Raw genomic sequence first — 57,671 nt, 5'->3', positions numbered from 1 at the left:
TAGTTACTAACATTAATGGAGGATTTCATGAGCAAAGACTCTAAAGCTAGACACCAAAAGGGAAAACTATTGTCATTTATCCCAAATGGTGAGTACTACTTTTCCAAAGGAATTAAGGCGTACCACCGCAGGGATTTTCATAAAGCGAAAAAATACCTGATGCGTGCGATGCAGCTTGAATCGGGTGAACCGATGATTGTGGCACAGCTGGCGATTATCCATTCCGAGATGAGCGAGTATCAGGAATCGAATCAGCTGCTTCATATGATTCTTGAAGAGCTGGATGAAGATATGGTGGAATGCCATTACTTCCTCGCAAACAATTATGCTCACCTGGGTCTGTTCAAGGATGCCTATCAGCATGCAAATACGTATCTCGATTTGGATCGGGACGGAGAGTTTACGGAAGATACAGAGGATCTTTTGGATTTGCTGACGCTTGAGGCGGAAGATCTGGATGAAGAGCTGTATGAGCAGGATGATTTGATTACGAAGCAGGAACACGCGCGGGAACTGCTGGAATCCGGCCATTTTCCGAAAGCAGTTGAGATCCTGAATTCAGTTATTGATGAATATCCGCAGTACTGGTCTGCGTATAACAACCTCGCATTGGCTTATTATTACCTCGGCGAAGTTCAAAAGGCTTCCGATATATTGGAGAAGGTTCTGGAGGAAAACCCGGGCAATCTCCATGCACTATGTAATAAGCTTGTGTTTGCTTTTTATGAGCGCGACTTCAGGCAGGTTCGATTGTTAAAAGAGGCATTGAAAAAAATAAAGCCGCTTTCGATTGAACATCAGTTCAAGCTTGGTGCGACCTTTGCCTTAACAGGCGAGTACGAAGCTGCTTTTTTATGGCTGCGAAAGCTTCAGAAAAAGGGCTTTGAAGGGGACGGCCCATTCTATTATTGGCTTTCCTACTCTGCTTACTTCACTGGCCGCGAAGATTTGGCGAAGTCAGCATGGAAGAAAGCAGTTGAAATCAATCCTGATAAGGCGGGCACTGAGCCCTGGAACGATGAAAAAGTGACAAGCAGCGGGTTTGAAGATCATTATTCTTCCATCTTAAAAAAGCTGGAGAGCGACTACATGGAAGAGCGGCTATTCGGGTTGTACCTGACGTCTGTTTCCAGCAGGAAAAGTGATGTGCTGGATTCTGATGCAATTGTGCAGAACGAAAAGTTTACAGCATTGGAAAAGGAGTATCTTTCCTTTGTGCAAACAGGGCAGAAATTGCCTGCCCTGCTTCAGGCTGGCCATGAAACAGCAGAGCTATTTTATGAAAACTTTCATCCAATCGGGACAGTAGAGGCTGGCTTGTATTTAATGTGGTTCACCATCTTTGTGGAATTAACAAGCAAGCATCAGAATATAAAAAACCAAAAGGCATGGGCTGCAGCGATTGAGTATGTATGGCATAAGCTTCGAAACGAAAAGATTTCCCAATCAAAAATTGCCGGCAAATACGGCATTTCTGCCTCAACAATGGGCAAATATGTAAAATCCGTGAACGAACGCCTTCACTGAGCAGATTTTTGGACGAAACACTCCTGATTTTATAGGATAACAGTAAGAAGGTCATACTATAATATGCATATTCAAGGGCAATTATAAAAAAACTTTTCGGATATTACAGGAGAGCTGATTACTGAAGGAGTGAATCGTTGTGAGTGAAGAAAAAATCTATGATGTTATTATCGCTGGCGCAGGCCCGGCTGGTATGACAGCAGCTGTTTATACATCCCGTGCCAATCTTTCTACCCTAATGCTTGAGCGCGGTGTGCCAGGCGGACAAATGGCAAACACAGAAGAAGTTGAAAACTACCCTGGTTTTGACCATATTTTAGGGCCTGATCTATCGACAAAAATGTTTGACCATGCAAAGAAATTCGGCGCAGAATATGCGTATGGCGATATTAAAGAAGTGATTGACGGGGAAGAGTACAAGACAGTTGTGGCAGGCTCCAAACAATACAAAGCCCGTTCTGTGATTATTTCCACTGGTGCCGAGTATAAAAAGCTTGGCATTCCTGGTGAAAAAGAACTTGGCGGACGCGGCGTGTCTTATTGCGCAGTTTGTGATGGTGCATTCTTTAAAGGCAAAGAGCTAGTTGTTATCGGGGGCGGTGACTCCGCTGTTGAGGAAGGCGTCTATTTAACTCGCTTCGCATCGAAAGTCACAATTGTACACAGGCGGGATCAGCTTCGTGCGCAAGCCATCCTGCAGCAGCGTGCGTTTGATAATGATAAAATTGACTTCATTTGGAATACGACTGTGAAGGAAGTCAATGATAAGGATGGCAAAGTAGGCAGCGTTACGCTTGTGTCTGCAGAAACGGGCGAAGAAAAAGAATTTAAAGCAGACGGTGTATTCATCTACATCGGAATGGTTCCTCTATCCAAGCCGTTTGAAAGCCTTGGCATTACAAACAGCAACGGCTATATCGAAACAAATGACCGCATGGAAACAAAGGTGGAAGGCATTTTTGCTGCCGGAGACATCCGTGAAAAATCCCTGCGCCAAATCGTTACAGCTACAGGCGATGGAAGCATCGCCGCACAAAGTGCCCAGCACTATGTTGAAGAATTAATCGAAAGCCTTAAGGCGAAAAATTAAACTAAAATAGCTCGGCACATCGTCTTTCGAAAGATGTGCCGATTTTTATTTAGGAAATTTAGCCACTTGGTGCAAACTTTAACAAAAAGTCATGTTGTTTTAATTCTCCTGTAACCTTGGTGAAATAAATTTACGGTAATATAAGAATAGAAATTGACCCCCTTTTAAGATATAATCCTTTGTAAAGCACAGGCATTTGGCCTGTGCTCTTTTTTTTATTCCAGAATGTTTTTAAAGCGCTTTGAAATGACTCGGCTAAGTTTTACTGAAAATCTGTATTCATTGTGGCAGTAAGACAAAAATAGTATAATGAAAGGAATAAAGAAAAGCGTTATCGAGCTTTTTTATAAAGCGATTCCGTGCCAAGCGGAACGATTCGGAAAATAGAGGTGAGCAGTGTTGCAGCGAGTCACGAACTGTGTGTTAGTAAAAGATGATCAAGTATTGCTTCTTCAAAAGCCAAGGCGAGGCTGGTGGGTAGCGCCGGGCGGGAAAATGGAGCCGGGCGAATCGGTAAGGGACTCGTGCATCCGTGAGTTTAGGGAAGAAACAGGCATTTATCTGCGCAATCCCAACATAAAAGGTATTTTTACTTTTATCATGAAGGATGGCGATAAAGTGGTGCAGGAGTGGATGATGTTCACCTTCCTTGCCACAGCCTCAGATGGCCTAAATGTGGATGAGTCAGACGAAGGCAAGCTTCGCTGGCATTTATTTTCAGAAATCAAAAATCTGCCGATGGCTGCCGGGGACTCTCATATACTGGAGTATATGATTCATGGGCAGGGCATGATTTATGGAACGTTTACGTATACGCCAAACTTTGAACTAATCAGCTACAGGCTGGATCCAAGCTGAAACTTGATATAAACAGGGGGAAATAGAAATGAGTATGGGTGCTGTGAATGATACTCAAATGGTCATTATTACGGGAATGTCAGGGGCCGGCAAGACGGTAGCCATTCAGAGCTTTGAAGATCTTGGATTTTTCTGTGTCGATAATTTGCCGCCGACGCTGCTGCCAAAGTTTCTTGAACTGATGAGGGAATCAGGGAATAAGATGAATAAGGTAGCATTGGTAATGGATTTGCGCGGACGTGAATTTTTTGACCACTTATTTAAAGCGCTGGATGACTTATCTGAGACCTCATGGGTGACACCGCAAATCCTGTTTCTGGATTCGGATGACTCGACTTTAGTCAGAAGATATAAGGAAACAAGACGATCACATCCCCTTGCTCCATCCGGTTTGCCTCTTGAAGGAATCACACTGGAGCGGGAGCTGCTGGAAGAGTTAAAAGGCAGGGCCCAGCTCATTTATAACACTTCACAAATGAAGCCAAGGGAATTGCGTGAAAAAATTCTTACGCAATTTTCTTTAAATAAAAAGACGATCTTTACGGTAAATGTCATGTCCTTCGGCTTCAAGCACGGCATTCCGATTGATGCAGATCTTGTGTTTGATGTACGTTTCCTGCCAAATCCTCATTATGTTGATCATATGAGGCCAAAAACGGGTTTGGACGAAGAAGTATCCAACTATGTGCTGAAATGGACAGAAACAAGTAAATTCCTTGAGAAGCTCACGGAGCTGCTAAGCTTTATGCTTCCTCATTACAAAAGGGAAGGAAAGGCCCAGCTTGTTGTAGCCATCGGATGTACGGGAGGCCAGCATCGCTCGGTCGCTTTGGCTGAATATATTGCAAACTATTTAAAGAAGGATTACCATACGGCCATCACTCACCGTGACATTGAGAGGAGAAAGGAAAACATCAAATGAACAGACAGCCAAGAATTGTCATTATCGGGGGCGGAACAGGACTGCCCGTGCTTTTGCGAGGCTTAAAGCAATATCCTGTTGATATAACTGCGATCGTAACAGTAGCCGATGATGGCGGGAGTTCAGGAAGATTACGGAATGACCTTCATATCCCTCCGCCCGGGGATATCCGCAACGTACTGGCGGCTCTTTCAGATGTCGAGCCGCTAATCGAGGAAATGTTCCAGCATCGTTTTGCAACAGCCAATGAGCTATCGGGTCATTCACTCGGGAATCTGATTCTTGCAGCGATGACTTCGATTACAGGCAACTTTGTCCATGCGATACAGGAAATGAGCAAAGTTCTGAATGTACGAGGCAAAGTTTTGCCGGCAGCCAATCAAAGTGTTGTCCTGCATGCCGAAATGGAAGATGGTACGATTGTTTCGGGCGAATCGAAAATTCCCTATTCGGGCAAAAAGATCAAAAGGGTATTTTTAACACCGAAAAATATAAAAGCTCTGCCTGAAACACTGCTTGCAATCAGACAGGCTGACATGATTATCATTGGACCTGGGAGCTTATACACAAGTATACTTCCTAACTTGCTTGTACCCAAACTTGGCACTGAGGTTTGCCGCTCGAAGGGGAAAAAAGTATATATATGCAATCTCATGACACAGGCAGGGGAAACACTTGACTATACTGCCAGTGACCACGTTAAAGCATTATATGACCATATGAAATGCGCTTTTATTAACACGATTCTTGTCAATAATGAAGAAATTCCCCAGCATATCCAAGAGCGGTATAGCGAGGAAATGGCTAAGCCTGTTATTTATGACACAGGCGCACTTACTGAACTGGGCCTCGAAATTATCCACGGCGAGATTGCGAGCCATGAAAATGGTATGATCCGCCATGATACAAAAGAGGTTGCCCAAATGTTATATCATTTGCTGCTGGTTGAAACCACTAAGCGTTTTAACGCGTAATATATAGAGGTGCAAAGGCGGATTGAAGTTCCACTATATCCTGGGTTTAAGCTTTTGCAGATAGGGGGTGAAGGGATGTCTTTCGCTTCGGAAACGAAAAAGGAATTGACGAACCTGGAAATGAAAGATTGCTGCGGGAAAGCGGAATTATCCGCGCTCATCCGAATGAATGGATCACTGTCCTTTTCCAGCAGGAAATTGATCGTGGATATTCAGACAGAAAATGCGGCAATTGCAAGAAGGATTTACACACTGATTAAAAAGAACTACCAAGTTCAGGTCGAGCTGCTTGTTCGAAAGAAAATGAGATTGAAAAAGAACAATGTTTATATTGTCCGTTTAACCGAACAGGCAAGCATGATCCTGGATGACCTGAAAATTCTCAGTGAGGGCTTTGTTTTTACACACGATATTTCCAAAGAGCTGATTAGAAAGAAATGTTGTAAGCGTTCTTATCTGCGCGGCGCATTCCTTGCCGGGGGATCTGTAAACAATCCGGAGACCTCATCTTATCATCTGGAGGTTGCTTCCCTTTACAAAGAACATAATGACTCCCTATGTGAATTAATGAAAATGTTCGGGCTGAACAGCAAAACGCTCGAACGGAAAAAGGGGTACATCACCTATTTGAAAGAAGCTGAAAAAATTACTGAATTTCTGAACATTATTGGTGCCCACTCCGCATTGCTCCGGTTTGAAGATATCAGGATTGTCCGTGATATGAGGAATTCGGTGAACCGTCTCGTGAATTGTGAAACAGCGAACTTAAACAAAACAATTGGCGCGGCTTTGCGCCAGGTCGAAAACATTCGCTACATCGATCAGACAGTCGGCCTTCAGATCCTGCCTGAGAAGTTAAGGGAAATAGCAGAATTGCGTGTGGCCTATCAGGATGTCACGCTGAAAGAGCTTGGGGAAATGGTCTCAGGCGGCAATATAAGCAAATCGGGGATTAATCACCGATTAAGAAAAATAGATGAAATTGCTGATAAACTTCGTACAGGAGAAAAAATTGGCCATCATTAATAGAGGATCAGCAGGGAGGAGATAGACATGGCGGAAAAACAGGTTGAAGTGAAATTAAAAACAGGATTGCAGGCACGTCCGGCGGCATTATTTGTTCAGGAGGCAAATCGGTTTTCTTCTGATATCTTTCTTGAGAGGGACGGAAAGAAAGTAAATGCGAAAAGCATCATGGGGCTCATGAGCCTTGCTGTCAGCTCCGGGTCTGTTGTTATCCTTAGAGCAGAAGGAAACGATGAAGAAGAAGCCATTGAAGAGCTTGCAAAGTACATTCAGAATGAAAACTAAAAACAACTCGCATCGAGAAGATGCGAGTTGTTTTATTATCTTTATTTCTTTTTCTCATCTAAAGAGTTGCGGGTAATGATTTGGTCAACCAACCCATATTCAAGCGCTCTATCAGCTGTCATGAAGTTGTCGCGCTCTGTATCTCTAGCGATGATTTCAAGCGGCTGTCCAGTACGGTCGGCGAGGATTTGGTTTAGCTTTTCGCGAAGGAAAAGAATGCGCTTTGCAGCGATTTCAATTTCAGTCGCCTGGCCCTGAGCTCCGCCAAGCGGCTGGTGAATCATGACTTCACTGTTAGGGAGGGCAAAACGTTTGCCTTTTTCACCTGCAGCAAGCAGGAATGCACCCATGGAAGCGGCCATACCGATACAGATGGTTTGTACCTTTGGCTTGATGAATTGCATTGTATCATAAATAGCCATACCAGCTGTAATGCTGCCGCCAGGGCTATTTATGTAAATAGAAATGTCTTTCTCAGGGTTTTCTGCTTCAAGGAATAACAATTGGGCCACAATGGAGTTCGACACATTGTCATCGATTGCGCTTCCCAGCATAATGATGCGGTCTTTTAAAAGGCGGGAGTAAATATCATAAGCGCGCTCCCCTCGGTTTGTTTGTTCAATAACTGTAGGGATTAAATTCATTTTCCAATTCCTCCTTTAAAATAAGGGATCAACATACAAGATAAATAAGTATGTTCTTCCAAGTGAAGAAAATTTTAATACTTCAGTATGTAATAATATGATACACTCATGGTCAATTAAGGTCAAACAAATCGCATAGAAAGAAAGGCTGATTCGTTCGACACCATTTTCTATGAATGACAGAAAGAATAAATTTACTGAACTTCGAGACCTGTCTAGCGCAAGCATCCCCCCTAAAAGATCATAAGCCGCCCCTCCCAGAAAGGTAAAGAACACCTTACCGGAAGGATCGTCTTATGCTTGAGGCCCACAGGACAAGGAAGGCTTCGACAGCATAAGCACCGCGGGGCCAAAAGCGGCAGTTTTTTTAGGAGGATGTGCGTCATGCAGACATCGCCACAGTACGTGGCGCTTTTAGTCTGCGTACCTTTTTGACCAAGGCACTTGCGCTTTTCTTTTTGCCCTATCCCATTCCATGATACCCATTGTACTAATTTTTAAACAAAAGGATGCTTGCAAAGTTAAGAAACATATCATATAATTAGTAATCGTAACGGCTGAGCGCTTGGTCAGCAAGCTGCTGCTACTATATGCCCTCGTGGTGCAACGGATAGCACGTAAGATTCCGGTTCTTGAGATGTGGGTTCGATTCCTGCCGAGGGCGCTGCCAAAACTCCTTGTCTGATTTGGACAGGGAGTTTTTTTCTCTGTCCATTTTTTCCATTCAAACAAAAAAATTATCACACATAAATGGTTATCCACACATAAACCGGTTCGATCCGCACATAAATTTTCCTTTCCGCCTTCTAATACTGATAAAATAAAGAAAACCCGTTCAAAAATCATAAAACGATGTAAAATCGCTAAAATCCGCAGTTTTTACTAACAATAAAGAATATTTTTCCCTCCTGCCTGCATATGGTGAAGTATTCAGAATAATTGAGCGGGGCTGGTGCCAGCGAGTTTTATTTGCAGCGCTGGCAAGATATTTCCATACAATATTTTCCGCGAATATTGTAAAATGGGGACAGGGGGAATATACGATGAATATGAAAGCTGGGTTATGGCAGCAGCAGACAATGAAATTAGCAATGACACAAGAGCTGACACAGGCGATTGCCCTTTTGCAATACAGCACACAGGAGCTCTCATCTTTCCTCGAAAATAAAGCACTTGAAAATCCCCTCCTAAAAATAGAATCAGGTCATGTCCAGTCGATGGATCCCCGTTATGATCGTGTGAAACCGACTAGAATAAAGGCTGAAAAAGATAAAGTGAATTGGATTGAGCAAATTGGCAGCGGCAAGACGATGCTGCTGGATGAATATTTGAAGTCGCAGCTGAGCCTGAAATTGACGAATACAGAGAAAAAGGCCATCGAGCGCCTTATTGAGAGTTTAGATGAAAACGGTTACTTTCGCGCAGACTTAAACATGATTGCATCAGCTTTCAGAATATCTGCTGAAGAAGCAGAGCGGCTGCTGAAGATGCTTCAGGGACTTGAACCTGCCGGTGTAGGGGCAAGGAATCTGAAGGAGTGCCTGTCTTTGCAGCTGAAGCGATTGCCTGAAAGGAATGAGCTGGCAGAAGTTATTGTAGATGATTACTTCACTCTTTTTGCGGAAAAAAAGTGGAAGGAAATTTCCAAGCGCTTGAGTGTTGAGCTGAAGGAGATCCAGGAGGTTTTTGACCTCGTCCAGACGATGAATCCAAGACCTGCGTCTTCTTTTCACAGTGAAAAATCAGCCTATATTACACCGGATGTTATTATTAAATGGGATGGGGACACGTTTTCAGTCAGCATTTTTGATGAAGCACTCCCCAAAATCAGTTTTAATGACGATTACTATAAAAGGTTTTCTGCTGCTGGGGACAGAATCGTGAGCCGTTTCCTGCAGGAGAAGCAGCAGGATTACCACTGGATCTTGAGGAGCATCGAGCAAAGAAAAGAGACACTTACCAATGTGACGCTTAAAATCGTTGAGAAGCAGCAGGACTTTTTTATAAAAGGGCCAGCTCATCTTAAGCCAATGACAATGAAGGAAATCTCGGATGAGATAGATATTCATGAATCGACTGTCAGCCGTGCCGTCCGGGAAAAATATGCGCAAACGCCGTATGGGACATATGAGCTGAGATCATTTTTCTCGAGCACAATTAAAACAACCTCAGATGAAAATACTTCATCCCAGCAGGTAAAAACAATTATTAGTAAAAGGATTGAAGAGGAAAATAAGAAAAAGCCTTTATCCGATCAGGAGCTCGTGAAGCTGCTGAACGAGAAGGAAGGAATGGTTGTCAGCAGAAGAACCATAGCGAAATATAGGGATCAGCTTGGCATCCCTTCATCTTCGAAACGGAAAAGGTATGATTGATAAAGGAGATTTGCTATTTGAAACTGCCAGAGTTAGTGTTTTATACGCGAAGCAGGTGCCCGTTGTGCGATAAAGCAAAAGATGTTCTGATGGAAGTGAAGAAGGAACACGGCTTCACCCTGGTTGAACGAGATATTGATGAGACTGATGAGCTGACGGAGAAGTACGGCTTAATGATCCCGGTCGTTGAAATTGACGGGAAAGAAGTGCAATTTGGGCATATTGATTCAACTATAATAGCTGAAGCGCTTACAGAAAAAAAATGAGGTTTTTCAGTTGAATTCACCAATCACTCCTGTTAAAATTGATTTTGAAGCAAGGGTGATTTTTTTTACGGTAAGCGGGACATAATATGTCTATGTGGGACAAAAAATGACCACTTATGATGAAGGAGCCATCCGATGTACTCACTAATTGATATACAAAAAAGATTATTACCCGATCTGCTTGAGGTTATGCAAAAGCGATATCATACCCTTCATTACATAGGGATGATGGAGCCGGTTGGAAGAAGAAGCCTCGCAGTAAGTTTAGGCCTGACGGAAAGAGTATTGAGAAGCGAAGTTGAATTTTTGAAAGGTCAAAATCTGATTCGCATATCCAGTACAGGGATGAGCCTTACTGCTGATGGGAAAGAATTGCTAGAGAGCCTCGAAGGAATAATGAGGGAGATAACGGGTATAGCCTTAATGGAACAAGCCTTATCTAAAAAACTTGGCATCCGCCAGGCAATCATTGTTTCCGGCAACAGCGATGAGTCTCCGTGGGTAAAGCAGGAGCTTGGAAGATCTACCGCTTTGTGTATGAAATCCAGGCTTCAAGGAAAAAATATCATCGCAGTTACTGGCGGTTCCACCATGGCTGCCGTCGCAGAAATGCTGACTCCAGACCATGCTGACCGGGATTGGCTATTTGTCCCTGCGAGAGGCGGAATTGGCGAAGAAGTAAAGAACCAGGCCAATACCATATGCGCAAAAATGGCCGATCATACAGATTCCACTCACAGGGTTCTTTATGTTCCAGACCAAGTGAGCAAGGAAATGTACGATAGCATCATCAAAGAACCAAACATCAAAGAAGTCATCACCCAAATCAAATCTGCAAGCATGGTTTTACATGGGATTGGAGAAGCTATAACAATGGCGGAACGCCGTAAAACAAGCGAAGAAGATTTGGAAAAAATAAAACACGCAGAAGCAGTGGGCGAAGCATTTGGCTATTACTTTAACGAAGGCGGCGAGGTTGTACATAAGGTTCAAACCATCGGCCTTCAGCTGGATGACTTATCCCATATTGAACATGTCATTGCTGTTGCAGGCGGCGCCTCAAAGGCAAAAGCCATCGCAGCGTTCATGAACCGTGCACCGTCATCAACTATTCTGGTAACAGACGAAGGTGCCGCAAAACAGTTGTTAAAAGGGTAAACCCTTTTCAAATATAAAATTCACCATTCCAAGGAGGAAGTAATCATGACAGTTAAAGTTGGTATTAACGGATTTGGAAGAATCGGACGTGTTGTTTTCCGTGCAGCTCTTAAAAACCCAAATGTAGAGGTTGTAGCAGTAAATGACCTTACAGATGCAAACATGCTTGCGCATCTTTTGAAATATGACTCTGTACATGGAAAATTAGAAGAAGAAGTAAAGGTTGACGGCGAATACCTAGTAGTTGGCGGCCAAAAAGTAAAAGTTCTTGCTGAGCGCGATCCAGCACAATTAGGATGGGGAGATCTTGGCGTAGAAGTAGTAGTTGAATCTACTGGCCGTTTTACAAAGCGTGCTGACGCTGCAAAACACCTTGAAGCTGGTGCTAAAAAGGTTATCATCTCTGCTCCTGCAACGGATGAAGATATCACACTTGTACTTGGTGTTAACGAAGAAAAGTATGACAAAGATAATCATCAAGTCATTTCAATGGCTTCTTGTACAACAAACTGCCTAGCGCCATTTGCTAAAGTGCTTAACGACAAGTTCGGCCTTAAGCGCGGTATGATGACAACCATCCACTCATATACAAATGACCAGCAAATTCTTGATCTGCCGCACAAAGACTACCGCCGTGCACGTGCTGCTGCAGAAAACATTATCCCTACAACTACTGGGGCTGCAAAAGCTGTAGCATTAGTTTTACCTGAACTAAAAGGCAAATTAAATGGCGGAGCAGTTCGTGTTCCTACTCCAAATGTTTCTTTAGTAGACCTTGTTGCTGAACTTGACAAGGAAGTAACTGCTGAAGAAGTTAACAGTGCACTTAAAGCAGCTTCTGAAGGAGAACTTAAAGGCATCCTTGAATTCAGCGAAGAACCATTAGTATCTGGCGACTACAACGGAAACCCGGCATCTTCCACAATCGATGCACTTTCAACAATGGTTATGGAAGGCAATATGGTAAAAGTAATCTCTTGGTATGACAACGAAAGTGGTTACTCTAACCGCATCGTAGACCTTGTTGATTACATCGCTCAAAAAGGACTTTAAAGGAAACTTCCATTAATGGGGAATTAGTTCGTCCCCCTTTGATGGCTAGTTGAACTTACCGGGCATTTACAGGCAGTTAACTCCTCGTTTTACTCCAGGTGCTACTGCCCGTTAATCGCGGCAATAGTCATTTCTTTACCAAATAAATTAGATTTGCGAAATATTCACAAGATCAGTTTATCTTTTGAAAAATGGCCGCATCTTGTTGGATATTAAAATCGCGAACGTCTATAATGGATAAGGGTAAAAGGGGAGCAGGGAAACATTCCCTCTCCCTTTTGTTTTAAAGCAAAAAGTAAAAAAAATTAGTTGGAAAACTGCTTTGCGGTTCCGCTTTGGTCAAGGCGCTGCGTTCTTCTAAGTGATGCATTACTGCTTAGATCGATGTCTAGCTCCGAGCGCCATCGGCTCCAGATCTTAAGCCAACGCTTCTGAAGGCAAAAAACGCCTTCGCCAGCGCTTGTCTTAAGCTTGAGGCGCATGGATGCGGGTCATGCATACGCTGCCACAGGACGTGGCGGTTTTAGTCTGCTTACCTCATAAGCGGGCGCTCTGCGCTTTTCTGATAAGGAGGTCCTTTTGCTATGAACAAAAAAAGCGTAAAAGATGTGGAGTTAAAAGGCAAGCGAGTTTTCTGCCGCGTTGATTTTAACGTACCTATGAAAGATGGGCAGGTATCAGACGAAACTCGTATCCGTGCAGCTATTCCAACAATTGAGTATTTGACGAACCAGGGGGCTAAAGTGATTTTAGCCAGCCATTTGGGACGTCCAAAAGGCTCAGTCGTTGAAGAATTGCGCTTAACACCTGTAGCAACCCGTTTATCTGAAATTCTTGGCAAAGAAGTGAAGAAAGCGGATGAAGCATACGGCGATTCAGTAAAAGCGATGGTTGAGACACTAGGTGAAGGCGAAATCCTTCTTCTGGAAAATGTGCGTTTTTATCCTGGTGAGGAGAAGAATGATACTGAACTAGCCAAGGCATTTGCTGAACTGGCTGACGTATATGTAAACGATGCATTTGGAGCTGCACACCGTGCCCATGCTTCAACTGAAGGAATTGCACACCATTTGCCTGCGGTATCAGGCCTATTAATGGAAAAAGAGCTGGATATCCTTGGCAAGGCTCTTTCAAATCCGGATCGTCCTTTTACAGCCATAATCGGCGGTGCAAAGGTTAAAGATAAGATTGGCGTAATTGAAAACCTTCTTGAAAAGGTAGACAACCTGATCATTGGCGGGGGACTTGCTTACACATTCGTAAAAGCACAGGGCCATGAAGTAGGTAAATCCCTATTAGAAGAAGATAAAATTGACCTGGCAAAATCATTTATGGAAAAAGCAAAAGAAAAAGGCGTAAACTTCTACATGCCTGTTGATGCTGTCATTGCAGATGAATTCTCTCGGGATGCAAATACAAAAAAAGTAGCAATCGAAGAGATCCCAGCTGATTGGGAAGCGCTGGATATTGGTCCTAAGACGGCTGAAATCTATAGTGATGTCATCCAAAATTCGAAGCTAGTTATCTGGAACGGCCCAATGGGGGTTTTTGAATATGAAAAATTCGCAGGCGGAACAAGAGCAGTGGCTGAGGCTCTAGCAGAAGCGAACGATACATATTCAGTCATTGGCGGCGGCGATTCAGCAGCTGCGGTTGAAAAGTTCCACCTGGCTGACCGCATGAGCCATATCTCAACAGGAGGCGGCGCTTCCCTTGAGTTTATAGAAGGAAAAGCTCTTCCTGGAGTTGTAGCTTTAAACGATAAATAAGATTTTATGGCAGGGGTCCTAATTAGCCCTGCCTGTTGACGATAAAAAAGCAGGAAGGATGTGCAGCATGCGTAAACCAATTATCGCAGGAAACTGGAAAATGCATAAAACACTTCCGGAAGCTAAGGCATTTTTAGAAGAAATCAATGGCTTAGCACCGGGGAAAGAGCAGGTAGATACGGTTGTATGTGCCCCTGCATTATTCTTGGAGCGTCTTGTTGACAGCGCGAAAGGTTCAGCTGTTGAAATCGGCGCACAAAATATGCACTTTGAAGAAAGCGGTGCTTTTACAGGCGAAATCAGCCCTGTTGCCCTTGAAGATCTTGGGGTAAAATACGTAATCCTGGGCCATTCAGAGCGTCGCGAAATGTTCAATGAAACAGACGAAGCAGTTAACAAAAAGACATTGGCTGCTTTTAAATACAATTTAACTCCGATCGTTTGTGTCGGTGAATCGCTAGAACAGCGTGAAAACGGCGAAACAATGGACCTTGTAGGTTCTCAGGTTGAAAAAGCCCTTAGTGGCTTAACAGAAGAGCAAGTCAAACAGACTGTGATTGCGTATGAGCCAATCTGGGCAATCGGAACAGGCAAATCTTCTACATCTGCAGATGCCAATGAAGTATGTTCACATATCCGCTCTGTGGTTGCGAAGCAATTTTCGCAAGCTGCTGCAGATGCAGTCCGCATACAGTACGGCGGCAGTGTAAAGCCTGCCAACATTAAAGAATATATGGGGCAGCCTGATATTGATGGGGCTCTTGTAGGCGGCGCAAGCCTTGAGCCTAAAGACTTCCTTCAATTATTGGAGGCAGGCAAGAATGAGTAAGTCTCCAGTTGCATTAATCATCTTAGATGGTTTCGCATTGCGGGGCGAGCGGATGGGTAATGCCGTCGCCCAGGCAAAGAAGCCAAACTTCGAACGTTTTTGGAACACCTACCCGAATGCAACCTTAACAGCGAGCGGAGAAGCAGTAGGCCTTCCTGTAGGGCAAATGGGGAACTCTGAAGTAGGCCACTTGAACATCGGCGCAGGCCGGATTGTTTATCAGAGCTTGACAAGAGTGAACGTGGCCATCCGCGAAGGACAGTTTGAGAAAAACGAAACGTTCCGTTCTGCGATTGACCATGTGAAAAAGAATGGAACCGATCTTCATTTGATGGGACTTCTATCAGATGGCGGCGTGCACAGTCATATCCAGCATTTATATGCGCTTCTTCGTATGGCCGCTGAAGAAGGTGTGAAGAATGTCTATGTCCATGGTTTCCTTGATGGACGTGATGTTGGCCCACAAACAGCAGCAGGCTACATTAAAGAAGCACAGGAAAAAATGAAGGAATACGGAGTCGGAGAATTTGCGACCATCTCCGGACGATATTATTCCATGGACCGTGACAAACGCTGGGAGCGTGTGGAAAAGTCTTACCGCTCCATGGTGTATGGCGATGGCCCTTCATACAGCGATCCCTTGGATTTAGTTGAAGATAACTATAAGAATGGTATCTTTGATGAGTTCGTCATTCCATCTGTCATAACAGCAGAAGATGGTAAACCGGTTGCAACGATTAAGAACAATGATGCAGTCATTTTCTATAACTTTCGTCCGGACCGGGCAATCCAGATCTCAAACACGTTTACGAATAAAGACTTCCGTTCCTTTGAAAGAGGGCCAGGGCATCCTGAGAATTTATTCTTTGTGTGCTTAACCCATTTCAGTGAAACGGTAGATGGATATGTAGCGTTCAAACCCACCAACCTGGATAATACACTTGGTGAGGTTTTAGCGCAAAATGGAAAAACACAGCTCCGCATTGCCGAAACGGAAAAGTATCCTCATGTGACTTTCTTTATGAGCGGCGGACGTGAAGATAAATTCCCTGGCGAGGAGCGAATTCTGATCAACTCACCGAAAGTGGCTACCTATGACCTTAAACCGGAAATGAGTGCTTATGAAGTAACGGACGCACTGCTGAAGGAAATAGAAGCCGACAAATTTGATGCGATCATCCTTAACTTTGCAAACCCTGATATGGTCGGTCACTCAGGTATGCTTGAGCCAACCATTAAAGCGGTAGAAACAGTTGATGAATGCCTTGGCAAAATTGTCGACTTGCTTATTCAAAAAGGCGGAAAGGCAATCATTACAGCCGACCATGGTAATGCCGATGAAGTTGTCACTTTAGAAGGCAGCCCAATGACCGCTCATACAACAAACCCGGTGCCAGTCATCGTCACGCAGGACGGCGCAGAACTCCGCACAGATGGAATCTTAGGAGACCTTGCCCCAACCGTGCTCGACCTGCTTGGTCTGGAAAAGCCGGTTGAGATGACTGGAACGACTTTAGTGAAAAAATAATCGGTACCAAAATGTTAGACTAGGACAATTTTTGATAGAAAAAGGAGAGAATTGATATGCCATTTATCCAACACGTTTATGCTCGAGAAGTTTTAGATTCCCGCGGTAATCCAACAGTTGAAGTTGAAGTTTTAACAGAATCAGGCTTTTTCGGCCGTGCGATTGTTCCATCTGGAGCATCCACTGGTGAGCACGAAGCAGTAGAACTTCGTGACGGCGACAAGTCCCGCTACCTTGGAAAAGGTGTTCAAAAAGCGGTAGATAACGTAAATAATCTAATTGCTGACGCTGTAATCGGCTTGGATGTAACAGACCAGGTTGGCATCGACCGTACAATGATTGAATTAGACGGAACTGAAAACAAAGGCAAGCTAGGTGCGAACGCAATCCTTGGCGTTTCTATGGCTTGTGCACATGCAGCTGCTGAGTCTGTCGGACTTCCTTTATACCGCTACCTTGGCGGCTTCAACGCGAAGCAGCTTCCAACCCCAATGATGAACATCATCAACGGCGGATCTCATGCTGACAACAACGTAGACTTCCAGGAATTCATGATCATGCCTGTTGGAGCTCCTACTTTCAAAGAAGCAATCCGCATGGGTGCAGAAGTATTCCATTCATTGAAAAAAGTATTATCTGGCAAAGGCTTGAACACAGCGGTAGGGGATGAAGGAGGTTTCGCTCCAAACCTTGGCTCAAACCGTGAAGCACTTGAAGTAATCATCGAAGCGATCTCTAACGCTGGCTACGAAGCTGGCAAAGACATCTACCTTGCAATGGACGTTGCTTCTTCGGAGTTCTACAACAAAGAAACAGGCAAATATGACCTTGCAGGCGAAGGCCGCAATGGCTTAACTTCTGAAGATATGGTTAACTTCTACGAAGAGCTTGTTAACGAATTCCCGATCATCTCCATTGAAGATGGTCTTGATGAAAACGACTGGGAAGGCCACAAGCTAATAACTGACCGCATCGGCGGCAAAGTTCAGCTAGTTGGTGACGATCTATTCGTAACAAACACGAAGAAGTTAGCTCAAGGTATCGAGCAAGGCGTTGGAAACTCAATCTTAATCAAAGTAAACCAAATCGGTACATTAACGGAAACATTCGAAGCGATCGAAATGGCGAAGCGCGCAGGCTACACTGCCGTTGTTTCCCACCGTTCTGGTGAAACAGAAGATGCGACAATCGCTGACATCGCCGTTGCAACAAACGCTGGTCAGATCAAAACGGGTTCTATGTCCCGTACAGATCGTATTGCGAAATACAATCAACTTCTTCGCATCGAAGACGAGTTAGGCGATTTAGCCGTATACGATGGATTAAAATCTTTCTACAACTTGAGCAAGTAAGATTGCTGGAGCAGCCGTCCCGGGTGGGGCGGCTTTATTTTTTTATTATGCTGCTTATCTAGATGTTGTCCGCCAACTAAAGTTCTGACTTGGCCGGAAAATGGGGCATTTTGGCCGGTATTTATCTGACTTTGGCCGGTAAATTTGGAAAAATGGCCGGTAAATATTCATTTTTGGCCGGTAAAATTATATTTCTCAAAAAAATCGGCGGATAAATGATAAGTTCGATCTTTAAATAAACCTGAACAGGGAAGTTCCATTCCAGTCAGCAGCTTTTTTGCAATATTTGAAGAAGGTAAATGAGTAAATTCCCGAAATTGGTGATTCGTAATAGAGGAACTAATTAAATGGAGGTAATCTTGGAGGGCTCTTACATGTGCTTTTTTATCTGTAGTACTGCATGAAACACATTTCCAGGTGCCCCGCACTCGTTTCATAGGTAACCTGCTGCAGGCAGGACATGGTATTCCGGTAATAATCTCTTTCTCATGAATATCATAGTATTTTAGAACATTGTAATTCGCGGGAATATGCTTATTTACAATGGTCTTGCTTAACTTTCGGATTTCTTTGTGACTTAATGTTTCTTCAGGATATTTCTCCTTTAATCTTTCTATTCTTTCTATTAAATGGCTCGCATGCAGCACCTTATTTAAAGCTTCTCTATGATAGGAGGCGGTCTTAATTACCGTTGAAGGATTGCTGATAACGATTAAATACTCTACTGGAATACTGATTTTCACAGCATGAAGCCATTTAATTAACTCTCTTTGCTGCCTCTTAGCTTGTATCAGTGGATCAAGAAACCCTCTTTCATTTTCCTGTCTAGTTTGGATCAGCTGATTAAAGGTGGGGTCAAAATAGATGGTGCCCGAAATATTTTTTATTTCGAGAATGAGGATAAAATTTGAAGAGATGAGCATTGTATCAATTTGAAAGAATTCAGCTCCATTGGAGAGACGAATATCATGAACAATCGTGATCTCCTTTGAATCCTTTATAAAATAATCCACTGCTTCTTCACCGCGAAAACCCGCCTTTCTCTTGGCCAAATCATTTTCAATCAACGTCTTTTTCGAATGAGTTCCTGGCAGTCTTCTTAACAGCACCTCCATACTTTGTATAAAATCAGATGACTTTCGTTTTTTTAATATCACAGGCATCATTCCTTTCACAAAATTAATTCTCGCCACAGCTTTAAAAATCCTTCCAGCAGCCAGAGGCTTCTAAAATCTTATTGTTTATACCGCTAATATGTGATAAATTAAGAATAATGTGATTGTACGTTTTTTAGGAGGTGGCTTCATGCATACATTATTAATTACTCTTTTAGTGATTGTTTCAATTGCACTTATCGTGGTTGTACTCCTTCAATCTGGTAAAAGCGCAGGTCTTTCCGGTGCGATTTCCGGGGGAGCTGAGCAGCTTTTCGGAAAGCAAAAAGCGCGCGGGCTTGACTTAGTTCTTCATCGCATTACGATTGTTCTATCCGTTTTATTCTTTGTCCTTACAGTTCTAGTATCTTATTTTGCAGTATAGATGATCGCAGCGCCTGGCCTTTCATAAGGTCAGGCTTTTCTTATAATATCAGAATTTATATCCTTTTGAACTTTGAGAACTGTCCAGCTCCAGGCGCTTGCGCTTTTCTTATTTTGTAACGAGTTCACAGAAGGCAGTTTTAAGGGAACTGACCCTCCTCGGACGTACAAAACGCATGCCGGGCCTGTCTAATATACAATTACTGGCTGGAGTCCCGCTATACTCGCTTCAATAACCAGCTTCCCAAAGCTTATTAGTGGATTGTTGCCCCTTTGTTTGCTAAAAATAAGGAATGCAGATTCAATCAAACGTTTGATTAAATAATTAGTAGGAATCATAAAGGTAAAAGGAGTTTTAAATATGAGAGTTGTTGCACCAAAACCATTCACGTTTGGAGATGGAAAACGAGCCGTCCTGCTGCTGCATGGCTTTACAGGAAATACGGCAGATGTGAGGATGATGGCAAGGTTCCTTGAGACAAAGGGCTATACTTGCCATGCTCCGCAATATAAAGGCCATGGAGTTCCGCCGGAAGAGCTTGTCCACACTGGCCCAGAAGACTGGTGGAAGGATGTTATGGAGGGGTATGAGTTCCTGAAAAATAGAGGTCATAAGGAGATAGCTGTTGCAGGTCTTTCCCTTGGCGGCGTATTTTCCCTTAAATTGGGTTACACTGTACCTGTAAAGGGGATTGTCCCAATGTGCGCACCTATGTACATAAAAAGCGAAGAGATCATGTATAAAGGGATTCTGAACTATGCAAGAGAATATAAAAGACTGGAAGGGAAATCCGAAGAGCAAATTGAGCGGGAAATGGAAGAATTCCAAAAAACGCCGATGCAAACGCTGAAAGCCCTTCAGGAGCTTATAGCGGATGTCCGCTACCATGTCGATATGATCTACTCCCCAACATTTGTCGTCCAGGCACGCCATGACCATATGATCAACACAGACAGCGCTAATATTATCTTTAAGGAAGTCGAAGATGATTTAAAGCAGCTGAAGTGGTATGAAGAGTCCGGGCATGTCATTACGCTGGATAAAGAGCGGGACCAGCTGCACGAAGATGTTTATGCGTTTTTAGAAAAGCTTGATTGGGAAGAATAAAAGAAAGACACATTCTCCTAAGGAGGGATAAATGAAATGGAAAATAATATTCAACAGCTGATCGACAAGCTGCTTCATTATATGAAAGACGAGGCTTATAAGCCATTGACTGTGCAGGAGCTTGAAGCTGCGTTCGGAATTGAGGATTCAACCGGCTTCAAGGATTTCGTTAAGGCGCTTGTTGTGATGGAGGAAAAGGGTCTTGTCGTCAGAACGAGGAGCAACCGCTATGGCTTGCCTGAAAAAATGAACCTTATCCGCGGCAAGCTTTCCGGGCATGCGAAGGGATTTGCCTTTGTGATTCCGGAAGAGCAGGGGATGGATGATATTTTTATCCCGCCGAATGAAACCAATAATGCCTTAAACGGTGATATCGTACTTGCACGTGTTACAACAGAGAGCTCTGGACAGAGGCGGGAAGGGACAATTGTCCGTATTTTGGAGCGCGGAGTAACACAGATAGTCGGAACCTATACGGAAAGCAAGCATTTTGGTTTTGTGATTCCGGATGATAAAAAGTTTGCAAGCGATATTTTTATCCCCAAGTCAGCATCAAAGGGTGCTGTGGAAGGACATAAGGTAGTCGTCAAATTAACAACTTATCCAGAAGGCAGAAAGAGTGCAGAAGGAGAAGTTATCGACATCCTTGGCCATAAAAATGATCCGGGTGTGGATATCCTGTCTGTTATTCACAAGCATGGGCTTCCGCTGGAATTTCCGGAAGAGGTGCTTAAACAGGCCGAAGAGACACCGGATACGATTGAACCAAGCGAACTAGAAAACCGCCGTGACTTAAGAAATGAAGTGATCGTTACGATTGACGGTGCAGATGCAAAGGACCTTGATGATGCGATAATGGTTAAAAAGCTTGATAACGGCCATTACAAGTTAGGCGTTCATATTGCCGACGTCACCTATTATGTCCGCGAAGATTCTCCGATTGACCGGGAAGCAGAGGAGCGCGCAACCAGCGTGTATTTAGTCGATCGGGTGATTCCGATGATCCCGCACCGTCTTTCAAACGGCATTTGCTCCCTGAATCCCAAAGTGGACCGTCTAACATTATCATGTGAAATGGAAATCACACAGGATGGGGAAGTTGTGAATCACGAGATATTCCAGAGTGTGATCAAAACGACTGAACGCATGACTTATTCAGATGTGAATAAGATTTTGGAGGATCGGGACGAGGAATGTATCAGCAGGTATGAATCTCTTGTTCCCATGTTTGAAATGATGAGGGAGCTTTCTCTTATTTTACGTAAAAAGAGAATGCATCGCGGAGCCATTGATTTCGACTTCAAAGAAGCGAAAGTCATTGTGGATGAAGAAGGCAATCCGACAGATGTTGCGCTTCGTGAACGCTCGATTGCAGAGCGCTTAATCGAAGAGTTCATGCTGGCTGCCAATGAAACGGTTGCGGAGCATTTCCACTGGATGGAGGTGCCGTTCATTTACCGCATCCACGAAGATCCAAAAGAAGATAAACTAAGAAGATTTTTTGAGTTTATTACAAACTTCGGCTATATCGTAAAAGGAACAGCCAATTCCGTTCACCCTCGTGCTCTCCAGGAAATTATTGAAGAGGTTCAGGGCAAGCCGGAAGAAATGGTTATATCCACAGTCATGCTTCGCTCCATGCAGCAGGCGAAATACTATGAAGAGAGCCTTGGCCACTTCGGGTTATCAACAGAGTTTTACACCCATTTCACATCGCCGATTCGCCGTTACCCGGATTTAATTGTCCACCGATTAATCCGAACCTACTTGATTGAAGGCAAGCTGGATCAGTCAACAAGGGAAAAATGGAACGCTTCTCTCCCGGATATTGCTGAGCATTCTTCCAATATGGAACGGCGGGCAGTTGAAGCGGAACGCGAAACAGATGAATTGAAGAAAGCGGAATATATGGCTGATAAAATTGGCCAGGAATACGATGGTATGATCAGTTCGGTAACGAACTTTGGTATGTTCATCGAGCTTCCAAACACGATTGAAGGCCTGATCCATGTTAGCTACATGACGGATGACTACTACCGTTACGACGAGCGCCAGATGGCTATGATTGGCGAACGTACCGGCAATGTGTTCCGGATTGGGGACGAAATTACGGTACGTGTTGTTCATGTAAATAAGGAAGAACGGTCCATCGACTTTGAAATCGTTGGCATGAAGGGAACTCGCAGACGGGAGCCTAGAGAAACACCGAAAGTTTTCAAAACAGGCAGTACTGAGAAAAAGCCGCGCAAAGGCAAGTCTGACCAAGGAAGAGGAAACGGTTCGGGCAGCTCAAGAAAGAAAAAAGAGAAAAAACACTACGAAAATGCACCGAAAGCAAAGCGGAAGAAAAAGAAGGGATAACGGAATGAGGGAGGGCTTTAAATAGCTCTCTTTTTCCCTTTCCGACAGGACTTTTCGTTGAGAGAGCACTGGGAATTTGCTATAATAGAAGGACCGCTAAAGAACGGATGCTGCATTTTTCCTGCCGTTAAAGACAGAAACAGGAAAGAGGAGCAAAGGGGGATTCAACATGCCAAAAGGAACTGGCAAAATGGTTGCGCAAAATAAAAAAGCCTATCATGACTATGCAATAGAAGAAACATACGAAGCCGGCATTGTTCTCCAGGGCACGGAAATTAAATCAATTCGTGCGGGCAAGGTGAACCTGAAGGACTCATATGCCAGAATTCAAAACAATGAAATCTATCTTTTCGGCATGCATGTCAGTCCATATGAACAGGGGAACCGATATAACCATGTTCCGCTAAGGACAAGAAAACTGCTTCTTCATAGAAAAGAAATTAACAAGCTGATCGGTGATTCAAAAGAAGCTGGCTATTCGCTTGTACCATTAAAAATGTATCTGAAAAACGGCTATGCAAAAGTTTTATTAGGCCTTGCAAAGGGTAAAAAGAAATATGACAAGCGTGAGGATCTGAAGAAGAAAGAAGCCAAGCGTGAAGTAGAGCGTGCTTTCCGGGAAAGGCAGAAAATGTAAGTCCGAAACCAAAACCTTACAATTGAAAAACAAGCTCAATGTGTTATAATAGTAATTGTCACAGCGAGTGACACAATCTTTAGCTCATCTATTTCGAGCTTTTCCGAACGTCAGCGTGCAGAATGAGATTCGGCGCGACACCTCTTGCAAGCTGTCCAGCAGGCACCATCGGCGGCAAGCATTTCTATCATGGGGACGCTACGGATTCGACAGGGATAGTTCGAGCTTAGGTTGCGAGTCGAGGGGATCGGCCTCGTTAAAACGTCAAAGCCTATAACTGGCAAAACTCAAAACAACTTCGCTTTAGCTGCCTAATAGGCCTTTAGCGGTTCGCCCCTCCATCGCCCATGTGGTAGGGTAGCGGACTCACTCTTAGTGGGCTACGCCGGATTCCACCGCCTGAGGATGAAGGAAGAGAACAACCAGGCTAGCTGGCCGGACGCCCGTCGATAGGCATAAGGATCAGCGAAGCGCGAATATATCGACTACACTCGTAGAAGCTTAAGTGCCGATATTTCTGGACGAGGGTTCGATTCCCTCCGTCTCCACCAAATACATATTTGGTGGTTTTTTATTTTTAATAACATAACTGTAAATTACTAAGACGTGACATCATCTTAAGGTGTCACGTCTTTTCTTTATTTTTTAGAAAGGATTTTTAATTTGTTCAACATTCACAAACTTTTCCCATTAAAAAGAAATAATATAATGGTACTAAACCAGGATTTCCTCAAAGAAGGGACAAAAACCATGTGTTCAATTTCGCAAAAGGAACAATCGCCGGCCTCATCTCAGGAGTTTTCCTCGGCCTCTTTCTTAAATTCATCGAGTCTGTTACAAGTGTTAAAGTATATATGCTGCTTCTTAATGTTGATTACATTCCCATCTTAAATAACTACCGCTTCCCGGAAATCGTGGAATTCATGTTGCATTTAATCATCTCAATGATTTTAGCAGTGCTTCTGTTATATTTAATTGCACACGATCAATGGGCTAAAAATCAGGTCGTAATCCGTACTATTTCCATATCAATTCTGATAGGAATCCTGCTATATCCGACAACTGCCTTCTCCGAACGCACGCCGGCACTAAACTCCATGCCAGCAATTGTTTTTTGGCTGATCGGACATTTGCTGTACGGCTGGGTTCTATCTCTCTTTTTCAAAGAAAAAAGACCGTCAAGCTAGACGGTCTTTAGATGACTTTATTTCAAAAACAACCCATTCCACTGTTCCGCTTTAGCCAAAGCAAGGATATCTTCCTTGACCTCTCCCGGCTTTACACCACTTCCAATGATGTAATCGGCAAATTTCATCCCGACAAAATCAAAGATATATTGAAATTGCTGAACAAGCGGTAGGCCTTTCACTTTTGCACTGCTGCCGCCAGAGATCACGACGTACGCTTTTTTTCTGGCTAGTTCTTCTTTTAGATGAAAGCGCTCGTCCCTTAAATATTGTGACCATCGATCAAAGAAGTCCTTCATCGGACCGCTCATGCCATACCAATATAAAGGGGTGGCAAAGAGGAAGACATCATGTGACAGCATGTGCTGCACTAATTGTTCATAATCGTCATCAACAGGTGAAAAGCCTCCTTCTGCATGTCTCTGATCGACAATGTGTTCGATCCGGAGGTCTGACAGTTTTACAAGAGTATGCTCGGTGCCTTTTACAATCTTTTTCGCCAAGTATTCTGAGTTGCCGTTTTCTCTTGTACTTCCAAGCAGGGCCAATACCTTCATTCTTAATCTCTCCTTCATTATTATGTTTGTTAATGAATTTTACAGAAAGTCCTCTAAGAAAGCAAAAAAGACATCTTTACAATTGTGTTATTGGATTTTTACACTCTATTAATCTAGTGTTTACACACTCTCTTTATACTTTTATCTGTAAGTAAAAAACAGGGAGGGTAAATGAATGACATTTAAGAAATTGACGAAAAAGGCACTTCCAGTCCTGGCTGCTTCTGCAGTGGCGTTTGGGGGGCTGATGGGAACGGTTCAGCAAACAGAAGCAAAAGGAAAGGAAGACCCTAGAAAAATCAAAAATGTTATTTTCCTTATCGGCGATGGAATGGGCGTATCCTATACGTCTGCATACCGGTATTTAAAGGATGACCCTGGCACAAAATTTGTTGAGCGTACGGAACTGGATAAGTATCTGGTCGGCCAGCAAATGACTTACCCAGAAGACCCGGAACAAAATGTAACAGACTCGGCATCTGCAGCAACAGCAATGTCAGCGGGTATTAAAACGTATAATAATGCGATTGCCGTAGATAACGACGGCTCCGAAGTGAAAACGGTTTTGGAAGCAGCAAAAGAGAAAGGAAAAGCAACAGGGCTTGTGGCAACTTCTGAGATTACGCATGCGACACCTGCATCATTCGGTTCACATGACGAAAGCCGTAAAAATATGAATGCCATTGCGGATGATTACTATGATGAGCTCATCAATGGCGAGCACAAAGTAGATGTCCTGCTTGGCGGCGGAACTGACCTGTTTGTCCGCAAAGACAGAAACATCGCAGAAGAATTCAAAAATGATGGCTACAGTTATGTAACAGACCGCGAACAATTACTTGAAGATAAAAACGCGCAAGTGCTTGGTTTATTTGCAGAGCGAGGCCTGCCAAAAATGATTGACCGCACAGAAGACATTCCGTCACTCGAAGATATGACAACTGCGGCAATCGAGCGTTTGAACAAAGACAAAGACGGTTTCTTCTTAATGGTAGAAGGAAGCCAAATTGACTGGGCTGGACATGACAATGATATCGTTGCAGCCATGAGCGATATGGAAGACTTTGAAAAAGCATTCAAAGCCGCAATCGAGTTTGCGAAAAAGGACAAACATACCCTTGTGGTAGCAACGGCTGACCACTCCACTGGCGGCTACTCAATCGGTTCAGACGGCATCTACAACTGGTTCAGCGAGCCAATCAAAGCAGCGAAGCGCACACCAGATTTCATGGCTCAGGAAATTGCAAATGGAGCTGGTGTGGAAGAAACGCTGAAGCAATACATGGATCTTGAATTAACAGAACAAGAAATCCAATCGGTAAAAAAAGCGGCTGAAACGAAAAAGGCAGCAGATATTGATAACGCGATTGAACAAATCTTTAATGAGCGTTCCCATACTGGCTGGACAACAGGCGGCCACACAGGTGAAGACGTATCGGTATATGCATTTGGCCCATCCAGCGACCGCTTTGCAGGACAAATCGAAAATACAGACCATGCTAAACTGATCTTTGAACTATTGAAGACGGATGTAAGGGTTGAAGATAAATAATTTTTCGATCTCCCGCTGCTTTCATGGAGCAGCGGGACCTTTTTTTACAACCATTGAAAGGGGATCATCATGGAAAAACTAATCGCAATGATTGCTCTTTTATCAATCGTACTATTTGGCTGCTCAAGCGTGCCGGAACAGTCTTCTGGTGTCAGTGCTAAAGCTATGGAAGAAAATGAAGCTGTGAAACATTATGCACCAAACCCACAGGTTCCGGACGACCGGCAGCTGCAGAAAGCTGGACAATCTCTTACCGATGAAAAGGGAGAAATCACATTAAAAAAGGTAGCCAATGTGAATGGAACTTATAAAATTGGCCCAATTGAAATGAGAATTGCTGAAGCCAAAGTGATGCATTTAAAACCCGACTACAGCTTAGTGGACTATTTCCACACCCTGACGCATGACGAAGAATTCGACTTGGTCAAAGTCTTTGTTGAAATAAAGAACACCTCTGATCAAAAAGTCAACTTTGCCCCAGCGGCCATCCTAGAGACAAGTAAGGGTGAGCAAATCACCTGGGAAAAAGATATTTACCTTGATGGACTAAATGAAGAAATCGGGCCTAACGAAACCAAGGCCGGCAATATTGGCTTTATCATAGAAAAATGGGATCTGAAGCATTTTGAAATCACCACCAGCGATGTGTTTAGGGCTGATGGAAAAAAGATTGAGGATGCGGAGAATATTGAAATTAGATTTTAAAGGGAGAGGCTCCAGACTGATGGAGTCTTTCTGCCGTTTCGCTCATAACTCCTGGATTTCGCCGATTAAATTGTAATTTCGCCCATAAAATAAAAAAATCGCTCATAAATCTGAAATTTCGCCCAAGAGGCAGGAAATAGACTTCTTCAAGCAGAATTTTAAGCTGAAATATAAAGAAAGGAGTTTAACTATGATTGTTAAATCAAAAACGAAGCCGCTCATACTTCGGCAAATGGAGGCTCTTTTGAACAGAATTCCGGATAACCATTCAAAAAGGAAATTAATCGAAGAGGATTTTGCTAAACAAATGGCAGGCTATAAAGGTGAAAAGTCACTTGAGTATCATTTAAGCTACCTCCCGGAAAAAGAATCCTACGTATTCCATGATTTAAGGCTTTTTAACAAACAGCATTTCTTTCAAATTGATGTCCTCATTCTCACACCATTTTTCCTATCCATCCTTGAGGTAAAAAACATTTCAGGTTCACTTTACTTTAACTCGGCATACACCCAGCTGGTTCGTAGAATTGAAGATAAAGAGGAAGGTTTTCCAGATCCCGTGGCACAGGTGAAAAGACAAGCCTTTCACTTAAAATGCTGGCTGGAGGAGCAAAACATTCCTATGCCGCCGATCGAGCCCCTGGCCGTTATAGGCAATGAAAGGTCCGTCATCAAATTCGACCCCCGTGATAAAATGAATCTCCACTTGGTTATTCCCCCTGCAGAAATTCCCTCTAAAATCAATTACTTTAGAAATAGATACAAGACTGAAGCTCATACCAACAGGCAGTTAAAGAAGCTCATTTCTAAACTGACAATCAGCCATACTCCCCTTTTATCAAAGATTCTGCAGCGATATCAAATTAGTCCCGCTGAGTTAAAACAAGGAGTCCAATGCCATAAATGCACCTCCTTTCCGATGATAAGATTGCATGGGAGATGGAGTTGTCCAGCGTGCAATCAACTCTCCAAAGATGCACATATTCAATCCCTTCAGGAATACTCTTTTCTAATTAGCCAATCGATCTCAAATGCTCAAGCAAAGAAATTTTTACAAGTAGAATCAAGAGATTCAGTTAAAAGACTTCTGCAATCAATATCCTTGAAGACCATAGGAACAAAACGGGGAACTAAATACCTCCTGGATTTTTTCGCTGACAATCCTGACTCCCTCTAGTAAAGTTAACTACATTAATAGTCAGGCTATGGAAAGATACAGGAAAACTTGAATTTGCTGTCAGGCAATTTTGAACAAGCAAATACTGCGCTGTTTGATTATGTTGAGGGCCAAAATCCTAATCTGGCTCAAGGCCAACAATATCTTGAGAAAAAAAGGTAGGGTAGAAGGCCTTCAGCAGCAGCTGCTACAAATTTCTGCAGCAATTAATCAAGCAAATAATGGGTTGACTAAACTGCAAGGAGGAGGAACATTCGCCGCGATGATGTCATCCGGAATGCTTTCACTAGTGCAGATTGCTTCGATTGTTCTTGTCGGACTCATGCTATATGCACTGGTCATGCTGCCGCTATTCATCCCGGTCATGGTCAAAAACTTCGGCCAGGCAAACTGATGGCCATTTAAGAGAAGTGCAAATTAATTTTATTGGGGGCTGTCTTTAAGGCGTCTCTTTTTTGCATAAAAATTTTTTTGACTTTTACAATCAAAGCCAATCAAAACATTTGCTAATTTCATAGCAAAAAATTATTGACGAAACAAATAGGGGTATGTAGAATAAAGTAAATGATAATAATTATCATTTTCAAATACATAAATAGAGGTGGAAAGAAACATGAACTTATCAAAATTACTCAAGCCTTTTATTACAACGGCTGCTTTAACACTAACACTTGCTGGATGTGGGGGAGAAAACACTTCTGAGGGTGAAAAAGACACCGCTTCAAAAAAGGAAGAGCAGGTTGTAAATGTCTACACTGCCAGACACTATGAAGCAGATGAACAGGTATATAAAGACTTCTCAGAGGAAACAGGCATTAAAGTTAATGTCGTTAAAGGTGAAGCAGAAGAGCTGATTGAGCGTTTAAAGCGTGAAGGGGAAAGTACAGAAGCGGATTTATTTATTACTGTTGATGGCGGTGTCCTTGCTCATGCAAAAGATAATGATATCCTTCAGCCGGTCGAATCCGATGTAATCAGCGAAAATGTACCTGAGAGCATGCGTGACAAAGAAAATAAATGGATTGGAATGTCGACAAGAGCGCGTGTAATTGTGTATGCGAAGGATAGAGTCACACCAGATCTATTATCAACATATGAAGATTTAACAAGCGAAAAGTGGAAGGGCAAAGTGCTTGCCCGTTCTTCAACTAGCCTTTACAACCAATCACTGCTTGCTTCTTTCATTGAATTAAATGGGGAAGAAGCTGCCGAAGAATGGTCTGCAGGCATTGTGAAAAACTTTGCCCGCCAGCCTGATGGCGGTGATCGCGACCAGGCAAAAGCAATTGCAGCCGGTACGGGTGATATAGGAATTATGAATTCGTATTATGTAGGGCTTCTTGCTAACTCATCTGACCCAGAAGAAGTGAAGGTAGCAGAAGGTCTAGGGGTATTCTTCCCTAACCAGGAAACGAACGGCACACATGTCAACATCAGCGGAATAGGTTTAACGAAGCACAGCAAGAACCCTGAAAATGCTACGAAACTGATTGAATATATGACTGGCAAAGAGGCACAGGAATATTTATCAGCAAACAACTACGAGTTCCCTGTTAACCCTGAAGCGGAAAAGCCGGAAATCCTTAAATCATGGGGCGACTTTAACATGCAGGAGCTTGACTTTGACACTTTAGGAAAACATAATCAAAAGGCGATTGAAATCTTTAATAAAACAGGCTGGAAGTAATAATGAATACTGAATCTGTTAAACAATTCTTTCGAAAAGATTTTAACGGATGGTGGCTGGTAAGCTTGATGGGGGCGGCAATGATTTTGCTGCCCATCTTGTTTATCTTTTTTTCTATTTTCCAGGAACCTAATGAAAACTGGTTCCAAATTAGGGAATATTTATTAAAGAATTATGCTGCCAATACGATTATCCTGGTTGTGCTTACAGGTGTTCTTACGGCTGCTTCGGGGGTAAGCCTTGCCTGGCTCATTGCTGCATATGATTTTCCAATGAGGCGTTTTTTTAGCTGGGGGCTTATTCTGCCTCTAGCCATTCCTCCTTATATCGCAGCCTACACCTATAGAACGATGTTAAGCTATACAGGAGTCGTCCAGGTGACATTAAGGAACCAATTCGATTATCTGATTAATCCTGAATGGCTATCCATATCCTCTCTCAGAGGTGCAGTATTTATATTTACTCTATTTCTGTTTCCGTATGTATATATTATTTGCAGGGCTTTTCTTGAAAATCAAAGCTCTTCGTTCCTTGAAAACGCAAGGCTTCTTGGGAGAAAACCTTTTTCCATTTTTGTAAGAATCATATTGCCTCTTTCAAGACCGGCAATAGTGGCTGGTGCTGTGCTTGTCATTTATGAAGTTTTAAGTGATTATGGTGTCACAAGCTACTTTGGGATCCATACGATTACGACGGCCATATTCCAGACATGGTTTGGAATGTATGATGCCGATTCAGCCATGAGGCTGGCAGCATGGCTAATGGTAATCATTGTTGGATTATTCTTTATTGAAAAATTGCTCAGACAGGGAAGACGGTATAATATCAGCAGCAAAGCAAGGCCTTTGGTACGCCAAAAGCTAAAGGGATTTCCGGCTGCGGCTGCTGTTATTTATTGCTCTGTGATCTTCCTGCTTGGGTTTTTTATACCGGTGGTTCAGCTGCTGGCATGGTCCCGGCTGACTTTCACCAAGGTTTGGAATGACACTTTCTTTACACTATTAAACCAGACTGTTTTTGTTGGAATGCTTTCTACGGCACTTATTCTTTTGTTTGCCGTTATAATCGCAAATGTAACACGGTCGCATTCTTCCGGAGCCTACATTTTATCCAAGCTTGCGACAACAGGCTACTCGATTCCAGGGGCGATCATTGCCATTGGAGTCCTCGCGCTATTTATAGAACTTGATTCTTTGCTTGCACCGTTTTACTCTTATATGGGATGGGGAAAAGCTCCTCTTATCTTAAGTTTATCACTCGCCATGCTGGTGATTGGCTACACCATACGATTTATGGCAACAGGTTTTAATGCTGTAGAAATCGGATTTGAGAAAATAGGGACCAAATATACAGAAGCATCAAGAATGTTGGGATTTGGCGTAACGAAGACCTTTTTCAAGATTGATTTACCTTTGATTAAAGGGGCTTTATTCAGCGGATTTATTTTGACATTTGTTGAGATTATTAAGGAGCTGCCTTTAGCTTTGCTGCTTAGGCCCTTTAACTTTGATACTCTTGCCACGAAGACCTACCAATACGCAAAAGATGAGATGATTTTTGAAGCGTCCATCCCTTCACTTATGATTATTATCATAAGTGTCTTATCTGTTGCGGTGTTCCAAATGATTGATAAGAAGGTGAAGAAATGAAGATCATTTCGATTCATAATCTGACATTTTCGTTTCCTAAGACCAGTATTCCCGTGATTGAGGATTTTTCCTTTTCAATGGGCGAGGGTGAAATTGTTGGCATACTCGGACAGAGCGGCAGCGGAAAGAGTACGCTCCTTCGATTGATTTCCGGACTTGAAATCCCGAAGGCGGGAAGTATCAAAATCGCCGGTTCAGAAGTAGCCGGCAAAAAGACTTTTGTACAGCCGGAAGATCGCGGAGTGGGTATGGTATTTCAGGATTACGCCCTTTTCCCCCATATGTCAGTGAAAGAGAATCTTTTATTTGGTTTGTCCCGATTGCTCCGAAAAGAAAGAAATCCGCGTGTCCAGGAGATGCTTGAACTCGTGCAGATGACCGATTTTGAGAAACGGTATCCACATCAGCTAAGCGGCGGGCAGCAGCAGCGGATTGCTCTGGCGAGGGCTCTTGCGCCCAAACCGAAATTGCTGCTGATGGATGAGCCATTCAGCAATTTGGATGCCAATTTAAAAGGTTCAATCAGGAATGAGCTTCGGGAAATATTGAAAAGGGCGAATATGACTTGCATGATGGTGACGCATGATAAAGAAGATGTTGAGGCCATTTGTGATAGAAGCATTGTATTTGGAAAGCATGGGGAAAAGCAATCTGAAGTGCTTGACAATGAAAGTAGCCTCACTTATGTAAGATAAATGTTTTTAACTAGACTTGCCATCAGGAGAGTCATTTTTCTTTTGAACGGCCATGCATAAGGAAAGCGGAAGCGCCTTGCCCACGAAGGAACGCAGACTAAGAACACCACGTCCTGTGGAGGCGGCTGCATGACCCGCATCCTCTCAAAAGCTGCCGCTTTAAGTCGTGCGATGCTGATGCTGACGAAGCCTTCCTTGTCTTTGACCTTGCGCTGGACAGTTATCGACGTTCAAAATTTTATATTTTCTAACTCAATAAAAAAGCAGACCGTAAATCGATCTGCTTCTCCCATACCTTATGGATTTGTCGACCACATACCGGCTGTTTTAACAAACACGCGCGGATTCAATTTCAGCTGCGCAACAATGAATTCGGCCAGGTCTTCCGGCTGCATAACCTTTTCAGGGTTGCCGTCTGTCAGATTTGTTTCAATCGCAAGATCAGTGGCAACTGTGCTTGGAGTCAGTGCGCTAACACGGATGTTATGCTTGCGAACCTCTAGCATAAGCGACTCTGTCAAGCCTAATACAGCAAATTTGGATGCGCTGTATGCGCTTGTAACAGGTGCGCCTTTTTGGCCGGCTGTGGATGCAATGTTGATAATGTCTCCGGATTTCTGCTCGATCATTTCAGGCAGAACAGCTCGTGTGACATGATATACACCCATTAAGTTCACTTGGATGATGCTTTCCCATTCCTCAGGAGAGAGTTCGAGAAAGCCGCCAAATTTGGCAATGCCGGCATTGTTAATCAGGATATCCACAGTGCCAAGGTCTGATTTAATATGCTCGACAGCATGCGTCACGGCTTCAAGGTCGGCAACATCTGCCGCTGCAGCAGAAACATTTACATCGTACTGGCTAAGTTCATCTGCCGCTTTCTCAAGATTTTCAATGGTGCGGCCCAACAGCCCGATGTTGACGCCTTCCTTTGCAAGTGCGATCGCAGTTGCGCGCCCAATGCCTCTGCCTGCGCCTGTAATAAGGGCAGTTTTGCCTTTTAATGTATACATTTTGGTTTTCCTCCTCTAAAAAAAATCAATCATATACTACCAAAAAGATTGTAAATTTCCTAATAAACCGCCTTCGAATATCTCATATTTGTAGACAAGTCCCCCATAAGGTAAGTTCGTGTTCATATTAAAGGAGGGTTCCCATGAGACTAAGTGTGCTGGACCAATCAGTGACATGTCACCCGATCAGAGGGGAAGGTTCCGTTCAGTTATACACAACTAACCGTTTGACTTTTTCCATTACTCAGAAGTAATCCACAATTTTTGGGTGTTTTTAATCAATTCATCCACATAAGGTGGATAACCTAACTATATTCATGAGTTATCCATATGGCAAAATTAATTGCATCTAAAAAGTTATCCCCATGCCAGTGAATCAAATATTAATCCACATACGTAATAGCCTGCTTTCCCATCTGCTCCCTGCCTGCTATAAATTCATCCTTCGGGTATTGGGTATTTTTCTCTTTTAGCGGGTCATTTGCGTAAATGTTGTTCTTATCATAGCCTGTGACTAAAACGGCGTGCATCCGGTAGGTGACTTTTACGGGGCCATCTTTTGTTTCCCAAGTTTCCCATTCGGATTCAGGCAGGACGTCGTAGGTGCTGGTAATAACCACCCATACAGGGCTGCCTTCATCGAGCTGGTCAATTACCTTATTAAAATCGCTGCTGTTAAATCCTTAATTTGTCCTGGCAGATATTTTTCCGCGAGTTCTGCAACCGGCTCATGATAGGCACCAAAACCCGGTTCATCTAATGTCCGCATATTTCCTACAAATCCTTCATGGATGTTGCCTTTGTAGCCACCTCTTTCAAAAGGGACCTGTTTGATTTTTTCGGCAAGCTCCATTTTATCCGTATCTTCTTCCGCATGATTCAACAGCATCGCCAGGCTTGTTACTTTACAGCCTCTTTCAAGCTCTGGCTTCTGCAAATAATGCGGAGCCTCAATAAGTACTTTCCCGTCTTTTTGTTCAGCAGATTCAGTCTGATGATTCTGGCTTGTGTTCCAGGAAGGAGCTGAACAGCCTGTCAGCAAGACAGCGCTCAGCAGAATTGCTTTCCTCAACATTCACACTCCTTTAAATATTTCATTTAACAAAATATTAGGTATAAGACTATTACCCCATGAAATTCGGTGCTAATCCTTACCAGCCACACAAAAAAAGTCCGTTTTCCCGGACTTTTTAAATCTTACTTAATATCAGCTTTCCCACTCGACACAGAGACACTCACAGCATATTTACCTGAACCATGCTTGCCGGAAATATCGTTTTTATTGCGAGTTTCATCATCCAAGTCAAAGCTTGAGCTTATATGCCCGCTGCTCGCTTTTCCTTTCAGGGTAAAATCGGCATCATCAGGCAAATCGAGGCGAACAAAGCCTGAACTAGCTTGTACATTTACCGAATCAGTTAATTGATCCATCATAATATCGAGGTGTCCTGAGGAAACTTCAGCATCCAGTTTGCCCTGGTAGTTTCGAATCTTAACTCTGCCTGAGCTCATATCGATTTCTCCGGTGCCGGCAGCTATGTGATCGGCATCCATCATACCTGATGACCCTTCATGCTCAAATTCATCTGCTTTCATATTGGAAAGGCTGACTTTTCCTGAGCTCATATCCACCTTCAGTTTTTCAAGCTGGAAAGGATTGCTTTTGGATTCGCCGTTAAAATTCAAACGGCCGGAGCCAATATTAATGGACATGGACTTGCTGTAGGCTTCCGGAATGTAGATCTTCAAATTGCTTTTGTTTTTAAAAAATTGGAAGCCGTCAAGCCACTTCCGCTTGAATTCCACATGCACTTCATCTCCGGACTTGTTGACCGTAACTTTGCCTTTGCCATCAAGCTCTGCTCTGACATCATTGCGCTTTTCCGGAATAATGATCGTGTCTGAGCCGGAGACATCGATGCTGATCAAGTCGGTTTGATTGTTTATGGACGCTTGTGTACTGCCGCCGCCAAATGTCATCCAGCTATTAACGCCTGTAAATAAAATATATGATCCTACCAAGATAATAAAGATCGCAAAAATCCGCTTCACCATAATCCCTGCTTTCATTCTTAAGTTTTCTTACCTTTATTTTATGAAAAAGTGGAGCTATGCACATTGAGCCGCAGATTTAATTTCCACTAAGACTTAAGGTGTACAGACTTGCAGGAAAAAAGATTCTCTTTTTACGGGCTGTATTTTATCATAAAAGGAAAAAACAGGAGATCACATGAGAAAAAAAGGAATTCCGCAGCAAGGGTTTTGCTGGATTCATGGTGAAGGTGCTGGGGCCACCGCGCGGGCTGAAGGGTATACAATAATTGTCCTTGAAACGGACGCAGCTTGGGAGAGTGCAGTGCAGTCGGACTCTATAAAAACACAGGCTATAAAAAGTGTTGTCAGGAAGAAGGAATGCTCCATCTCTTTAAGCTGATTTAGAGGACTTGCTCAAAAGCAGGTCCTTTTTTTCAGGTCTTATGAAGTGCAATGTTACATAATATATTTTATAATAAACTTATGTTACATTACAGGGTGATTAAATGAAAACGGTTGAAGCGATAAAAGATATTCATAAGCTTGATTCAATGAAAAGATATCTGCAGCAAAGATCTGCCCGTGACTATTGTTTGTTTATCTTAGGCATAAATACCGGTGTCCGCATCCATGATCTTTTGAACCTCTATGTATCGGATGTGTTCGAAGACGGTCAAGTTCTCCCCTTTCTCAATTCTTCTCAATACAGCAACCCGCCTGTTTATTTAAACCCGAGTGTCCGTCAATCCATACAAAGTTGGATGGAGGAAGGTTCTCTTACATCTGAAGATCACTTATTTAAATCCAGAAAGGCCAATGCACCGATTACCCGGCAGCAGGCCTACCGAATCTTAAATGAAGCCGCAAAAGAAGCGAAGATCGAAGGCCCTGTCGGCACTCATACGCTTCGGAAGACATTTGCCCTGCACGCCTATCGTAAGGGGATTGCGATCTCTTTGATCCAAAAAAGGCTGCAGCAATCCTCTCCAGCGGAAACACTGGCTTACCTCTCTATTTCTGACCGATATTCCATCCCTGTTGTTCTGGATGTAAATCTATAGAAAGAAGGTGATGAAATTGGCTGAATTTATCTGGCAAACAGATGCACTTATTTTATTGGCAGCAACACTCTTTCTCATCGGTGTCCTCACAACAAAGTTCTCCGCACACCTCGGTGTGCCTGCCCTTGTTCTCTTTATTGCAGTCGGAATGGCATTGGGTCATTTCATTTACTTTGATAACGCGAGACTTGCGCAGATGATTGGTGTGCTTGCTTTTATCATCATTTTGTTTGAGGGCGGACTGCAGACCAAATGGAAAACGGTAAAAACTGTAGCAGGTCCCTCCTTATCATTGGCAACCATCGGCGTTCTGATCACTACTGGCGTTGTGGCTGTCGCTGCGAAGTTCATCCTTGGGGTGGATTGGCAGGTTGCCATTCTATTTGGCGCAATCGTCGGCTCGACAGATGCTGCAGCGGTATTTGCTGTGCTTAAAGGGCAAAATATCAAGCCGAGGATCGCTGCTACGCTTGAGGCCGAGTCAGGTTCGAATGATCCAATGGCGGTGTTTTTGACAGTTGCAATGATAAATCTGATTACAATCCCGGAATCCAACATCTTTAACCTCATCGGTTCATTCTTTATCCAGATGAGTGTAGGGTTATTGCTCGGGCTGATATTTGGTAAATTTGCTGTCTTTGCCTTAAACCGGATCAACTTAGACTCGAGTGGGCTTTATCCTGTATTCGCAACCGGTTTTGCCCTGCTGACGTATGGCATTACTGCTTTTTTCAGTGGAAGCGGGCTTCTTGCTGTCTATATTGCCGGCATTATCATCGGAAATGCCGATATAGCTTACCGCCATTCAGTCTTTCGTTTTACAGAAGGCTTTGCCTGGATGATGCAAATCTCGATGTTCGTTATTTTGGGGCTGCTTGTTTTCCCGGGAGAGCTATTTCATGTAGATATATTATTGAAGGGCCTTGCCATTTCTGCTCTTTTGATCCTTGTAGCCAGACCTGCAGCAGTATTTCTGTCTACGCTGAAAATGGGGTACACCTATAAAGAATTGACTTTTCTATCATGGGCCGGACTAAAAGGAGCAGTGCCGATCGTGCTGGCTACGTTCCCGCTTTTATCCGGAGTAGAAGGCAGCTATGAAATATTCAATGTGATCTTTTTCGTCGTCCTGACCAGCACCCTTGTCCAGGGATCCACCATCACTTTATTAGCCGAAAAACTTGGTTTAACCGGACCTGAAAAGGCAACGCCCATGCATTCTCTGGAACTTGTTTCCCTCGGAAAAGCGGATGCCGAAATGATTCAATATGAAATTGAACGTGATGCTGTTATTATCGGGCAAAAGCTAGTGGATATCCCGTTTCCTGAAGGCGCACTCGTCAATGCCATCATCCGGAAAGAAGAGCTTATAACCCCAACAGGAAATACCGCGATTGAACAAGGAGACATTCTTTATATCCTTACGAAAAGAAAACAAAAAAGAGAGCTTAAGCAGCTGCTGAAAAAGAAAAAGCTGACGGAAGAACTGGCAGAAGCAGAGGCATAGCATACTTTTGAAAATGGATCTGTCCTTAAAGACAGGTCTATTTTTATTTTTATAATGAATGAGACGGTAACCATTAAAGGGCAGAAAATGACCATAAAGAATATAACAGTCTACCCGCTCGGGGTTGCCGTCCAGGTTGCCTATGATCCGAATAACAGCAAGAAAATCTTTGAGTATCAGGAAGGCTTTCAAAAGTGAATTGGGAAGATGATCTGCTGATGTATACTCTTGATACAAACGAAGAATTCAATTACTTTATTTTTAATAGTGTGAAGGATGCTAATGGAAAAGATATATATGAAGGTATCTCCTCATCGTACCGGGAAGATGGGAATAAACAAAAAATCGGCATCTCCATTCCAGCAAAAGAGCAGGCCGGTTATGAAAATCCAATAAATTGGAATTATCCTTCTTTTCTTCCTGGATTGAGGGAGATGTGAAAGTGAAGATTAAGTAGTTCTTAAACCAGTTTGGGCAGTCGGTCCATGCTGGTTTTTTTACCCGAAAAGCAATTTCGCTGATAAATTTGGATTTTCGCTCATAAAAGAGAGGGTTCGCCGATAAAACGAAAAAATCGCCGATAATAATAATTTTTCATTAGTAACCTCTCCATAATGTCCAAAGTATTGGACACCGCAGCAAACAAAATGATACGATAAAATCCTATTCAGCCCACAAAGGTGATGGAATGAAGAATAAAATGAAAGAATTCCGGAAAAGGCTGGGGATTACACAGGAAATGCTTGCAAAAGAGTGCAATGTGGTCAGGCAAACGATCAATTGCATTGAAAATGATAAGTATGATCCAACCTTAGAGCTCGCTTTTAAAATTTCCAAAACATTAAATGCAAAGGTAGATGAGTTATTTATTTATGAGTAAATTTGATGCAACTTCAATCATTACGATGAAAGATATCGTGCGGGAAGGCGATCCGATTTTGCGCGAAGTGACAAAGGAAGTGCCGGTGCCTTTGACAGAAGAGGACCGTGGAACGCTGTTTGCAATGATGCAGTACCTGAAAAACAGCCAGGACCCGGCGATGGCAAAAAAGGTTGGATTGCGTCCTGGGGTGGGGTTATCAGCCAATCAAATCGGCCTCAATAAGCGCATGTTTGCTGCTTATTTTGCCGATGAGAAAGGAGAGCCGCAAGAGCATTATATGATCAACCCGAAAATAATCAGCCATTCAGTCGGCGTCATTTTTCTGCCGGATGGAGAAGGGTGCCTATCTGTGGATCGTGACGTGAAAGGCTATGTACCGCGTTATGAGCGCATTAAGGTGAAAGCCTATAATCTTGATGGCGAGCAAATGACTCTCCGGTTCAAGGGTGTTCCTTCCATCATTATGCAGCATGAGATCGACCATCTGAACGGAATTATGTTTTACGATCGAATTGATAAAAACGACCCGTTCAAAGTGCCGGAAAACTCAGTAATGGAGAACTTTTAGCATAGAATCCGGTTCTATGCTTTTTTGTTTTGCTATAGACAACTGTGGTAAATATTCTATAGCTATTTATCGCACACTATAACGAAAAGAAAAGGAGGATGAGGAAATGGATGAAAAAACCGCCGAAACAAATAGGAAGCTAAATGAAAAGCTGGAAGATCAGACTGTCCACTCCCAAGTGAACATCAACACGGAAACAGAAGATGCGAATCTGAAGCTGCAGGAAGCGATGAATAACGGGGAAGAGCAGCAGAACATGGCCCCAACGTACTTGTATAACAATACACCCGCTATTAAAATTTCAGGGGATAATGAATAGGAAAACCGGCTCCTTAATAAAAGCCGGTTTTTTCTTTAATCCAGATCCGTTTTACTTTTTTGATCTTTATTTCTTTTATTGCCTTTGCTGTTATCTCCGCTGACCGGTGATTGGTTTCCTCTTGGGGAATTCTGATTTTTGCTGCCTTTGTTGAATTTCTTCGTCATGTCGATTCTCCTTTCTTAAAAATGCTCCCTTATTTTCTCTAAATCATCCATCTTTTATCCGGACTGCTTTTCATGATTCCTTTTTGAAACGCATATACATCTAAGAGGATGATTATGGAGGGATCTGATGAATGAAATAGGTTTGACGCCCTGGGAGGAGCACGCCTTTTGGCTGGAGACTCTAGAGGATCATTCAATCTTTGTAAAAAGCTAAGTTTCTATGCTCCCGAGCTGGCTGAAGAATCTTAAAAATGTTCGCTTAAAAGTCTTCTTATTAAATGAGGAGCTACCTAAACCTTCCTGGAAAAGGAAGGTTTTTTATTTTTTCTGCAATAAAACATAAGTAGTAAAGTATGTACTTTAGGAAAGAATAGTAAAGGAAAAAACTGAATAAAACGCTGATTAAGCCAATGAGAATTAGGAGGTATTACAGATGAGAAAGTTTTTTATTTTCTTTGTCATTTTATTTAGTTTTGTCTTATTCATAACAGGTTGCGGAACAAATAAAGCCAATCCAGAAACTCAGAAGCAAAATACTTCAGAGGAAAAAGGAGAAGTACGGGATTTATGGGCAAAAGTCCAGGATGAAGGAAAGTTGTTAATTGGTACAGAAGGAACTTATCCTCCATTTACATTCCATGATGATAAAGGAGAACTCACCGGTTTTGATGTGGAGATCTCTAAGGAAGTTGCCAAAAGGCTTGAAATTGAGCCTGTTTTTTTCGAGACTCAATGGGATGCGATGTTTGCCGGATTGGATTCAAAGCGATTTGATATGGTTGCAAACCAGGTAGGCATTCGGCCTGATCGCCAGGAAAAGTATGATTTTTCGGATCCGTATATTTCTTCTTCTGCAGTACTCATCACGCACGAATCCAATAATACGGTTTCAAGTTTTGATGACATAGAGGGATTAAAAGCTGCACAGTCCATGACAAGCAATTATGCGGATTTGGCCAAGTCGAATGGGGCGGAAATTGTAGGGATAGAAGGATTCAATCAAGCAATTGAGCTAATCAACTCAAAACGTGCCGATGTTACTATCAATGATAATTTATCCTTTTTAGATTTCAAGAAGAAAAAACCTGATGCACCCGTTAAAATTGTTGCAGAATCTGAAGATGCCTCACAAAGCGGCCTCATGTTCCGCAAGGGAAGTGACACATTGATGGATGAAGTCAATATAGCCTTAAACAGCATGATGGAAGATGGGACCTTTTTAAAAATCTCGGAAAAATGGTTTGGTGAAGATGTACTTAAATAGTCTTTTTACAGACCCAGAACGAGTATCCAGGCTTATAGAAATTGGCAGGAGCTCTTTCCAGCCGCTGCTTGAAGGGGCTATTATTTATACCATTCCATTGACGCTCATTTCTTTTGTTTGCGGACTGGCATTGGCAATTTTGGCGGCTCTTGCACGTATTTCAAGCAATAAACTGGAACAAATAATAGCTGGAATTTATGTATCTGCAATAAGGGGGACTCCACTTCTTGTTCAGCTTTTTATCATTTTTTACGGTCTGCCCACAATCGGTATCATTATCGATCCCTTCCCATCGGCTATTATAGGATTTTCATTAAATGTAGGAGCCTATGCTTCTGAAATAATACGGGCAGCTATATTATCGATCCCTAAAGGGCAATGGGAGGCTGGGTACTCAATAGGCATGTCGTATCGTCAAACACTTAAAAGAATTATTCTTCCGCAGGCATCCAGAGTCTCAATCCCTCCTCTTTCAAATACATTTATCAGCCTTGTGAAGGATACATCTCTTGCCTCTATGATCCTGGTTACAGAGATGTTCAGAAGAGCGCAGGAAATAGCAGCAACCAATTATGAATTTTTGCTTCTCTATATGCAGGCTGCTCTCATTTATTGGATAATTTGCTTTTTGCTCTCCATCGTGCAGGGAAGGATTGAAAATCGGCTTGACCGATATGTTTCTTCATGAAAAGGTTAAACAAGGAGCATTTTCAATGATTAAGATAAAGGATTTGCATAAGCAGTTTGATCAGCTAAAGGTATTAAAAGGCATTAATCTCTACGTGGCTAAAGGAAAAGTAATCGTGGTGATTGGCCCATCGGGATCTGGAAAAACAACTTTATTGCGCTGCTTGAATGTGCTGGAAGAGCCTACATCGGGGCAAATTGTGATTGATGATCAAGTTCTTGACTTCTCACAGCAGGTGCCAAAAAGAAAGATCCCTTCTTTCCGCCGCCTTACAGGGATGGTTTTTCAGAATTACAATCTCTTTCCCCATATGACTGCCCTGGAAAATGTAATGGAAGGACCGGTGACTGTAAAAGGTGAAAAAAAAGAGACTGTTCGAAAAAAAGCCGAAATCCTTTTAGGAAAAGTAGGATTAGGGGACAAGATCAACTACTATCCCTTTCAGCTCTCGGGCGGCCAGCAGCAGCGGGTAGGGATTGCGCGCGCTCTGGCAATGGAGCCGAAGGTCATGCTATTTGATGAACCTACTTCGGCATTAGATCCAGAGCTTGTTGGAGAAGTACTGAAAGTAATGAAGGACCTTGCCAATGAAGGAATGACAATGGTCATTGTTACCCATGAAATGAGATTTGCCAGAGAAGCAGCAGATGAAGTCATTTTCATAGATGGCGGTGTAATTGTGGAACGCGGCAAGCCTGAACAGATATTCTCTGCTCCAAAAGAGGCACGCACCCAACAATTTTTAAGTCTAATTCAATAAAATAAAAGCTGTTTTTGTATAGTTTGCTGTTTTTCAACTGCTAAGTCCCGTTAGCCACTAGTTAATTGGAGCGTTGGAGCATTTGATCCTCGAGAGATAATAATCGCATGTTCATCGTGCGGTGCTTATTTGAAGAGGATCTCATCTCTCCCCGCAAGGTTCGCTGAGCGAAAATCAACAGGCAAAATGTAAAAGGAAAAACAACAATTTCTTAGAAATAATAAAAGAACTCCGCCGAATTGTCGGTGGAGCTTGTATTGCTTAGAGGAACGAGTGAAATTTTTTGCGAAAAAAAGGCTTCCAATCTGGAAGCGAAAAAAAGGGGGATTACACTTGTAGGATTAGTATGGCCAGGGCTGGTCTCCTTTATTCACATTTTCAAAAAAATTCAATAACCTCATTAAAAATGATGCGGGAACGGCATTGCTTATGGGAGAAACACATGAAATATCACTGTTTCACCCAGGTTTATTCTACGTGATGGGTGCTATACTGAATATATGATCAGGTGAGAGAGGTGTGGAGATGAGGGAGAATATTTTAATATGTGTCAGCAATCCCAACCATGCGGAAAGACTTGCACAAAGAGGCAAAATCCTGAAGGAGGCTTTCAACGGGGAGGGATATATTCTTTCGGTGGAAAATCGGAAGCATGAAGATCTTGAATTTAATGATCTGCAAACAAAGTTCCTGTTCGAAAGTCTGGCAGAGAAATATGGACTAAAGATGCTCTCAAGGCACTCCGATGGCAAAAAAATAGCCAAGGTCATCTCTGAAGTGGCAGAGGAATATAAAATCACCCAGATTGTCCTTGGGCAGGCTGTCCAGACAAGGCTGGAACGGATGGTGAAACATTCGCTGACCAATGATCTATTTGAGGACCTTGAAGGTGTGGACGTGCATGTCGTGGAAGTTTCAAGAAGGGTATATGATGCATCTGAAGAATGGGATAAAGGTTTCCCAGCCCAGCTTGTCAAGAAGGGGCCGGAGTATCATTTAACGATTGGGGAAAAGCAGGAGAAGGGAATTGACGGCATCTTTTTCAAAGAATTATCATCCGATTTCTCGAACGGCTTTTTTGTGATCCAGCGGGGCCAAAACCATGAAGTAGTCCGAGTTCATCATGGAGTCGTGGACAGTGACATTTTACAAAAGGAATAATCGCAAAAAAGCCGGCTGTCTTAAAGGCAGCCGGCTTCTTTATGTGTGACTCTCCTAGATCAGGTCATTTACATGATAAACTTTACCGTTCTCGATTTCCTTCTCCAGCAGCAGGTCAATCAGTGCATCTGCAACGGTGTCTGTATCTCGAAGCATGCCCTTTTCCTTAAATGCCTGGAATTTTTTAAGGTCATGAAAATCTTCTTTTGCAGATGAACGGATTGTTCCCTGCATATCTGTGTCCATGACTCCGGGACTGTAAGCGATGATTTTATGCCTCGTCCCTGCCGTTTGCTGCTCAAGTGCAGCGGTTTCTGTGAACATATTGACACCGGCTTTTGTACTGCAATAAGCGCTCCACCCCTGTATGGGTCTTTCCGCAGCACCTGATGTAATGTTGACGATTGTCATATCACTTAATGCTTCACTCAGCAGAATGTTCGAGATGATAAAAGGTGCAATCAAATTAACATGAACATTTTGGATTAACGCCTTATGATCCAGGCTGCCGGCTGTTCCAATCGGACTGATGACACTTGCATTATTAAAAACATAGAGTGCTTCTGTCTTCTTTTCCTGCAATAATGCTGTAATCTCTTTAAAGGCAGATTCAATTTCATCAGACGATGCCAGATTGCAGAAATAGTGACCATAAAAGACTTCATGTTCTGCGGCAAGTTCTGTCAGCTCAGGATTTTCTGTTCGCGAAACAGAGATGATGCCAGTTCCTTCTTTAATCATACGCTTCGCAATGGAAGCGCCCAGCCCTTTTGAGGCACCTGTGACAATGGCCAGCTTCAATCGTATCACTCCTCTTTGCTCATAGAATGTTCATTTTGTTTATGAACTTAGCCCGTCAATTTTTACTGCGGGCTCATGCTTTCCGCGGGGAGGAACAGAGCTCCTCGACCTTTACGAAAACTGCCTTTCTGTTATCTTTATTAAAACAGAAAAGAATAAATTTTTCCTCTATCAGCTATTTCGGCTGTAACGTTTCATTTCATCTTCAACCAGGTTGATGACCGAAACAATAACTCCCGAGAACAGACTGGCCACCGTAATGGTGCTGAAATCAAACAGAAGGTACATGAAATAGAGTGCTTAAAAATGTAAACAAAAGACAATAATGGCTTGCACTAATTCGCTTTTGCATTGACCGGTTCTGCCTTCCAGTAATATTCACTGAACACTTCTGCAAATGCTTTAACTGAATTGTCCAGCTCAGCCTGGTTATTTTCCACTCCGCCAAATTCAAGCAAAAGCGCCCTGCTGGAAAGATCCTGGTTGTAGATACCATTTCCCTCGCTCTTTCCCTTCACAAAAACCCCTCTGCTGATTCCCTTATACTTTGCTTCAAGAACTTTATGAAGATCAGTAGCTACTTTAAGATTCTGTTCATAGTTTTTATGCTCTTTCCCTACGATAAAAAACAGGCGGGCATATTGCTTTTCGCCGATTAATACGGTTGTTTTCTCCCTCGGCAGTGAATCTCTGTGAATATCAATCAAGAATTTGACATCTTTATTCTCAGCCATGGCGGTTTGCACGGTCTCTCTTGAAAGAGAATAGGAGTTTTCCCAATTCCAGCCTTTCTTTTTTAATTCAGCCGCCGTATTGGTTTTATCATGCTCGGCCCCTATGCCTTTTTTCGCAAGCTCTTCACTCAGTTTGCTGCCGACAGTGATGATATTTACCTGCTTATTTGGGCTTACAGCTTCATCTGTGCCTTTTACGTCCTTTAAAAGGGGAGCAAACGACTCCCAGCTATGAGAGTGATAGATAAAAACCCCCTTTTTCGCTGGAATAACCGGCGGCGTGGCGCTGTCTTCATTCTCTTCGGCATCCATGGCAAGTTCTTTTTCTTTTAGCAGGACTTCAAGAGGGGGGGCCGACTCGACTGGAAGATTGGTAAAATCGGTTCCCTCACCGGCAACGGCTATGCCAGTGTCGAAGGTTGAAAAGCCGGGAAGTTCACGCCCAAGGAATGTTCTGATATCCTGAGGCTGTGTATTTGTGGCCAGCTTAAATAGCGTCCCGGAAAGGGAATAGCTTTCAGCAGGTGCAGCGCTTAAGAAATAATGATTTTCTGCCTTTAGGAAATGAATGAACAGCTGATCAGCCTTAATATCCTTAAGCAGCATGTTTACATGGGATGATGAAAAAGTCGAAGGATAAATTGTGACAATCCCGGCGAGAACCAAAACCGCAATCATGCTGAAAAGCCAGCTGTTTATGCAAAAGAATATAGAATGCACTCTTATATTTGAATTCATATGGATCCCTCCATCTCTTTAAATATATGACGGATAAGCTAATTTAGAAAAGGGTCTTTAATTTTTTTAAAAGATTTCATCGTTTTATCACAAATGTCTTTTATATTTAAGTTATCAAAAGTAAAAATAGAAAAGAGGGACTTTAAATTGAAAAAGGCATTATTTATTATAATAGCAAGCTTCCTGGTTCTTAGCGGGTGCAGTCAGTCTGAACAGGGAGAGTCCAAGGAAGCTGAAGAAGTGCCGCAAATTATTGATGCAGTATTGATGGTGCCTGAAACGCTGGATACAGGAAAGGAAGCTTCCCTTGCTGTTACCATAAAACAAGGCAGCGAAGCCGTAACGGATGCGGATGAAGTGAAATTTGAGATTTGGAAGGAAGGAAAAAAAGAAGATAGTGAAATGGTGGAAGCGAAGCATGATTCAGAGGGAATTTATACTGCAAATTATACATTTCCCGAAGAAGGCATTTACTCTATTCAATCCCATGTTACCGCAAGAAGCCAGCATACAATGCCAAAGGTTTCGGTTCAAGTTGGCGATGTGAAAACAGAGGACGCTGGACATGAGCACGAACATGAGAAAAATGGGCATGAAGAAGGCCAATCCCACAGCCATGGAGGAGATGTATCCATCCTTCTTCAGGCACCAGATCACGTTCATGCAAAAGAACAAACAGGCTTATCTGTTGCGCTTGAAAAAAACGGCAAGCCGCTGACAGAAGCAAAAGTGAAGCTGGAAATTTCGCTAAATGGAGGAACGCCACAATGGGTGAACCTTTCTGAAACTGAAGCAGGCACATACACGGCTGACCATACTTTTTCTGATGCCGGCACATACATCATCACTACGCATGTGGAAAAAGGCGATGACATCCACGAGCATACTGAAACTGAATTAACGGTTGATTAAAGTGCCGGGTACCTATACCAGTTGATCCAATTGGTATAGGTACCTGCTTTGTGTTTTCATGATAAAATAGGGAGAGAGATTATAGAAAAGCAGGTGTAAGAGATGTCAGATACTCATTTGCATTTTAATACCGGGATTGGAGTCCAGAAGCCCAATAGCATTCGAAATAAGGACATCAGCTGCCCTTTTTGTGCGAGGGAGGAGCTGAGGGATATTATTGCGGTTGAAGATTCGATTATGTTACTGAAGAATAAGTATCCTGTTTTGGAAAATGCCTATCAAACGGTGCTGATTGAAACGGATGAATGTGACAGCGAGCTGTCCGTCTATCCGGAGGATCATTTGATCAGGCTTCTTTCATTTGGGTTAAAACATTGGCTTCAAATGGAAGAAAGCGGGAAATATGAATCGGTTCTTTTTTTCAAGAATCACGGGCCTTTATCAGGAGGAAGCATTGCACACCCCCATATGCAGATCGTTGGGCTGAAAAAGATCGATTATAAGGAAAAAATCCTGGCTAGGGATTTCGAAGGGCTCCTCATTCATGAGGAAAGCGATACGGTTTTCACTTTGTCTACTTCACCGAGAATTGGATTTTATGAATTCAATGTCAAGCTTTCTAACCATGAAGTTATCCCGTACTTTGCCAAATGCATCCAGGCGGCTGCCCATTATATTTTGAATGCTTTCTCTTTCCCATGCAATAGCTATAATTTGTTCTTCTATAAGCTGGACAAGGATATTTACGCGAAAATTGTTCCCCGTTATGTAACCACCCCGATTTTTATCGGCTATAGCATTCCACAAGTGCCTAATAATCTTGAATGGATGAGAGAGGATATGAAAGTGCGTTATTTCAGCAGGGATAGAAAATATAAGTCGTAATACAACGAAAGGAATAGGCGGAATAGGCACCAAGGCAGAATGTTCTCTTATTATACTAGGCCAATATAATCATTTGCGCTTTGAAACAAACTTGAAATAATACCCATTCGCTTTTAGAAGTTGTGATTTATCTCTATAAAAAATATAATGAAGTATTGTAGCGAGGAATATTGGGAGGCCTTCATAGGACAATGCCTTGCCATTATTTGAAGCTTCGCCTTATTCCGTTATGCCTGACAGAAGTAACGAAAGGCAAATGGTTTTTGTTTTTAAAGGAGAATGATCATGACCTCGAATCGGTATACACCTCCTAAGCTTGATTGGGGCTTAGTGTTAATATTGATGCTTTTGTTCTTAGTGAGTGCGATTTCAATTTATAGCGCCCAGACAACGGGACAATATACGGAGAATTTCCTGCTGAAGCAGATTGTCTGGTATTGCGTTGGAACAGTCATCATCGCAGCTGTTATTACATTGGACTCTGATCAATTAAAGAAGATTTCCTGGTATGTCTACAGCCTAGGCATCTTACTTCTGGGATTTTTGATCGTTGCGCCAAGCAGCATTGCTCCTGTCATCAATGGAGCTAAAGCATGGTATAAGGTGCCTGGAATGGGTTCCCTGCAGCCAGCCGAACTTGTTAAAGTTTTTATTATCCTTGTTCTGGCCAAAACAATTGATGAGCATCATCAAAAAAACGTCATTAAAACCGTGCAGACCGATTTATGGCTGCTTATAAAGCTGGTTGGGTTAACCATCGTCCCGCTCCTGCTTGTCATGCAGCAGCCGGATTTGGGGACAAGCCTTGTTTTCCTGGCGATTATGCTTGGCATGATCTTTATATCCGGAATCAGCTGGAAGCTGCTGGCTCCTATTTTTGGGATAGGGGCAGCATTCGCCGGCACGATCCTTTATTTCGTTCTTTGGCATCCTGATATTCTTGAGAAATATTTAGGGGTTAAGGAATATCAATTTGCGCGTATTTACTCATGGATTGATCCTTATAATTACCAAAGCTCTACAGGATTCCAGCTCACACGCTCTCTCCTTGCCATTGGCTCAGGGGAAACGAGCGGAAAAGGGTATGGGACGAGGGAAGTCTATCTGCCGGAAAGCCATACAGACTTTATCTTTAGTATCGTAGGGGAAGAATTTGGGTTTGTAGGGGCAAGCATTGTTGTCAGCCTTTTCTTTTTGCTGATTTACCATATTACCAAAATTGGAATGGAAACCAAAAATAACTTTTATACTTATATTTGTGTGGGAGTCATCAGCATGGTTACCTTCCATGTCTTTCAGAATATCGGCATGACGATCGGTCTTTTGCCGATTACCGGGATTCCCCTTCCATTCATCAGTTATGGAGGGAGTTCATTGATGGGGAATATGCTGGCGATGGGGCTCATCTTTTCAATCCGGTACCACTATAAAAAATATATGTTCTCGACAAGTGATTAAACAGAAAGAGCGGATACCCAATGGCCCGCTCTTTACTCTATTCAATAACGCCTGTTTCTTCAATAAGAACATCGCTCGTAACGTTAAAGTCCATATTTTTATAATCATCTTCCCACTTTTTAAAATCAAAGTTCCTCGTTTGGGTCTTTTTCATACGCCCTAGTCCAATTGGATCTATTTCTAGTTTTTGGAATTTTTTTAGGAGTTTTAAGGTTTCCCTTTCAATTTCTTTTTCCAGGCCTTTCTCAATCTTTTTTATGACTTCTTGGGTTAATGTTTTTCCGGTATATTCCCGAATCACACCCCTGATTGTTATTTTAATGTTTGTTTTCTTATCCAGAATTGAGATCTTACGCTTAGATCTAATACTTTTTACAGCAGCAAGATCACCACCTGGCAATTTAACCTCAAAGTTTCCTTCACTGTACTTATCAACCAGCAATTTAAAAAAAAACATTTTTTCGACAGGAAGAACATCGACTTCTTTATCTCCTTGAAATAGGCTTATCCCAGATACCTCCACTTTATCATTGCTAATTTTTTTGATCTGCGGGAAAAAAGGGTCTTCTCCTTTTTGATAAAAGTCTCTCATTGTAAGGTGAAGATTTGTATAAGGAATGTCATGATGTTCTATATTATGCTCGATAAGGTTATAGATATAGGTTGAATTGCCCCTTGAACCATAGTTGCCTTCTAATACCTCTTCAGCTTTTTCTTCCGCAGTTAATATAAACAATCTGGCTCCGATGCTCGCATCTCTTTGGAATGAATCGACCAGATCATAAATTCCTTTTTCCGAAATATCAGGACCGAAAATAGCGAGCTTTAATCCTCCAGTGACAACAGGCTCAGACGTTTGCTTGGAAACATCCAAAATGAGATCTTTGCGCAACAAGCCATTGCCGCTATAAGTACGATTTATCACACTTTTGTCAGTCTGGAATTCCTGAAAGAGTATCGTGCCTCGATAGGTATCTTCCGACCCCTCTAATAAGTCATAGCCTACAGCCACTTCAATATTAATATCATCAATGATTTCTTTATCGACGCATCCCGTGAGAAGGACCGCAAGAAAAAATATGGCCAGCTTTTTCATTGCTTTTTCACCTTCCTTTTCTGCATAAACTTCTTGGCGATCTTAACGGCTGCAAACAGCAGGGGGATATAAATAAAGGTAAAAGCAAAACCCATTTTTCCAATATAGTCATTCAGCGTGTTTATTTTCTCGCGCGTATTCAGGAAATTAATTAAAATCAGAACGGCTCCTACGATAAAAAACACGCCGATTTTTTGCCTGATATTAAATATTCTTTTGATCAGACGGGAAGCAATCCAAATGGAAATGCACACGTTTGGCAGAATAATCAAGTTCCAGTTAGCGATCCCAATATATTCGAATCGTTCCACAAAGGGCATCTCTACTATTTTCCACATCGTTAAAGTTGCCCAAATTTGCTTCTGGAGCTGGTCCTCCGCAAAATACGAAAAAGTAATGATTGCTAATACCGTATAGATGAGAGTAGTCGTCAATACAGCTAAATGGGCCCATTTTTGCGATTTCTTTGGCTCTTTAATAAAAGGATAACAGAATAGTATGATCTCAAATCCAATAAACGTAAGTGATGTGTGATAAGAAGCTGTCAGCAGCTCTTTAATGGTATGGTCCCAAATAGGCAAAAGATTAGATAAATTGGAGAATTTGACGGCCCATCCAAATGTAAAAAGTAAATAAGCAGGGAGGACTACCCCGAAGAAAGCCGTTCCAACCACGGTCCGAAATCCGCCAAAAATGATATATACACAGAGAAGCAAAAATCCAAAGGTGAACCAGAATGTACTTAGCTCCGGAAACATCCACACCTGGATCACTTCAATAAATGTCCGGATGACTGTTAAGCTATATAAGATAAAATAGCCGATGAAAATAACACTGAGCGCTTTGCCAAAGAAACTCCCGGCAAGATATTTATGGGCTGTAACAATGTCTCCATTAACGGTTTCGCCAATTTTATACATCATCCACACGATGACATGGATGCCTACCCCGATAAATAGAATGGATATCCAGGCATCATAGCCAGCATCCATCGCGATAATGCGCTGATAACCCAAAACCCCGATTCCGATTTGCATGGACATGATCAAATAAAACACTAAAAAAGGGGAAATTTTTAATCTGTCGGGCACTGTCTGCTCCTTCATCTGGTTCACCTCCGTTCCACGCTTGTTAACTGATGATGATTCATCTGGAACTGCACTTTCGTGTTATTCATCAATATCCTGTTTCTCTTCAGCTTTTTTCTTGCTGAAGCGGAAAGGGTTTTTGGTTCTTAAGTAAAGAGGCCTCTTGGATTGCTTTTCAAATGGGAGCCTGATCAGCGCATCCTTCATATCTGTCACCCGAGGCGGATAGAGCGGCTCAAGAAAAGGCCTTCCAAGTGACGTAAGCCGGATTAAATGGGTCAGCAGGATACAGAAACAAAACACGATTCCAAGCAGACCCCAAAGCTCCGCAAAAAATAGGAAAGGGAACCGAAGCAAACGGATTGTGTTGCCCATTCTGTATACCGGCGTTGTGAAGGAGGCAAGAGCGGCAAGGGCCACGATAATCAGGAGGACGTTACTTGTGAGTCCGGCTTCTACCGAAGCCGTCCCGATCACAATCCCGCCCACGATGCCGATTGTCTGGCCAACCTTTGTAGGCAGCCGGGCTCCTGCCTCGCGCAGCAGTTCAATCGTCAGTTCCAAAAACAGTGCTTCAAGAATAGGAGGGAGGGGAATTTCCCTCCTTGACGTAATTAAAGTGTTCATCAAATCTTTTGGAATCAGCTCATAATGATAAGACAAAGTTGCTACATAAATAGGTGTGACAAGAATCGAAAAGGCAACCGCAAATAAACGGATCAACCGGAAAAAAGACGATAATAGCCAATTTAAAAAATAATCTTCAAAAGAACTAAAAAACTCAACAAGAGTAGTTGGTGTAATCAAGACATGCGGCGACCCATCGACTACTATCGCAATTTTCCCCTCAGCCAAAATTCCGGCCACCCGATCTGGCCTTTCAGTATCAAGAAGCTGCGGAAAAGGAGAGTTGGAGTTATCCGAAATTAGCTGCACAATATAGGAACTGTCGGTTATCGCGTCAAATTTTACATTCGTTAACCGCTGCCTGACAGTATTTACGTTATCTTCGTTTGTGATGTTTTCCATATACATCATGGCTATGCTGGTTTTAGATAAGCTGCCAAGAGTGAACTCTTCGATGATTAGCTCTTTTACCGGAAGACGCTTACGGATTAAATTCAAATTTTGCCCGAGAGACTCTACAAATGCTTCCTTTGGTCCAATAACGGAAAATTCAACTTCAGGCTGACTGATTCCCCTGACAATTTCTTTTTGTGCCGCTATAAAGCCAAAATGCTTCATCTCTGTTTCAACGGTAAGCATCACATAGCCGTTCATTAACTTCTGTTCAATCAAAGACGGATCATCGCAAATTTGGACATCGGCAACCGGCACCAGCTGTTTAATGTCTTCAATTTCCCGAAACTCATCTTCCAGCAAATTTGGGAGGATGCCGTCCTGAATAATATTCTCATCTACTAAAGTAGCCATGAACGTAAGACAAAAACGGATGTTCGTTTTTTGGTTATAGTAAAAGATTTTCTTAAAGTCTTTGGATTTTATAAAGGATTGCTCCCATTCTTTATGTTTAACATCTTCTTTAATACGCTTGTTTTTCAACCATCTTTTCATAGGAAAATCACCATCATTTTCGGCATTAAACTTATTGTTGCCGGTTTTGGAAATCTTATGAATGGAAGGCAATAAAAAAGAGGCCCATTTGGCTGAATGAATAAGAAAAAGGGAAGAGAGCATTCAATTAGGGAGGAAAATTTTTATATCCATGAAAAAAGAGCCTGCAGATGCAGGCTCTTTTATTTTATATATGAGCTCTCATAAAAGAGGGGGTATTATGGGAGCGCAATCACTATCGTTATTTAACCAGATGCTTCTCGATGTCATCCAGCAGCAGGTTTGCAGCAATGACGCCGCCTGCTGTATTCCAGATGGTGTCGCTTACTTTGTAAACTTTGCCTTCCTGGGCAACTTTCAGATTTTTGAATAACGGATCTTCAATCCATTCTTTTTCAAGCTGGCTTGCTTTGTCATCGCCTGTTTCATACGTGAAGTAAAATAGGACATCTCCATCCATGGCAGGAATGCGTTCTTTGGTAGCATTCTTTTCGGCAAAATCATCTACATTCTGGCTTTCAGGACGGGCAAGGCCGATTTGGTCAAGAATGACACCAGAGAAGGAATCTTTATGATAGATGCGGACATCGCCTGCCATAAAACGGACAATTGAAACTTCCTGGTTTAATTTATCGCCAAGGCTTGTTTTAATTTCTTCAATGCGGCTGTCATAATCCGCAATGACTTTGTTGCCTGCTTCTTCTTTATTGATTGCCTTTGCATAAAGCTCGAAGTTTTCCTTCCAATTACCGCGCAATGTTTCGGCAAAAATGGTAGGGGCTATCGAGTTTAATTGATCGTAGATTTTTTCCTGGCGCATTTTGTTTCCGATAATGAGATCCGGCTGAAGCGCAGCGATGGCTTCAACATTCACTTCACTTTCTGTTCCTACAACCTGAACATCCTTCATCTGATCAGCGATATGCTCGTACCAAGGATCGCCTGTCCAAGACTGAACAGCTCCGACTGGGGTTACACCCATTGAAAGAAGAGCTTCTGTTCCTTCATTTGTAAGAATCACGACTTTTTCAGGTGTTTTTTCAAGTGTAGTTGTCCCCATTGCGTGCTCCACTGTATAGCTTGTATCTTCTGTTTTGTTTCCTTCGTTTTCTTTTTCAGCTGTCTGATCTTCTTCATTGTTATTCCCGCAGGCTGCAAGGAAGAGAATTGCTAAAACTGAAAACATTGCAAGTAATGATTTTAATCTCATAAGTGCTTCCTCCATTATGTATTGTTAATGATAATCATTTTCATTTGACATCTTTATCTTAATTTGAATTCAAAAGGATGTCAATAGACAAATGAAAATCATTTTCAATTATTTAAATTAACACTTTGGAAGACTAAAATGATCCAAAATCAGGTCACTAATCTGAACATGTTTAATTACCAATGAAAATGATTTTCAAACTCATTGACAGCATTTGAGCTGTACAATAGACTAAAATTGTAAAAGAAAGATCTTATTAAATATAGAAGCAAGAAAGGTTTACATTATGTTATTAAAAACGAACTCCATGAGGTGGGCAGGGCTTGTTTTGGCTATGCTGCTGCTATTAGTATTAATGTCTTTCAGCATTGTATACGGATATACGGACACAACGTGGAAGATAGCAATTGATGCGTTTACAGAATTTGATGGATCCAATGAACATATTATTATACAATCTGTCCGCCTTCCAAGGGCATTGATTGCTGCAGCAGTTGGGGCAAGCCTGGCAATAGCGGGAGTGTTGCTTCAGACTTTGACTAAGAATCCGCTTGCTGCACCTGAAATATTTGGAATTAACGCCGGGGCAGGCTTCGCAGTGGTTATAGCGGTATCACTGTTTTCGATAAGCAGTCTGCAGTTTTTCACATGGCTTTCTTTTTTAGGAGCGGCTCTTTCCTTTATCTTTGTCTACATTATCGGCTCGATCGGCAGAGAAGGACTGACTCCTATGAAGCTCACACTTGCCGGTGCAGCGATGAGCGCCATGTTTGCATCTATGACACAAGGATTCTTAGTGTTAAATGAAACAGACCTTGAGCAAGTCCTTTTCTGGCTTGCAGGCTCTGTATCGGGCCGGAAGCTTGAAACATTAATCACTGTGCTTCCGTATTTCACTGCCGGCTGGATTTTTTCCATGATAATTGCCGGTAAAATGAATGTCCTTTCTATGGGTGAAGATGTTGCAAAGGGATTAGGATTAAAAACGGGAATGATCAAACTTGGTGCAGGCATCATTGTTGTTCTTCTATCTGGGGGGGCAGTAGCTGTTGCAGGGCCGATCGGTTTCCTTGGGATCGTCATCCCTCACCTTACCCGTGCGATTGTAGGCATAGACCACCGCTGGGTCATCCCTTTTTCTGGCCTGTTTGGCGGGATGCTCCTGCTATCAGCAGATATCGCAGCAAGATATATCATCATGCCTCAGGAAGTTCCTGTTGGGGTTATGACGGCTGTTATTGGAACTCCTTTCTTTGTGTACATTGCCAGAAGGGGGTTCAATCAATCATGAAAAAATATGATAATCTCCGCCTACTTGGCGGCAAAGTTTCATTTTTAATCGACCGGAGGGCACTTGCCATATTCCTTCTACTTACGGCTGCTGCGGCTGGCGTTTTTGTAATCAGTACTGGAACAGGTGATATGAAAATCAGCCCCCTTAAAGTTGTGCAAGTCTTTTTTGGCGGAGGCTCGGATATGGAGCGGCTGATTATTCAGTCCTTCAGGCTTCCAAGAATTATCATCGCCCTTTTGGTGGGAATATCACTTGCTGTTGCGGGCGGCATCCTTCAGGGGATGATCAGGAATCCGCTGGCTTCACCGGACATTATTGGGATAACAGGCGGTGCCTCTGTAGCAGTTGTCGGTTTTTTAGCCTTTTTTAGTGATGAAAATAACGCATTAACCGTAAGTATTAATTGGATGCCGCTTGCAGCATTTGGCGGTGCTGCAATTGTCGCTTTTCTAGTCTATTTCTTAGCCTATAAAAATGGAGTATCACCGATTCGCCTTGTTTTGATCGGAATTGGGATTGCGAGCTTAATGAAGGCACTGACTACTTTAATGATGGTTTTTGGCCCGATTTATCAGGCAAGCCAGGCGAATATCTGGATCACAGGAACTGTATACGGCTCTAACTGGGGAAATGTCGCGATCTTAGTGCCATGGACGCTTATCCTTCTGATCCTGGCCTTTGTTTTAGCCAGAAATGTAAATGTTCAGGAACTCGGGGATGACGTTGCTACAGGCGTCGGCAGTACTGTCCAAAAACACCGATTTCTGCTGCTGATGGTAAGCACAGGATTGATAGGGGGAGCTGTTGCATTCGCAGGCGGAATCGGTTTCGTTGGCTTAATGGCACCGCACATGGCCCGAAGGCTCGTTGGTTCAGCTTTCGGTGCTTTGCTGCCTGCTTCCGCTTTAATCGGAGGTATCCTCGTAATGGCAGCCGATCTAATCGGAAGAACGTTATTTTCCCCGCTGGAAATCCCGGCAGGCGTTTTTACAGCCAGCATTGGTGCACCGTATTTTATTTATTTGCTTTTTAAAACAAGGAACTCATAAGCTTGAAACTCGTACGGAACAAGTAACTGGATAGTCTATAGATATAAATATTTTTTAAAAGGAGAGGGCGCACATGACAACAGGGCAAGCGATCGCAACAAAGGATTTAACACTGTCATATGGAGATACCATTATCATTAATGAGCTGAACTTGGAAATCCCTAAAGGCGAAATTACGGTTTTTATAGGTGGAAATGGCTGCGGTAAATCTACTTTGCTCAGGTCCATTGCCCGGCTCTTAAAGCCAAAGTCAGGTGCTGTATTATTGGAAGGGGAGGCCATTGCCCGGCTTTCCACAAAAGATGTCGCCCGAAAAATGGCTATTTTGCCGCAATCTCCTTCTGCTCCTGAAGGCCTGACAGTGCTCCAGCTTGTAAAACAAGGGCGGTATCCTTACCAGACCTGGCTGAAGCAATGGTCAACAGAAGATGAACTGAAAGTCAAAAGTGCCCTGAGAGCTACTGGCATGGAAGAATTAAAGGACCGTACTGTAGATTCCTTATCTGGAGGCCAGCGCCAAAGAGCATGGATTGCCATGACATTGGCCCAGGATACGGACACCATTTTACTCGATGAGCCGACGACTTATTTGGATATGACCCATCAAATTGAAATTCTCGATTTGCTGTTTGAACTAAACGAGAAAGAGCAGCGTACAATTGTGATGGTGCTTCACGACCTTAATCTAGCCTGCAGGTATGCACATAATATTGTCGCGATAATGGACCAAAGAGTCTTCGCCCAGGGCAAGCCCGAACATGTCATTAATTGCGGATTAGTGAAAAATGTATTTGGCATGGAGTGTGAAGTTACCATCGACCCATTATTCGGCACCCCGCTTTGCATTCCTTACGGCAAAGGCAGATGCATCCTAAAAGGGGAGGGAATTTTGGGATG

The 57,671-nt window shown here is 42.8% G+C and carries 60 protein-coding genes, 1 tRNA gene and 1 other RNA gene (2 of these 62 only partly in view); 48 read left to right on the top strand and 14 right to left on the bottom strand.

Features of this window, described 5'->3' with window-relative positions; translation table 11 throughout:
* Positions 1–27 precede the first annotated feature (27 nt).
* The 7 genes from NCCP133_RS09900 to NCCP133_RS09870 all read left to right on the top strand — a co-directional run bounded on the left by NCCP133_RS09900 (position 28) and on the right by NCCP133_RS09870 (position 6,682).
* Complete coding sequence (locus tag NCCP133_RS09900; RefSeq protein WP_264804768.1) at positions 28–1,527, top strand: tetratricopeptide repeat protein; 1,500 nt, start codon at positions 28–30, stop codon at positions 1,525–1,527.
* Between the two features lie 139 nt (positions 1,528–1,666).
* Positions 1,667–2,617: a thioredoxin-disulfide reductase gene (gene trxB, locus NCCP133_RS09895; protein WP_264804767.1), complete on the top strand. Its 951-nt coding sequence runs from the start codon at positions 1,667–1,669 to the stop codon at positions 2,615–2,617.
* A gap of 399 nt (positions 2,618–3,016) precedes the next feature.
* Positions 3,017–3,475: an NUDIX hydrolase gene (locus NCCP133_RS09890; protein ID WP_264804816.1), complete on the top strand. Its 459-nt coding sequence runs from the start codon at positions 3,017–3,019 to the stop codon at positions 3,473–3,475.
* Positions 3,476–3,503: 28 nt separating this feature from the next.
* Positions 3,504–4,397, top strand: coding sequence for an RNase adapter RapZ (gene rapZ / locus NCCP133_RS09885; protein WP_264804766.1), 894 nt, complete (start codon positions 3,504–3,506; stop codon positions 4,395–4,397).
* Positions 4,394–5,371 (top strand): gluconeogenesis factor YvcK family protein, encoded by a 978-nt coding sequence (locus NCCP133_RS09880; RefSeq protein ID WP_264804765.1) that lies wholly within the window; start codon positions 4,394–4,396, stop codon positions 5,369–5,371. The genes rapZ and NCCP133_RS09880 overlap by 4 nt, the downstream gene beginning before the upstream one ends.
* A 75-nt stretch (positions 5,372–5,446) precedes the next feature.
* Positions 5,447–6,397, top strand: a complete 951-nt coding sequence (gene whiA, locus NCCP133_RS09875) for a DNA-binding protein WhiA (protein WP_264804764.1) — start codon at positions 5,447–5,449, stop codon at positions 6,395–6,397.
* A 27-nt stretch (positions 6,398–6,424) separates the two neighbouring features.
* Entirely contained in the window at positions 6,425–6,682 is a 258-nt protein-coding gene (locus NCCP133_RS09870; protein WP_264804763.1) for an HPr family phosphocarrier protein, read from the top strand.
* 41 nt (positions 6,683–6,723) lie between these two features.
* Here NCCP133_RS09870 and clpP read toward each other — a convergent pair whose 3' ends face one another.
* Entirely contained in the window at positions 6,724–7,326 is a 603-nt protein-coding gene (clpP, locus tag NCCP133_RS09865) for an ATP-dependent Clp endopeptidase proteolytic subunit ClpP (protein ID WP_264804762.1), read from the bottom strand.
* Between the two features lie 592 nt (positions 7,327–7,918).
* Between clpP and NCCP133_RS09860 the strand changes: the two genes are divergently transcribed.
* From NCCP133_RS09860 to eno, 9 genes are all read left to right on the top strand, one after another.
* Positions 7,919–7,990: transfer RNA gene (locus NCCP133_RS09860), tRNA-Arg, on the top strand.
* 379 nt (positions 7,991–8,369) lie between these two features.
* Entirely contained in the window at positions 8,370–9,701 is a 1,332-nt protein-coding gene (rpoN, locus tag NCCP133_RS09855) for an RNA polymerase factor sigma-54 (protein WP_264804761.1), read from the top strand.
* 17 nt (positions 9,702–9,718) lie between these two features.
* Positions 9,719–9,967, top strand: coding sequence for a glutaredoxin family protein (locus tag NCCP133_RS09850; RefSeq protein ID WP_442874254.1), 249 nt, complete (start codon positions 9,719–9,721; stop codon positions 9,965–9,967).
* A gap of 135 nt (positions 9,968–10,102) precedes the next feature.
* Complete coding sequence (locus tag NCCP133_RS09845) at positions 10,103–11,125, top strand: sugar-binding transcriptional regulator (RefSeq protein ID WP_264804760.1); 1,023 nt, start codon at positions 10,103–10,105, stop codon at positions 11,123–11,125.
* A 45-nt stretch (positions 11,126–11,170) separates the two neighbouring features.
* The gene (gap, locus tag NCCP133_RS09840; protein WP_264804759.1) at positions 11,171–12,178 is read left to right on the top strand and encodes a type I glyceraldehyde-3-phosphate dehydrogenase; all 1,008 of its coding nucleotides are present in this window, start codon (positions 11,171–11,173) and stop codon (positions 12,176–12,178) included.
* A 584-nt stretch (positions 12,179–12,762) separates the two neighbouring features.
* A complete protein-coding gene (locus NCCP133_RS09835) occupies positions 12,763–13,947 on the top strand; it encodes a phosphoglycerate kinase (RefSeq protein ID WP_264804758.1) in 1,185 nt (394 codons plus the stop codon).
* A 67-nt stretch (positions 13,948–14,014) separates the two neighbouring features.
* Positions 14,015–14,776, top strand: a complete 762-nt coding sequence (tpiA, locus tag NCCP133_RS09830) for a triose-phosphate isomerase (RefSeq protein WP_264804757.1) — start codon at positions 14,015–14,017, stop codon at positions 14,774–14,776.
* Positions 14,769–16,304: a 2,3-bisphosphoglycerate-independent phosphoglycerate mutase gene (gene gpmI, locus NCCP133_RS09825; protein WP_264804756.1), complete on the top strand. Its 1,536-nt coding sequence runs from the start codon at positions 14,769–14,771 to the stop codon at positions 16,302–16,304. The genes tpiA and gpmI overlap by 8 nt, the downstream gene beginning before the upstream one ends.
* A gap of 56 nt (positions 16,305–16,360) precedes the next feature.
* Complete coding sequence (gene eno, locus NCCP133_RS09820) at positions 16,361–17,656, top strand: phosphopyruvate hydratase (RefSeq protein WP_264804755.1); 1,296 nt, start codon at positions 16,361–16,363, stop codon at positions 17,654–17,656.
* A 167-nt stretch (positions 17,657–17,823) separates the two neighbouring features.
* Here the strand turns inward: eno and NCCP133_RS09815 are convergent, their stop codons facing one another.
* Positions 17,824–18,849 carry a nuclease-related domain-containing protein gene (locus NCCP133_RS09815; RefSeq protein WP_264804754.1) on the bottom strand — a complete coding sequence of 342 codons (1,026 nt, stop codon included), beginning with the start codon at positions 18,847–18,849 and terminating at the stop codon, positions 17,824–17,826.
* Positions 18,850–18,961: 112 nt separating this feature from the next.
* Here NCCP133_RS09815 and secG point away from each other — a divergent pair, with 112 nt between their 5' ends.
* The 6 genes from secG to NCCP133_RS09785 all read left to right on the top strand — a co-directional run bounded on the left by secG (position 18,962) and on the right by NCCP133_RS09785 (position 24,487).
* Positions 18,962–19,195 carry a preprotein translocase subunit SecG gene (secG, locus tag NCCP133_RS09810; RefSeq protein ID WP_264804753.1) on the top strand — a complete coding sequence of 78 codons (234 nt, stop codon included), beginning with the start codon at positions 18,962–18,964 and terminating at the stop codon, positions 19,193–19,195.
* Positions 19,196–19,555: 360 nt separating this feature from the next.
* Positions 19,556–20,302, top strand: coding sequence for an alpha/beta hydrolase (locus NCCP133_RS09805; protein ID WP_264804752.1), 747 nt, complete (start codon positions 19,556–19,558; stop codon positions 20,300–20,302).
* 36 nt (positions 20,303–20,338) lie between these two features.
* Positions 20,339–22,663, top strand: coding sequence for a ribonuclease R (gene rnr, locus NCCP133_RS09800; protein ID WP_264804751.1), 2,325 nt, complete (start codon positions 20,339–20,341; stop codon positions 22,661–22,663).
* A gap of 169 nt (positions 22,664–22,832) precedes the next feature.
* On the top strand, positions 22,833–23,300 hold the full coding sequence (gene smpB / locus NCCP133_RS09795; RefSeq protein ID WP_264804750.1) for an SsrA-binding protein SmpB: 468 nt from the start codon (positions 22,833–22,835) through the stop codon (positions 23,298–23,300).
* 191 nt (positions 23,301–23,491) lie between these two features.
* Positions 23,492–23,851: a transfer-messenger RNA gene (gene ssrA, locus NCCP133_RS09790) on the top strand.
* 201 nt (positions 23,852–24,052) lie between these two features.
* Positions 24,053–24,487, top strand: coding sequence for a hypothetical protein (locus tag NCCP133_RS09785; RefSeq protein WP_264804749.1), 435 nt, complete (start codon positions 24,053–24,055; stop codon positions 24,485–24,487).
* Between the two features lie 17 nt (positions 24,488–24,504).
* Here the strand turns inward: NCCP133_RS09785 and NCCP133_RS09780 are convergent, their stop codons facing one another.
* The gene (locus NCCP133_RS09780) at positions 24,505–25,044 is read right to left on the bottom strand and encodes a flavodoxin family protein (protein ID WP_264804748.1); all 540 of its coding nucleotides are present in this window, start codon (positions 25,042–25,044) and stop codon (positions 24,505–24,507) included.
* A 175-nt stretch (positions 25,045–25,219) separates the two neighbouring features.
* On the opposite strand from NCCP133_RS09780, the gene NCCP133_RS09775 reads away from it, so the two are divergent.
* The 7 genes from NCCP133_RS09775 to NCCP133_RS09745 all read left to right on the top strand — a co-directional run bounded on the left by NCCP133_RS09775 (position 25,220) and on the right by NCCP133_RS09745 (position 32,509).
* Positions 25,220–26,596, top strand: coding sequence for an alkaline phosphatase (locus tag NCCP133_RS09775; protein ID WP_264804747.1), 1,377 nt, complete (start codon positions 25,220–25,222; stop codon positions 26,594–26,596).
* Positions 26,597–26,665: 69 nt separating this feature from the next.
* Positions 26,666–27,301, top strand: a complete 636-nt coding sequence (locus NCCP133_RS09770) for a DUF4352 domain-containing protein (protein ID WP_264804746.1) — start codon at positions 26,666–26,668, stop codon at positions 27,299–27,301.
* A 190-nt stretch (positions 27,302–27,491) separates the two neighbouring features.
* Positions 27,492–28,478, top strand: coding sequence for a nuclease-related domain-containing protein (locus NCCP133_RS09765; RefSeq protein ID WP_264804745.1), 987 nt, complete (start codon positions 27,492–27,494; stop codon positions 28,476–28,478).
* 145 nt (positions 28,479–28,623) lie between these two features.
* Entirely contained in the window at positions 28,624–28,872 is a 249-nt protein-coding gene (locus tag NCCP133_RS09760) for a hypothetical protein (protein ID WP_264804818.1), read from the top strand.
* A gap of 219 nt (positions 28,873–29,091) precedes the next feature.
* Positions 29,092–30,165 carry a Fe(3+) ABC transporter substrate-binding protein gene (locus NCCP133_RS09755; RefSeq protein WP_264804744.1) on the top strand — a complete coding sequence of 358 codons (1,074 nt, stop codon included), beginning with the start codon at positions 29,092–29,094 and terminating at the stop codon, positions 30,163–30,165.
* 2 nt (positions 30,166–30,167) lie between these two features.
* On the top strand, positions 30,168–31,814 hold the full coding sequence (locus tag NCCP133_RS09750; RefSeq protein WP_264804743.1) for an ABC transporter permease: 1,647 nt from the start codon (positions 30,168–30,170) through the stop codon (positions 31,812–31,814).
* Entirely contained in the window at positions 31,811–32,509 is a 699-nt protein-coding gene (locus tag NCCP133_RS09745; protein WP_264804742.1) for an ABC transporter ATP-binding protein, read from the top strand. Before NCCP133_RS09750 ends, NCCP133_RS09745 begins: the two co-directional genes overlap by 4 nt.
* A 296-nt stretch (positions 32,510–32,805) precedes the next feature.
* On the opposite strand, the gene NCCP133_RS09740 is transcribed toward NCCP133_RS09745, so the two are convergent.
* The 4 genes from NCCP133_RS09740 to liaG all read right to left on the bottom strand — a co-directional run bounded on the left by NCCP133_RS09740 (position 32,806) and on the right by liaG (position 35,577).
* The gene (locus NCCP133_RS09740) at positions 32,806–33,522 is read right to left on the bottom strand and encodes a 3-ketoacyl-ACP reductase (protein ID WP_264804741.1); all 717 of its coding nucleotides are present in this window, start codon (positions 33,520–33,522) and stop codon (positions 32,806–32,808) included.
* A 383-nt stretch (positions 33,523–33,905) separates the two neighbouring features.
* Complete coding sequence (locus tag NCCP133_RS09735) at positions 33,906–34,142, bottom strand: C39 family peptidase (protein ID WP_264804740.1); 237 nt, start codon at positions 34,140–34,142, stop codon at positions 33,906–33,908.
* 32 nt (positions 34,143–34,174) lie between these two features.
* Positions 34,175–34,597 (bottom strand): C39 family peptidase, encoded by a 423-nt coding sequence (locus NCCP133_RS09730; protein ID WP_264804739.1) that lies wholly within the window; start codon positions 34,595–34,597, stop codon positions 34,175–34,177.
* Positions 34,598–34,719: 122 nt separating this feature from the next.
* Positions 34,720–35,577: a LiaG family protein gene (liaG, locus tag NCCP133_RS09725; protein WP_264804738.1), complete on the bottom strand. Its 858-nt coding sequence runs from the start codon at positions 35,575–35,577 to the stop codon at positions 34,720–34,722.
* 175 nt (positions 35,578–35,752) lie between these two features.
* Between liaG and NCCP133_RS09720 the strand changes: the two genes are divergently transcribed.
* The 8 genes from NCCP133_RS09720 (at position 35,753) to NCCP133_RS09685 (ending at position 39,894) form a co-directional block, all read left to right on the top strand.
* Entirely contained in the window at positions 35,753–35,956 is a 204-nt protein-coding gene (locus NCCP133_RS09720; RefSeq protein WP_264804737.1) for a hypothetical protein, read from the top strand.
* Positions 35,957–36,062: 106 nt separating this feature from the next.
* Positions 36,063–36,617, top strand: coding sequence for a tyrosine-type recombinase/integrase (locus NCCP133_RS09715; RefSeq protein WP_264804735.1), 555 nt, complete (start codon positions 36,063–36,065; stop codon positions 36,615–36,617).
* A gap of 16 nt (positions 36,618–36,633) precedes the next feature.
* Entirely contained in the window at positions 36,634–38,124 is a 1,491-nt protein-coding gene (locus tag NCCP133_RS09710) for a potassium/proton antiporter (protein ID WP_264804734.1), read from the top strand.
* 54 nt (positions 38,125–38,178) lie between these two features.
* Positions 38,179–38,322, top strand: coding sequence for a DUF5643 domain-containing protein (locus tag NCCP133_RS09705; protein ID WP_264804733.1), 144 nt, complete (start codon positions 38,179–38,181; stop codon positions 38,320–38,322).
* The gene (locus NCCP133_RS09700; RefSeq protein WP_264804732.1) at positions 38,319–38,564 is read left to right on the top strand and encodes a hypothetical protein; all 246 of its coding nucleotides are present in this window, start codon (positions 38,319–38,321) and stop codon (positions 38,562–38,564) included. Before NCCP133_RS09705 ends, NCCP133_RS09700 begins: the two co-directional genes overlap by 4 nt.
* A 248-nt stretch (positions 38,565–38,812) precedes the next feature.
* Positions 38,813–39,004: a helix-turn-helix transcriptional regulator gene (locus NCCP133_RS09695; protein ID WP_264804731.1), complete on the top strand. Its 192-nt coding sequence runs from the start codon at positions 38,813–38,815 to the stop codon at positions 39,002–39,004.
* Positions 38,997–39,575, top strand: coding sequence for a peptide deformylase (def, locus tag NCCP133_RS09690; protein ID WP_264804730.1), 579 nt, complete (start codon positions 38,997–38,999; stop codon positions 39,573–39,575). Before NCCP133_RS09695 ends, def begins: the two co-directional genes overlap by 8 nt.
* Before the next feature lie 106 nt (positions 39,576–39,681).
* Positions 39,682–39,894: a hypothetical protein gene (locus tag NCCP133_RS09685; protein WP_264804729.1), complete on the top strand. Its 213-nt coding sequence runs from the start codon at positions 39,682–39,684 to the stop codon at positions 39,892–39,894.
* A 35-nt stretch (positions 39,895–39,929) separates the two neighbouring features.
* Here the strand turns inward: NCCP133_RS09685 and NCCP133_RS09680 are convergent, their stop codons facing one another.
* Positions 39,930–40,061, bottom strand: a complete 132-nt coding sequence (locus NCCP133_RS09680) for a hypothetical protein (protein ID WP_264804728.1) — start codon at positions 40,059–40,061, stop codon at positions 39,930–39,932.
* A gap of 433 nt (positions 40,062–40,494) precedes the next feature.
* Between NCCP133_RS09680 and NCCP133_RS09675 the strand changes: the two genes are divergently transcribed.
* The 4 genes from NCCP133_RS09675 to NCCP133_RS09660 all read left to right on the top strand — a co-directional run bounded on the left by NCCP133_RS09675 (position 40,495) and on the right by NCCP133_RS09660 (position 43,934).
* Positions 40,495–41,325 carry an amino acid ABC transporter substrate-binding protein gene (locus tag NCCP133_RS09675; RefSeq protein WP_264804727.1) on the top strand — a complete coding sequence of 277 codons (831 nt, stop codon included), beginning with the start codon at positions 40,495–40,497 and terminating at the stop codon, positions 41,323–41,325.
* On the top strand, positions 41,312–42,013 hold the full coding sequence (locus NCCP133_RS09670) for an amino acid ABC transporter permease (protein ID WP_264804814.1): 702 nt from the start codon (positions 41,312–41,314) through the stop codon (positions 42,011–42,013). Before NCCP133_RS09675 ends, NCCP133_RS09670 begins: the two co-directional genes overlap by 14 nt.
* A 25-nt stretch (positions 42,014–42,038) precedes the next feature.
* Positions 42,039–42,773: an amino acid ABC transporter ATP-binding protein gene (locus NCCP133_RS09665; protein ID WP_264804725.1), complete on the top strand. Its 735-nt coding sequence runs from the start codon at positions 42,039–42,041 to the stop codon at positions 42,771–42,773.
* Positions 42,774–43,298: 525 nt separating this feature from the next.
* On the top strand, positions 43,299–43,934 hold the full coding sequence (locus NCCP133_RS09660) for a universal stress protein (protein ID WP_264804724.1): 636 nt from the start codon (positions 43,299–43,301) through the stop codon (positions 43,932–43,934).
* Between the two features lie 54 nt (positions 43,935–43,988).
* Here the strand turns inward: NCCP133_RS09660 and NCCP133_RS09655 are convergent, their stop codons facing one another.
* Both NCCP133_RS09655 and spoIIP read right to left on the bottom strand, forming a co-directional pair.
* Positions 43,989–44,744 carry a (S)-benzoin forming benzil reductase gene (locus tag NCCP133_RS09655; protein ID WP_264804723.1) on the bottom strand — a complete coding sequence of 252 codons (756 nt, stop codon included), beginning with the start codon at positions 44,742–44,744 and terminating at the stop codon, positions 43,989–43,991.
* A 326-nt stretch (positions 44,745–45,070) separates the two neighbouring features.
* Positions 45,071–46,207, bottom strand: a complete 1,137-nt coding sequence (gene spoIIP, locus NCCP133_RS09650; protein WP_264804722.1) for a stage II sporulation protein P — start codon at positions 46,205–46,207, stop codon at positions 45,071–45,073.
* Positions 46,208–46,354: 147 nt separating this feature from the next.
* Here spoIIP and NCCP133_RS09645 point away from each other — a divergent pair, with 147 nt between their 5' ends.
* The 3 genes from NCCP133_RS09645 (at position 46,355) to rodA (ending at position 49,462) form a co-directional block, all read left to right on the top strand.
* Positions 46,355–47,119, top strand: coding sequence for a FixH family protein (locus NCCP133_RS09645; protein ID WP_264804721.1), 765 nt, complete (start codon positions 46,355–46,357; stop codon positions 47,117–47,119).
* A gap of 102 nt (positions 47,120–47,221) precedes the next feature.
* A complete protein-coding gene (locus tag NCCP133_RS09640) occupies positions 47,222–48,004 on the top strand; it encodes a DUF4931 domain-containing protein (protein WP_264804720.1) in 783 nt (260 codons plus the stop codon).
* Between the two features lie 285 nt (positions 48,005–48,289).
* A complete protein-coding gene (gene rodA, locus NCCP133_RS09635; RefSeq protein ID WP_264804719.1) occupies positions 48,290–49,462 on the top strand; it encodes a rod shape-determining protein RodA in 1,173 nt (390 codons plus the stop codon).
* Between the two features lie 37 nt (positions 49,463–49,499).
* Here the strand turns inward: rodA and NCCP133_RS09630 are convergent, their stop codons facing one another.
* The 4 genes from NCCP133_RS09630 to NCCP133_RS09615 form a co-directional block, all read right to left on the bottom strand.
* Positions 49,500–50,558, bottom strand: coding sequence for a Ger(x)C family spore germination protein (locus tag NCCP133_RS09630; RefSeq protein WP_264804718.1), 1,059 nt, complete (start codon positions 50,556–50,558; stop codon positions 49,500–49,502).
* Positions 50,555–51,664, bottom strand: coding sequence for a GerAB/ArcD/ProY family transporter (locus NCCP133_RS09625; RefSeq protein ID WP_264804717.1), 1,110 nt, complete (start codon positions 51,662–51,664; stop codon positions 50,555–50,557). Before NCCP133_RS09625 ends, NCCP133_RS09630 begins: the two co-directional genes overlap by 4 nt.
* Positions 51,665–51,727: 63 nt before the next feature.
* Positions 51,728–53,221 carry a spore germination protein gene (locus tag NCCP133_RS09620; RefSeq protein WP_264804716.1) on the bottom strand — a complete coding sequence of 498 codons (1,494 nt, stop codon included), beginning with the start codon at positions 53,219–53,221 and terminating at the stop codon, positions 51,728–51,730.
* A 241-nt stretch (positions 53,222–53,462) separates the two neighbouring features.
* Positions 53,463–54,431, bottom strand: coding sequence for an ABC transporter substrate-binding protein (locus NCCP133_RS09615; protein WP_264804715.1), 969 nt, complete (start codon positions 54,429–54,431; stop codon positions 53,463–53,465).
* Positions 54,432–54,717: 286 nt separating this feature from the next.
* On the opposite strand from NCCP133_RS09615, the gene NCCP133_RS09610 reads away from it, so the two are divergent.
* Positions 54,718–55,722 carry a FecCD family ABC transporter permease gene (locus NCCP133_RS09610; protein ID WP_264804714.1) on the top strand — a complete coding sequence of 335 codons (1,005 nt, stop codon included), beginning with the start codon at positions 54,718–54,720 and terminating at the stop codon, positions 55,720–55,722.
* Complete coding sequence (locus tag NCCP133_RS09605) at positions 55,719–56,774, top strand: FecCD family ABC transporter permease (RefSeq protein ID WP_264804713.1); 1,056 nt, start codon at positions 55,719–55,721, stop codon at positions 56,772–56,774. The genes NCCP133_RS09610 and NCCP133_RS09605 overlap by 4 nt, the downstream gene beginning before the upstream one ends.
* 73 nt (positions 56,775–56,847) lie before the next feature.
* Positions 56,848–57,671, top strand: the 5' portion of a protein-coding gene (locus NCCP133_RS09600; RefSeq protein ID WP_264804712.1) for an ABC transporter ATP-binding protein. 1 nt of this gene lie beyond the right edge of the window; 824 of the gene's 825 nt are visible here — the first part of the coding sequence; it begins with the start codon at positions 56,848–56,850; the stop codon is cut by the window's right edge — 2 of its three bases fall inside, at positions 57,670–57,671.
* On the top strand, positions 57,669–57,671 hold the beginning of the coding sequence (locus NCCP133_RS09595; RefSeq protein WP_264804711.1) for an IucA/IucC family C-terminal-domain containing protein. Its footprint extends 756 nt past the window's final position; only the first 3 of its 759 coding nucleotides appear in the window; it begins with the start codon at positions 57,669–57,671; the stop codon falls past the right edge of the window. Before NCCP133_RS09600 ends, NCCP133_RS09595 begins: the two co-directional genes overlap by 4 nt.

This window comes from Cytobacillus sp. NCCP-133, assembly GCF_026011715.1.
In the GTDB taxonomy this organism is placed as follows: Bacteria; Bacillota; Bacilli; order Bacillales; family Cytobacillaceae; genus Cytobacillus.
Note: the sequence above shows the minus strand (reverse complement) of the source record. Positions and strands in the feature narration are given on the sequence as shown.

Coding starts and splice junctions, on each gene's coding strand:
- NCCP133_RS09900 (WP_264804768.1), top strand. CDS start 28: ATGAGCAAAGACTCTAAAGCTAGACACCAAAAGGGAAAACTATTGTCA.
- rapZ (WP_264804766.1), top strand. CDS start 3,504: ATGAGTATGGGTGCTGTGAATGATACTCAAATGGTCATTATTACGGGA.
- NCCP133_RS09880 (WP_264804765.1), top strand. CDS start 4,394: ATGAACAGACAGCCAAGAATTGTCATTATCGGGGGCGGAACAGGACTG.
- whiA (WP_264804764.1), top strand. CDS start 5,447: ATGTCTTTCGCTTCGGAAACGAAAAAGGAATTGACGAACCTGGAAATG.
- NCCP133_RS09870 (WP_264804763.1), top strand. CDS start 6,425: ATGGCGGAAAAACAGGTTGAAGTGAAATTAAAAACAGGATTGCAGGCA.
- clpP (WP_264804762.1), bottom strand. CDS start 7,326: ATGAATTTAATCCCTACAGTTATTGAACAAACAAACCGAGGGGAGCGC.
- rpoN (WP_264804761.1), top strand. CDS start 8,370: ATGAATATGAAAGCTGGGTTATGGCAGCAGCAGACAATGAAATTAGCA.
- NCCP133_RS09845 (WP_264804760.1), top strand. CDS start 10,103: ATGTACTCACTAATTGATATACAAAAAAGATTATTACCCGATCTGCTT.
- gap (WP_264804759.1), top strand. CDS start 11,171: ATGACAGTTAAAGTTGGTATTAACGGATTTGGAAGAATCGGACGTGTT.
- NCCP133_RS09835 (WP_264804758.1), top strand. CDS start 12,763: ATGAACAAAAAAAGCGTAAAAGATGTGGAGTTAAAAGGCAAGCGAGTT.
- tpiA (WP_264804757.1), top strand. CDS start 14,015: ATGCGTAAACCAATTATCGCAGGAAACTGGAAAATGCATAAAACACTT.
- gpmI (WP_264804756.1), top strand. CDS start 14,769: ATGAGTAAGTCTCCAGTTGCATTAATCATCTTAGATGGTTTCGCATTG.
- eno (WP_264804755.1), top strand. CDS start 16,361: ATGCCATTTATCCAACACGTTTATGCTCGAGAAGTTTTAGATTCCCGC.
- secG (WP_264804753.1), top strand. CDS start 18,962: ATGCATACATTATTAATTACTCTTTTAGTGATTGTTTCAATTGCACTT.
- NCCP133_RS09805 (WP_264804752.1), top strand. CDS start 19,556: ATGAGAGTTGTTGCACCAAAACCATTCACGTTTGGAGATGGAAAACGA.
- rnr (WP_264804751.1), top strand. CDS start 20,339: ATGGAAAATAATATTCAACAGCTGATCGACAAGCTGCTTCATTATATG.
- smpB (WP_264804750.1), top strand. CDS start 22,833: ATGCCAAAAGGAACTGGCAAAATGGTTGCGCAAAATAAAAAAGCCTAT.
- NCCP133_RS09780 (WP_264804748.1), bottom strand. CDS start 25,044: ATGAAGGTATTGGCCCTGCTTGGAAGTACAAGAGAAAACGGCAACTCA.
- NCCP133_RS09775 (WP_264804747.1), top strand. CDS start 25,220: ATGACATTTAAGAAATTGACGAAAAAGGCACTTCCAGTCCTGGCTGCT.
- NCCP133_RS09770 (WP_264804746.1), top strand. CDS start 26,666: ATGGAAAAACTAATCGCAATGATTGCTCTTTTATCAATCGTACTATTT.
- NCCP133_RS09765 (WP_264804745.1), top strand. CDS start 27,492: ATGATTGTTAAATCAAAAACGAAGCCGCTCATACTTCGGCAAATGGAG.
- NCCP133_RS09755 (WP_264804744.1), top strand. CDS start 29,092: ATGAACTTATCAAAATTACTCAAGCCTTTTATTACAACGGCTGCTTTA.
- NCCP133_RS09750 (WP_264804743.1), top strand. CDS start 30,168: ATGAATACTGAATCTGTTAAACAATTCTTTCGAAAAGATTTTAACGGA.
- NCCP133_RS09745 (WP_264804742.1), top strand. CDS start 31,811: ATGAAGATCATTTCGATTCATAATCTGACATTTTCGTTTCCTAAGACC.
- NCCP133_RS09740 (WP_264804741.1), bottom strand. CDS start 33,522: ATGTATACATTAAAAGGCAAAACTGCCCTTATTACAGGCGCAGGCAGA.
- NCCP133_RS09730 (WP_264804739.1), bottom strand. CDS start 34,597: ATGTTGAGGAAAGCAATTCTGCTGAGCGCTGTCTTGCTGACAGGCTGT.
- liaG (WP_264804738.1), bottom strand. CDS start 35,577: ATGGTGAAGCGGATTTTTGCGATCTTTATTATCTTGGTAGGATCATAT.
- NCCP133_RS09720 (WP_264804737.1), top strand. CDS start 35,753: ATGAGAAAAAAAGGAATTCCGCAGCAAGGGTTTTGCTGGATTCATGGT.
- NCCP133_RS09715 (WP_264804735.1), top strand. CDS start 36,063: ATGAAAACGGTTGAAGCGATAAAAGATATTCATAAGCTTGATTCAATG.
- NCCP133_RS09705 (WP_264804733.1), top strand. CDS start 38,179: ATGAATGAGACGGTAACCATTAAAGGGCAGAAAATGACCATAAAGAAT.
- NCCP133_RS09695 (WP_264804731.1), top strand. CDS start 38,813: ATGAAGAATAAAATGAAAGAATTCCGGAAAAGGCTGGGGATTACACAG.
- def (WP_264804730.1), top strand. CDS start 38,997: ATGAGTAAATTTGATGCAACTTCAATCATTACGATGAAAGATATCGTG.
- NCCP133_RS09685 (WP_264804729.1), top strand. CDS start 39,682: ATGGATGAAAAAACCGCCGAAACAAATAGGAAGCTAAATGAAAAGCTG.
- NCCP133_RS09680 (WP_264804728.1), bottom strand. CDS start 40,061: ATGACGAAGAAATTCAACAAAGGCAGCAAAAATCAGAATTCCCCAAGA.
- NCCP133_RS09675 (WP_264804727.1), top strand. CDS start 40,495: ATGAGAAAGTTTTTTATTTTCTTTGTCATTTTATTTAGTTTTGTCTTA.
- NCCP133_RS09670 (WP_264804814.1), top strand. CDS start 41,312: ATGTACTTAAATAGTCTTTTTACAGACCCAGAACGAGTATCCAGGCTT.
- NCCP133_RS09665 (WP_264804725.1), top strand. CDS start 42,039: ATGATTAAGATAAAGGATTTGCATAAGCAGTTTGATCAGCTAAAGGTA.
- NCCP133_RS09660 (WP_264804724.1), top strand. CDS start 43,299: ATGAGGGAGAATATTTTAATATGTGTCAGCAATCCCAACCATGCGGAA.
- spoIIP (WP_264804722.1), bottom strand. CDS start 46,207: ATGAATTCAAATATAAGAGTGCATTCTATATTCTTTTGCATAAACAGC.
- NCCP133_RS09640 (WP_264804720.1), top strand. CDS start 47,222: ATGTCAGATACTCATTTGCATTTTAATACCGGGATTGGAGTCCAGAAG.
- rodA (WP_264804719.1), top strand. CDS start 48,290: ATGACCTCGAATCGGTATACACCTCCTAAGCTTGATTGGGGCTTAGTG.
- NCCP133_RS09630 (WP_264804718.1), bottom strand. CDS start 50,558: ATGAAAAAGCTGGCCATATTTTTTCTTGCGGTCCTTCTCACGGGATGC.
- NCCP133_RS09625 (WP_264804717.1), bottom strand. CDS start 51,664: ATGAAGGAGCAGACAGTGCCCGACAGATTAAAAATTTCCCCTTTTTTA.
- NCCP133_RS09620 (WP_264804716.1), bottom strand. CDS start 53,221: ATGAAAAGATGGTTGAAAAACAAGCGTATTAAAGAAGATGTTAAACAT.
- NCCP133_RS09615 (WP_264804715.1), bottom strand. CDS start 54,431: ATGAGATTAAAATCATTACTTGCAATGTTTTCAGTTTTAGCAATTCTC.
- NCCP133_RS09610 (WP_264804714.1), top strand. CDS start 54,718: ATGTTATTAAAAACGAACTCCATGAGGTGGGCAGGGCTTGTTTTGGCT.
- NCCP133_RS09605 (WP_264804713.1), top strand. CDS start 55,719: ATGAAAAAATATGATAATCTCCGCCTACTTGGCGGCAAAGTTTCATTT.